Source organism: Streptomyces sp. CWNU-52B (genome assembly GCF_047444975.1).
GTDB lineage: Bacteria > Actinomycetota > Actinomycetes > Streptomycetales > Streptomycetaceae > Streptomyces.
The window spans coordinates 1-57069 of record NZ_JBLFJV010000044.1; the positions used below are offsets into that span (position 1 = coordinate 1).

The following is a 57069-nucleotide window of genomic DNA, read 5'->3' on the forward strand; positions in this document are numbered from 1 at the left end:
GCCCCCCGTCCCCTGCCCCCCGGCCTTCGCCCCCGTCCCGCGCCCCCCCGGCCTTCGCCCCAGGGCTGTCTCGCTGTTTGGGCTGGGGCAGGGGTGTGTTGCCTGGGGGCGCGGGGAACTGCGCAGTCTTTTGTCTTTGAGCGGTGCCGTTCGGGGGCGGTCGCTGGAATGTGTTTCCGGGTCTTGCAAGGTCCTTGCTGAAAAGAGGAGTTCACGTCCGTGGTCCTGAAACCGTCGCGCAGACACCTCGTCGCCGTCACCCTCGCCGCAACTCTCCTCCAACCCCTCACCGCCCAGGCCGCCCCCGGCGCCGACGCCGCCGCGGTCTGGATCGACCGGAACACCGTCGCCTGGAACGGCGACGACAACGCCGCCTCCACCCGGCTGCTGTACTCGCGCACGGGCAGCATCAAGGCCGGGAACGGCACGCTCACCGGCACCGACGAGCGGTCGCTCCGGCTGGTCAGGGCCACGCTCACCGACGCGCAGAAGGCCGAGTTCCCGCACCTGAGGGAGTACACGGCCTGGTCCGTCGACCCGCGGGACCGCGACCGCGTGCGCGAGGCCCTGCGCGGTCAGCTGGTCGCTTCCCAGCGAGCCGCTGACGGAGCCGTGCTGGCGGCCACCGGCGTACAGATCGCCGGTGTGCTCGACGACGTGTACGGCACGGCCGCGACGAAGGCGGACCTCGGTCCGACGTTCCGCGCCGACGGCCGTCCCACGCTCGCCGTCTGGGCGCCGACCGCCCAGGAGGTCTCCCTGGAGATCGGCGGCACGGCCCACACCACGGCCAGGACCACGGCCATGAAGCGTGACCCCGTCACCGGGGTCTGGTCCGTCACCGGGCCCGCGTCCTGGAAGGGCAAGCCCTATCGGTACGTCGTGAAGGTGTGGGCGCCCAGCGTCCGCGAGGTCGTCACCAACAAGGTCACCGACCCCTACTCGGTCGCCCTCACCGCCGACTCCGAACGCAGCCTCGTCGTCGACCTGGACGACAGGTCCCTCGCCCCGGGCGGCTGGTCGGGCCTGAAGAAACCCGAGGCCGTGCCGCTGAAGGACGCGCAGATCCAGGAACTGCACATCCGCGACTTCTCCGTCGGCGACGGAACCGTCCCGGCGCGGGACAAGGGCACCTACCGCGCCTTCACCGACAAGGACAGCGCCGGCTCCCGCCACCTCAGGAAACTCGCCGAGTCCGGGACCTCGTACGTGCACCTGCTGCCCGCCTTCGACATCGCCACGATCCCGGAGAAGCGGGCGGACCAGGCGACGCCCGACTGCGACCTGGCCTCCTTCGCCGCCGACTCCGACCGGCAGCAGGCGTGCGTGGGGAAGAGCGCCGCGCAGGACGCGTACAACTGGGGCTACGACCCGTACCACTACACGGTGCCCGAGGGCTCGTACGCCACCGATCCCGACGGGACGGGCCGTACGGTCGAGTTCCGCGAGATGGTCAAGGCACTCAACGAGGACGGCCTGCGGGTCGTCATGGACGTGGTCTACAACCACACCTCCGCCGCAGGCCAGGCCGACACGAGCGTGCTCGACAAGGTGGTCCCCGGCTACTACCAGCGGCTCCTCGCCGACGGCACCGTCGACACCTCCTCCTGCTGCGCCGACACGGCGACCGAGAACGCCATGATGGGCAAGCTGGTCGTCGACTCGATCGTCACCTGGGCCAGGGAGTACAAGGTCGACGGGTTCCGCTTCGACCTGATGGGACACCACCCGAAGGCCAACATCCTGGCGGTCAGGAAGGCCCTCGACGCGCTCACCCCCGCGAAGGACGGCGTCGACGGCAAGAAGATCGTCCTGTACGGCGAAGGCTGGAACTTCGGCGCCGTCGCGAACGACGCCCGGTTCGTCCAGGCCACCCAGCAGAACATGGCCGGGACCGGCATCGCCACCTTCTCCGACCGGGCCCGGGACGCGGTGCGCGGCGGCGGCCCCTTCGACGAGGACCCGGGCGTCCAGGGTTTCGCGTCCGGCCTCTACACCGACCCCAACTCCTCGGCGGGCAACGGCACGCCGGCCGAGCAGAAGGCCCGTCTGCTGCACTACCAGGACCTGATCAAGGTGGGCCTGTCCGGCAACCTCGCCGGGTACGCCTTCACCGACAGCGCCGGCCGGCGGGTCAAGGGCTCCGAGGTCGACTACAACGGCGCGCCCGCCGGATACGCGGACGCGCCCGGTGACGCCCTCGCCTACGTGGACGCGCACGACAACGAGTCGCTGTTCGACGCGCTCGCGTTCAAGCTGCCCGAGGCCACCCCGGCGGCCGACCGGTCGCGGATGCAGGTCCTCGCGATGGCCACGGCCGCTCTGTCGCAGGGCCCGGCGCTCTCCCAGGCGGGGACCGACCTGCTGCGGTCGAAGTCCCTGGACCGCAACTCGTACGACAGCGGCGACTGGTTCAACGCGATCCACTGGGACTGCCGGGACGGCAACGGCTTCGGCCGCGGGTTGCCTCCGGCGGGCGACAACGAGTCCAAATGGCCGTACGCCAAGCCCTTGTTGACGTCCGTCGCGGTGGGCTGCCCGCAGATCGAGGGCACCTTTGCCGCGTACCGGGACCTGCTGCGGATCCGTACGGCCGAGAGCGACTTCGGGCTCGGCACCGCAGGGCAGGTGCAGTCGAAGCTGTCCTTCCCGCTGTCCGGCACGGACGAGACGCCCGGGGTGATCACGATGGCACTCGGTGACCTCGTCGTCGTCTTCAACGCGACCCCGGTGGCGCAGGAGCAGCAGGTGCCGGAGCTGCGGGGCACGGGATACGCGCTGCACCCCGTGCAGGCCAGGGGCGCGGACGCGGTGGTCAGGTCCGCCTCCTACGCGCGGGGCTCGGGCACGTTCGCCGTTCCCGCGCGGACCGTGGCGGTGTTCTCGCGGGGCTCCGGCGGCTGAGGCTAGGCTGCGTGGTGTTGTCCCGGAACAGGAGAGCTCATGCCGCAGATCACCGTCGACTACTCCACGTCGCTCGGCGATGCCTTCGACCGGCGGGGGTTCGCTGTCGCGCTGCACGCCATGGTGGTCGAGACGGCCGCCGCGACGATCGGGGCGTGCAAGTGCCGGTTCCGGGCGGCCGACGATGTCGTCGTGGGGGAGGCGGGGGAGGGGCACGCGCTCGTGCATGTCGCGTTCGCGCTGCTTCCGGGGCGGTCCGCCGAGGTCAAGTCCGCGTTGACGTCTCGGACGCTGGAGTTGTTGCGGGCGTATGTGAAGCCGGTGGACGGGCTGACACTGCACGCGTCCGCCGAGGCGCGGGATCTGGACGCGTCGTACCAGAGGTTCGTGGACTGACCTCCGGGGAGGGGCACCGCGGCCGGCTTCGAGGTGCGGGCGGGCGGGGGCCGGCCGCGCAGTTCCCCGCGCCCCTAAAAGATTGCGCAGTTCCCCGCGCCCCCAGAAGCGAAAAGCCCGCGCTGTTCCCCGCGCCCCCAGAAGCGAAAGGCCCGTGCTACCCAGGGGCGCGGGGAACTGCGCAATCTTTTCGCTTTTGCGGCGCGGCCCACTCGGCTAGGTCGCCAAGGCCACCAGGCGGTCCACCAGGTCGGAGAACGGGCCCCTGGGGGGCTCTTCCGCCAGTACCCGGCGCAGGAGCGCGGCCATCTCCGGGTCGGACGTGGCGCTGACCGCGGCCAGGGCCGCGAAGTCGTGCACCAGTTGGACCTCCAGCTCGCCGCGCGGTATCCGGCGGCCGTCCAGCCAGATCAGCGCGGTCGCCTCGGCCAGTGAGATCCACGAGCGGACGACCAGTTCGAGTCGGGCGGGCGGCTCGTCGACCCGCATATGCGCCACGATCTGGAGGTACGCGGCCTGCCGCACACCGTCCACGAGGGCGTTCGTCCGGGTGGAGCCGACCGCGGGCCCGCCCCGCATCAGCGCCGAGAAACCGGGCCCGTGCTCGTCGACGAAGTCGAAGTAGCGCCGCATCACGCGCAGCAGCCGCGCACCCAGCGGGCCCTCCCGCGGCTCGACGAACCGGTCCGCCAGGTCGTCCGAGGCCCGCTTCAACGCGGCCTCGTACAGGCTGAGTTTGCCGGGGAAGTAGTGGTAGACCAACGGCCGCGAGATGCCCGCCGCGGAGGCTATCTCGTCGATGGACACATCGTCCGGCGAGCGTCGGCTGAACAGGTCGAGGGCGACGCCTATCAACTGCTGCCGTCGCTCCTCGACGCCCATCCTTCGGCGCACCCCGGTAGTCATACGAACACCTTACCGATCGGATCCGGCCGCGAACGGGACGGTGCGCCGTGCCCGTTCGTCCGGCTCAGCGCAGCCCGCTGATCTCCCGCCCGTTCTCCAGGGTGCCCTTCATGCCCGCCTGCGCGCCCTCCCGGGTCCGTACCGCGAGGAGGCTGCCCGGGGAGGACCCGTCGGTGCCGCCCGTCGCACGGATCGACGCCGTGTCCTTGCTGCCGGCGGCGAGCAGGTACCAGTCGCCGCCGGGGGACTTCCACAGGACACCCGCCAGGACATGGGGGTCCTTCGGGCCGCAGGCGGCCACGTTCTCCGCCTTGGCCGCGACCGCGCCGTACCGCTGCCCCCGCGCGTGGAACTGGGCGAGGATCCGCTGGCCGCCGCCGCGCCAGGTGTCCGCGCGGGTGCACAGCCAGTCCGCGGTGCCGCCCGTCTCGGGGAGCTGCTGGCGGGCGTACTGCCAGGAGTTCACCGAGCGCACCCCCTGGCCCCGGACTGCCGCGAGGGAGCAGGCGAGCGGGGACCAGGCCGCCGCCGAGGCGTCGCGGGACCGCCCGGGGCGGCCCGAGGTGAGCCGGGCGGGGGTCAGCTCCCCGAGGTCGGTCAGCAGCCGGGTGCCCGTCCGGTCGGTCAGCTCCAGCACGTTCCAGGAACGGCACGCGCCGGTCTCCTCGGCGGGGCTGGCGAACGGCTCGCTCACGCCGTCGGCGGAGCGCGCCAGCGGGGTCGTACCGGCGGTCTCGGCCGTACCCGTGGCGGGTTTCAGCAGGTCGCGCACGGCGGTGGTACGCACCCACGGCGCCGTCAGATAGCGGACGTTGCCGTCGGCACGGCCCAGGACCAGGGCGCTCGCGTCGGCGCCGGTGGCGCTGTCGACCCGGGCGAAGTCGAGGGCGGCGCCCTGGGTGCCGTCCTTCGGCTCGGCGTACCGCACGATGCGCAGCCCGTCGTGCAGGACCACGACCCGGCTCTGGTCGACCTCGCCCGCGTACAGCAGTTGGGGCGGTCCCGGCGGGGCGCCCGCGGGGGTGCCCGGGGTCGCCGACACCTGCACGGACCCGCCGGGCCTGGCCCAGACGGCGAGCGCGCGCCGCAACAGGGCCCTGTCGCCGGTGAGGCCGCCCCGCGCGGGCCACACGGAGAAGTCGGTGCGCGCCGACGACTCCCAGGCCGCCGCCGGGACCCGCGTCAGCCTGCCGGGGTCCAGCGCGGCCTGGGCCGCCGGATTCTGCGCGTACGGGGGAGCGGCGGCGCCGTTGGGGCCCCAGCCGTCGCCGGGCATGCCGAGGAGCGCCCCGCAGACGGCGACCGCGGCGGCCGCCGCGACCGCCGCCTTCATGTGCTGGCGGCGGCGCATCAGATCGGTGGGCCGGGCATGCAGGGCGCACGGGTCGAACTCGGGGGAGGCGAGCAACGCGTAGCGCGCGTCGGCCGCGTCCGCCGTGTCCCGGCTGCCCGCCCGGTCCGCCTCGGCGAGCGCGGCGGCCGGATCCTCCTCGCCCGCGCGGGCCAGCACCTTGCGTACGTCCGCGTCGGCCAGCCGCTCAAGGCCGCGCAGGACGTAGACGGCGCGGGCCGGGGCCGAGAGGGCCGACAGCCGCTGGTCCAGGGCGAGTTCGTCGGCGCCGCCCGTGCGCGGGGAGAGCCGCAGGCCCCACATCTGGGGGAGCAGCGGCGGCAGTTGCGCCCGCCTGGGCCAGGCCCGGAAGGTCAGCGGCCGGCCCGCCTCCAGCGCGCTCCGCAGGACACGCAGACGCACGTACGCGTATCCGGGATCGCTGTCGCGGCCCTGGGCGGCGCTCTTCTGGGCCGGGAGGACGGAGATGTCTTCTGCGGTCCGGCCGCGGGGCAGGGCGCGCTGGGTGAGCGCGTGCGCGGTGAGCACCCGGCGGTGGCGGCCGAGGCTGGGCGGCAGGACCAGATAGGCGAGCCGGACGAGCCGCGGGTAGTGCTCGACGAGCGCGGCCTCGGCCTGCTCGACGTCGACCGCCTGCCCGGGGGCGGTGGCTGAGGCGGGGCGGGGGCGCGGGGCTACATCCTGTGACTGCACATTCAGCAGAACGAGCGAATCGGCGGTAGGTCACCTGGACCGGTCCCGGACCGCGTCCCCGGGGGCCCCGGACTCCCCGGGTCCCACGGCGAGTTGTCCCGCCCGGCGTCTCTCCGGCCTATCCCTCCGGCTCCACGAGCAGACGCGCGTAGTTCGCCATGGACCGCTGGTAGCGGGGCAGATGAGGGGCGAGGGCGCCCAGGACCAGCGCGAGGCCCTCACGCTCGCGGCCCAGACTCGCCAGGCACAGCGCGAGAGTCGCCCGTACGGCGTCGTCCAACTCGTCCGAGACGCCGACGAGTTCGGGCGTGAGGAGCCGGACGCCCTCCTCCGGCTGCCCGAGGTTCCGCAGCGAGCTGGACAGCTGGATCTTCGCGCGCCGGCCCCGGTAGCCGTCGAGGCCGAGCGCCAGGGCCTCCCGGTACAGCGGCACGGCCCGGTCGGAGTGCCCCGTCGAGTCCCAGGCGGACGCCTGCTCGAAGGGCCCGGCCGGACTGCCGGCCGGCAGCTCGGCCACGAGCGCGTCGATCACCGCGCGGAAGGCGGCCGCGTCCGCCGCCGGATCGGCGTCGAAGCCGTTCCAGACGGCCGCCACACGCTCGTCCCAGTCCGCTGCCCTGTCTTCGTCTGTCGTCACCGGCACACCATCGCACAGGCATGTCCACGACCGCCCCGGACCCCGTCACCCGGAGGCGTCCACCGCCGCCCGCGCCCCCGCCCACGTACGCTCTTCCCGTGTCCGTCTCACCCCTGCGCCGCGTCGCCGTCCTCGTGCTCGAAGGCGCGAAGCCGCTCGACGTCGGTATCCCCGCGCAGGTGTTCACGACCCGCGAGAGCATGCCGTACGAGGTGCGGGTGTGCGGTGCGGCACCCGGTCTCGTGGCCGGCGGCGACGGTCTGTCGTACCACGTCGGCCACGGTATCGACACCCTTGAGTGGGCCGACATCGTCTTCGTGCCGGGCTACCGGCATCCGGACCGCGACGATCCGCCGGAGGCCGTCGTCGACGCGCTGATCGCCGCCCACCGGCGGGGCGCGCGGCTCGCCGCCATCTCGACGGGGGCCTTCGCGCTCGCCGTCACGGGCCTGCTCGACGGCAAGCGCGCCACGACGCACTGGCACTACACGCGGGCACTCGCGGCGAAGCGCCCGCTCGTGCGCGTCGACGAGAACGTGCTGTTCGTCGACGAGGGCAGCGTGCTGACCTCGGCGGGCGCCGCCTCGGGCATCGACCTGTGCCTGCACATCCTGCGCGGCGATCTGGGCGTCTCCGCGTCGAACCACGCGGCGCGCCGCCTGGTGGCCGCCCCCTACCGCAGCGGCGGCCAAGCACAGTACGTGCCGCGCAGGGTGCCCGAGTCGCTCGACGAGCGGTTCGCCGCCACCCGGGAGTGGGCGCTGCACAGGATCGGCGAGCCCCTCACCCTCGAAGCGCTCGCCCGGCACGCGGCGGTGTCGCCGCGCACCTTCTCGCGGCGCTTCGCCGAGGACACCGGGTACACGCCCATGCAGTGGGTCATGCGGGCCCGTATCGACCTGGCCCGTGAACTGCTGGAGCGTTCGCAGCGGGGCGTCGAGCAGATCGCCGCCGACGTGGGCCTGGGCACCGGCGCGAACCTGCGGCTGCACTTCCAGCGCATCCTCGGCACCACACCGAGCGAGTACCGGCGCACCTTCGCCCGGGGGAAGTAGCCCGTGCCGCCCCGTGTCCACCGGCGTGGCGCGATCCTTGCGGACCGTGGCGATCACGCCGCTGTCACCGGCTGAGGCCGCGAGGGAACCTGAGGGCGAACCGAAGGGACACTCACTCATGACTCGTATCGCCATCAACGGATTCGGCCGGATCGGCCGCAATGTGCTGCGCGCCCTGCTCGAACGCGACAGCGACCTGGAGGTCGTCGCCGTCAACGACCTCACGGAGCCCGCCGCCCTGGCCCGGCTGCTGTCCTACGACTCGACGGCGGGACGGCTCGGCCGCCCGGTGACGGTCGACGGGGCCGCCCTCGTCGTCGACGGCCGGCGCGTCGCCGTGCTCGCCGAGCGCGAACCGGCGCGCCTGCCGTGGGCCGAGCTGGGCGTCGACATCGTGCTGGAGGCGACCGGCCGCTTCACGTCGGCCGGGGCCGCCCGTGCCCACCTCGACGCCGGCGCGAAGAAGGTCCTGGTCAGCGCGCCGGCGGACGGCGCCGACGTCACCCTCGCGTACGGGGTCAACACCGAGGCGTACGACCCGGCCGCGCACACGATCGTCTCGAACGCGTCGTGCACGACCAACGCGCTGGCGCCGCTGGCCTCGGTGCTCGACGACCTCGCCGGTATCGAGCACGGCTTCATGACGACGGTGCACGCCTATACGCAGGAGCAGAACCTGCAGGACGGCCCGCACCGCGACGCCCGCCGGGCCCGCGCCGCAGCCGTCAACATCGTGCCGACCACGACGGGCGCAGCCAAGGCGATCGGCCTCGTCCTGCCGAACCTGGCGGGCAAGCTGTCCGGCGACTCGATCCGGGTGCCGGTCCCGGTGGGATCGATCGTCGAGCTCAACACGACCGTCGCCCGTGACGTGACGCGCGAGGACGTGCTGGCGGCGTACCGCGCCGCGGCAGGGGGACCGCTCGCGGGCGTACTGGAGTACTCGGAGGACGCGCTCGTGTCGTCCGACATCACCGGCAACCCGGCCTCGGCGATCTTCGACTCGGAGCTCACCCGTGTCGAAGGCCGCCACATCAAGGTGGTCGCCTGGTACGACAACGAGTGGGGCTTCTCGAACCGCGTGATCGACACCCTCGAACTCCTCGCCGCCGGCTGACCGGAGAGCGGAGACCGGGGTCCGTCCGCGTGCCCGGCCGCCGTCGATTGAGCGCTGGGCCCGCGGGAGCCGTATCGAAGACGGGGCCCTTCTGCCGGGGCTCCCGGCGGCGTGGGTCGGGACCGACCCTCCCAGGCCGGAACGGACCCGGAGGTACGTACGAATGAGTGTGACGACGAAGAGGCTCGCGGCCGGTACGGCCGGGGCGGTCATGGCACTGCTGGCGGTGACCGGCTGCGGCTCCGAGGACGGTGGGGACAAGGTCCCCGAGACCGCGTCAGGGAGCTTGGAGAACATCGCGCGGGAGGCGGGCTGCAAGCCGAACATGCAGACGGACGCGGACACGATCCGGCAGGCCATCTGCAAGAGCTCCGACGGCAAGTACATCCTCGCGACGTTCGCCACCGACCGCGGCCAGCGCGAGTGGCTCAACGGGGCCAAGGACTACGGCGGTTACTACCTCGTCGGCCGCAAGTGGGTCGCCGTCGGCGAGCAGAAGACGGTCGCCGCGCTGCGCGGTGAGATCGGCGGGACCATGGAGGAGGGCTCCGAGCACATGAATCCCGGCGGCAGTCACAACAGCGGCGGTCACAACGGCTGACCGTCCGGGCCAGGGGCGGATCACCGGGGCCGGGATCAGCGGGCGAGTCCGCGGAAGAGCAGCAGCGGGAGAGCGGCGGAACGGCAAAAGCCGGCGGTGGGAATTCCCACCGCCGGCTTTCTTCTGCTTGCCGCCTACTGAGTTATTCGCTGTGCTGTTCGGTTACCTGGTTACTTGCACTCCTGGCCGCTGTTGATGCAGTCGACCACCTGGTTCATCGTGTTCTCGTCGAAGAAGTTGATGAAGTCGTTGTGGTCGGTGATCGGCTTGTGCAGCTGGTCCGGGAAGGAGTCCACCGCGAACGGGTTCGTGACCTGTCCGTTCTCGATCTGCGGCGCCGCGACGTCGTAGACCAGCCGGACCTGGAGCTGGGGGATGGCCTGGAAACCGTTGGCGCAGGTGCCGTCCTCCTGGACGAAGGCCACATGCGTGCGGTGGTTGGCGCTGTCGATGTTCTGACCGTCCCAGCAGCTCTGGAAGTTGCTCGACCGCACCACGGAGCTGCCCTCGGGGCAGATCGGGTACTTGTCGGTCAGCTGCCGGTCCTCGAACCCGGTGCAACTCCAGTTCGTGTTGGCGTTGCCCAGGCCGTTCACGAACGCCTTGGCGTCACCGGTGATGATGCGCAGTGCCTGCGGCATCGCCACGACATCGCTCTGCTGGTTGCCCACGAACTTCAGCGTGACATCGCTGACCTGGGCGATCGTTCCGACGTTGCCGTCCTGACCGCCACCGGGGGCGTTGGCGTCGACATCGTCCTGACCGTCCTGCACACGCAGGACCGGCCAGAAGTACGACGACTTGTCACCCTGGTTCTGGCAGGTGGTCTCGGCCGCCGCCAGGTCCTGGTCGCTCGCGAAAGCGTCGTTGGACTGGTTGCCGACGTAGTCGTGCTGGTGCTGGGCGCCGTTGCTGACACCAGGGGCGACGATCACGTTGTCCGAGTTGCGGAGCTCGTTCTCGTTGGTGCCGCAGCTCGTGGTGAAGGAGCCGGTGGAACCGCCGTCGCCGTTCGCGGCGAGCCCGTTCGCACCCACACCCTTGGGTCCGCCGTTCGGCTGGACCTGGGTGATGTCCTGGAAGTCGGCTGCCACGGGCCCGTTGCCGTCCTGGCCACCGTTGCCGCCGTCCTGGCCGCCGTTGTCACCCTGGCCGCCGTTGCCGGCCTGACCGCCGTTGTCGCCCTGGCCACCGTTGTTGCCCTGGCCGCCATTGCCCCCCTGGCCGCCGTTGTTGCCCTGGCCACCGCCGGCGGGCTGGTCGGCAGGCACGCCCTGGCACCCTGCGAACTTGCCTCCTCCTCTCGGGCCCTTGCCGCCGGCACGCTTGATGTTGTTGGTGATGCGGTCGATCGTCGCCACGCGCTTGGACTTCAGCGGGCCCAGGATGGCGTTGTCGACGTAGCCCGGGTCCCCCGCCTGAGCCTGACGTGTGTCCGCAAGACGCTTATAGGCCTCCGTGACCTGCTGGTCGAGCTTCGCCAGCTCCTTGTCGACACCGGCGCGTGCGCCCCTCGGCACATCGGTCAGCTTCTGTCCGACGTCCGGGCATTTGATCGTGGCCACCGAGGCGGCAGTCGTCTGCGCGTTCCGCGTCGAGCTCTTGCCCTCGCCCGCGGAAGCGTAGATGTTGGCCGCAAGCAGACCGCCGCCGCCCAGCGCGAGAGCCGCCGATGCGGCTATCGCCCGGTTGGCGAGCGTGGAGCGGCGTTTTCTGTTCGTGCGTCCCATGGAACTCCTCTGGCTTCCTTGCGGGGGCATCGAGGCGCCCGGCAGGAGGTGAAGCGGCGTCGTTCAATACGGAGGAGGTTCCTGGGGCGTTCAGAGGCCTCAGAAATTGATGAGAGTTCCGTGGCGCAATCCCGGCGCAAGGGGCCCAGAAGCCCCTGAAACAACGGCCGTTGAAGCCGTGTCGCTGAATATCATTCAGCGGTTGCGGAACTCGGGAACGGTCATCGCCGGCCCTTGATTTTCCTTGGTTCGGGGCCCTTTCAGCGGCCCTGGTCCAAATAGGCGAGAACGGCCAGGACGCGACGGTTGTCGTCGTCCGAGACGTCCAGGCTGAGCTTCGCGAAGATGTTGGACGTGTGCTTGGCGATCGCCCGCTCGGTGACCACGAGTTGGCCCGCGATCGCCACGTTCGACCTGCCCTGCGCCATCAGTTCCAAAACCTCCAGCTCGCGCGGGGTCAGCCGGCCCAGCGGCCGGTCGTCGGCCTGGCGCCGCGTCAGCAGCTGCTGGATGACCTGCGGATCCATCGCCGTACCGCCGGCCGCCACCCGGCGTACCGCGTCGATGAACTGCTCGGCGTCGAACACGCGGTCCTTGAGCAGATAGCCGACCCCGCCGGTCCCGTCGGCGAGCAGCTCACGCGCGTACAACTGCTCGACGTGCTGCGACAGGACGAGCACCGGCAGCCCGGGTCTGGCCCGGCGGGCCGCCAGCGCGCACTGCAGCCCCTCGTCGGTGTGCGAGGGCGGCAGGCGTACGTCGACCACGGCGACGTCCGGTTGCAACTCGGCCAGCGCGCGCGTCAGTTCGGGGCCGCTCTCGACGGCGGCGGCGATCTCGAAGCCGAACGCCTCCAGCATCCGGACCAGGCCGTCGCGCAGCAGGAACAGGTCTTCGGCTAGGACAACGCGCAAGGGATCTCCATGGTCACCATGGTGGGGCCGCCCACAGGACTGCTGACGGCCAGGACGCCGTCGAATGTACCCAGTCGCCGCTCGACTCCGGAGAGTCCCGAACCCGCGCCGAGCGTGGCGCCGCCCCGGCCGTCGTCGGTGACGGAGATCCGCAGCGTCCCGCCGCGCGCCGGGGTGTGGTGCAGGTCGACCCAGATGCGCTCGGCGCCCGAGTGCTTGACCGCGTTGGTGAGGACCTCGCTGACGGCGAAGTACGCCGCGGACTCCACCGGCTCCCCGAGCCGCCCCGGCAGGTCCACGTCGACCTCCGTGCCGATCGGCGTCCGCAGCGCCAACGCCCGTACGGCGTCGCCGAGTCCGCGCTCCGCGAGCACCGGCGGATGGATGCCGCGTACGAGGTCCCGCAGTTCGGTGAGCGCCTCGGCGGAGGACCTGCGGGCCTGGGCGACCAGGAGCCTGGCCTTCGCCGGGTCCTTCTCGATGAGGGCCTCGATGGTGCCCAGGTCCATGCCCATCGCGACCAGCCGCGCCTGGGCCCCGTCGTGCAGGTCCCGCTCGATCCGGCGCAGTTCGGCCGCGGAGGTGTCGACGGCGTCCCGCCGTGTCTCGGTCAGGACGCGGACCCGCTCGGCGAGTGCGCCCTGTCCGGACGCCAGGACGGACCGGGTCAGCAGGAAGTGCACGCGCAGGAGGTACGGGCCCAGGTGGACGCCCGCGACGAGCAGGGCGGCGCCCAGCACACCCGCCGCGAGGGCGCTGAGCTGCCCGCCGACCGGCACGAACCCGTACCACCAGCCGACGTACGTGCCGTCCGTGAAGACCCGCCACAGCCCGGCGGCGAGGGCGAACCCCTCGAAGGGGTAGACGATCAGTGCGGCGGGCAGCAGCGCGGTGACGAAACCCGCGGTCATGTCGACGGGCAGCCATCCGAGGTCCCGCCGGACGGCCGGGTCGCGGAGCAGGTGGAAGCACCGTCCCCACGGATTGGCGCCCTCGGGCACCGGCCGGTACGCGGGCGGGATCCGCACCCCGCTCCACTGGGCCGCCACCAGCCGCCGCCAGTTCGCGAAGCCGCGTACGGCGGCCAGCACCCAGGGGGTCGTGACGACGCCGATGCCCAGGGGCACGAGGACGATCGACACGACGCTCAGCACGAACAGGGTGATCGCCCCGACCGGCACCACGACGGCCAGCGCCAGGGACCGCGCCCCGACGAGCGCGGTGGCACGCACCCGGCCGCCCGCCGTGCCGTCCGCCCCGCCGTCCGCGCGGCCCGCGCCGTCCCCGTCGATGTCCATGCCCTCAGTCTCGCGCATCCCGCCGCCGTGGTCAGGGGGCCGGGCCACCCGGAAGGGGGTGGTGCCGGCACCACCCCTCAGCCGTGCAGGATCTTCTCCTCCACGAGGGGATCGAGTCCTACGGCGGGACGGTCGGGGCGCAGGGGAGCGCGGCCGCCGAGGTCCTGGAGCCAGCTCCAGGTGTCGGCCACGGTGTCGGCGACGGGACGGCACCTGAGCCCCGCCCGCACTGCCTTCGACACGTCCACCCGGTGCAGCATGTCGTGGAGCTCCGAGCCCGGCGGCACCCACACCGGCAGCTGCGTCCAGGGTTCGACGCCGGCCGCCAGGATCACCTCGGGCTCGGTCCACCGCGGCTCGGCCCGGCCGCCCGTGACCCGCGCACAGGTGTCGAGCAGCGCCCCCATGGTGGTGTGCCCCGACGGACTGATGAGGTTGTACGCCCCGCCCGTACCGTCCTCCGCGGCCCGCAGGATCCACTCGGCGAGGTCGCGGACGTCGATGTACTGGAGCGGGAGTTCGCGGGGGCCCGGTGCGAGCAGGGGGCCGCCACGGGCCGCACGGGTCAGCCACCAGGGCAGCCGCCCGATGTTCTCGTACGGGCCGAGGATCAGCCCGGCCCGCACCAGGAGCGCCCGTTCCGCGCCGAACGCGTCGAGCGCGGCCAGTTCGCCGCCGCGCTTGTCGCGCGCGTAGTCGGTCTGCCCGGCGTCGGGGGAGGCGTCCGCCACCAGGGGGCTGTCCTCGTCGTAACCGGCCGGCTGCGGCCACGCGTACACGGAACAGCTCGACACGTACACGTACCGCCGGACGCGGTCCTTCAGCAGCTGTGCCGTGTCCCGCACCGCGCGGGGAGCCGCCGACCAGGTGTCGACCACGAGGTCCCACTCGCCCTCCGCGAGGGCCGCGAGTCCGTCGGGCGCGGTGCGGTCGCCGTGCAGGGAGCGCACGCCCGCGGGAGGTGCGTGCCGGCCGCGGTGGAAGACGGTCACGTCCCAGCCGCGCCCGAGCGCCGCCTCCACGACCGCGCGCCCCGCGAACTCCGTACCGCCCAGCATCAGAAGTCTCATGCGCCGAGCCTGCCCCGGCCGGCCGTGCGGCGGAACGGAATTCTGCCCACAGGCAAACGTTCCGGAGCCGTTCGAGGACCGTTCCGCCGCCGGGCCGTGCTCAGCCGTTCGTGCGGTGGGTCAACTGCCCGTCGGCGGGGCGTACTTGTAGCCGACGCGACGTACCGTGCGGATGGTGTCGCGGTGTTCGACGCCGAGCTTGCGGCGCAGCCGGGCGATGTGGACGTCCACGGTCCGGCCGTCGCCCACGTGCCCGTAGCCCCACACCGTGGTGACCAGCTGGTCGCGGGTGTGCACCCGGTGCGGGTGCGCCACCAGGTGCGCGAGCAGTTCGAACTCCAGGTACGTGAGGTCGAGGGGCCGTCCGTCCACCTCGGCGGTGCGCTGACCGGCGTCGACACGCACGGGAAAGTCACCGCCGCTCTCGCCGGGCCCGTCGGCCCTGTCGGACCCGTCGGGCGGCGCCGCGTCCGTCTCCGGTACGGCGACCGGCAGGAAGGGCGGCTGGTCGGCCGGTACGAGGACCAGGTACCCGATCATCGGCGGCCGGCCCGGCAGCGTGGGCAGGGTGTGCGGGGGAGCGGGCAGCCAGGTGGCGCCCGGCGGGAGGAGGTCGGTGACATCCACCACCTCGTCCCGGTCGACTGCCCGCAGCCGATGGCGGGCCGGGACGGTGGCGGGAGCGGGGGAAGCGGCGGTGGCCACGGAGGAGAAGGGGCGGGTGTTCGCCATGAGGGGTCAGCTCTTTTCGCGCGAGAGGTCGTCTGAGGACGTACACCGTGCGCGCGGGCCGAAGGCCGGGATGCGGCTTTAGAGGGCCTGCGCGTTCGTCGCGCGACAACACACCCGGTCGAAATCATGGTGCTGCCGGGAAGGCCAGAAGGGCTCGAGGTCGTGACGACCCGTAGCGATGCACTCCTGGAAGTTGGCCATACCCCCATTGAAGCAGACCGAGCCCACCAACAGCAGCCTTCTCTCACGCTCCGGACACCTCCTTGCCATCGGCTTGAGGTGATTGCCTTTCGTTCGTCCGGGGGACGGCTGCTTTCCCACTCGCCGAGGGATCGCCTGCCCAGGGGCGCGGGGTCCTTCGCGACCAGCCCCCACCGGCCCGCATCCGCCCACGGACCTCACCACTCCACCCCTCCCAGCCTGCGGCACGCGAAAGGGCGCCCACCGATCAAGTGGGCGCCCCTTCGAAACTCAGGTGAGTCAGACCTGCCCGGCCTTCTCCAGCGCGGAGCAGCACGTGTCCACGATCAGCCGCGTCACCAGGTACGGATCGACGTTCGCGTTCGGACGCCGGTCCTCGATGTACCCCTTGCCGTCCTTCTCGACCTGCCACGGAATCCGCACCGAGGCCCCACGGTTGGACACCCCGTACGAGTACTCGTTCCACGGGGCGGTCTCGTGCAGACCGGTCAGCCGGTCGTCGATCCCCGCGCCGTAGTGTTTGACGTGGTCGAGCGGCTTGGAACCCTCACCCAGCGACTCGCACGCGGTGATGATCGCCTCGTACCCCTCGCGCATCGCCTTCGTGGAGAAGTTGGTGTGCGCACCGGCCCCGTTCCAGTCGCCCTTCACCGGCTTCGGGTCCAGCGTCGCGGAGACGTCGAAGTCCTCGGCGGTGCGGTAGAGCAGCCAGCGGGCCACCCACAGGTGGTCGGAGACCTCCAGCGGGGAGACCGGGCCGACCTGGAACTCCCACTGCCCCGGCATGACCTCCGCGTTGATGCCGGAGATGGCGAGGCCGGCCTTGAGGCAGTTGTCCAGGTGGGCCTCGACGATGTCACGGCCGAAGATCTCGTCCGCGCCGACGCCGCAGTAGTAGCCGCCCTGCGGGGCAGGGAAGCCGCCCACGGGGAAGCCGAGCGGACGCTCGCCGTCGAAGAAGGTGTACTCCTGCTCGATGCCGAAGATCGGCTCCTGGGAGGCGAACTTCTCCGCGACCTCGCTGAGTGCGGCACGGGTGTTGGACTCGTGCGGCGTCATGTCGATGTTGAGGACCTCGCACATGACGAGGACGTCGTCACCGCCGCGGATCGGGTCCGGGAAGGTCGCGACCGGCTTGAGGACGCGGTCCGAGGCGTGGCCCTCGGCCTGGTTCGTGGAGGACCCGTCGAAGCCCCAGATCGGCAGCTCCGCACCCTTCGCGTCGTCGGCCAGGATCTTGGTCTTCGAACGGAGTTTGGCCGTCGGCTCGGTGCCGTCGATCCAGATGTACTCAGCCTTGAAGGTCACGGGCCACATCCTTCGGGGTGGGTCTCTAAGCGCGGTGCGGGAGCTGCGGCGCTGCGGCACTGGTGGCGCCGCGGAGGATGCCCGAAGCCTGTCAACAGGCGATTTCCCGATCATTGCTCAGGAGTGAACCCCGTGTTACCTGGTGCCTCTGTGCCGCGGGTCACCTGCGGAGAGGGTCCCTGACGGCGTACCGGCGCCCGGAACGAGGGCCTCCACGCGTACGCCCCGGCCCCCTGGTCCTCGTATGCGATGGGTTTCGGCCGCGGCGGGGTCCGGACACGCGTCGGGTGGCGGCCGTCGCCGCCACCCTGCCGTCTCCACGTGCGCCTCTCGGCCCGTCAGCCGACCTTCTCGATGACGGCCCTGCGGATCAGGAATTTCCCGGGCTCGCGGACCTCCTCGAACGCCGCGTTGTTCAGGAGCGCGCAGCTGCCGGAGACCGAGGTGACCTCGACGGTTGTGGACTTGTTGTTGTCCAGGTTCGTGACCTTGAGCTTCGTACCGGCGGGGAACTGGTTGCTGGACGCGGCCGGGGCGCCCGCCTCACCGGAGAGGGTGACCGTGGAACCGTTGCAGACCTGCTCACCGACAGCGGCGGGGGCGGACGCGCCCTGCGACGGCTGCTCGGCGGGCACCTCGGCGCCGGCCTCGGCTCCGGCACCCGCGCCGGCCTCGGCTCCGGCGCCCACATTGGCGTCGGACTCACCGACGGTGCACCCGGACGCCTCCTGCTGCACCTTGATCTGGGCGATGACCGCCTCGCGGTTGGCGATCCGCGCCTCGGACTGGGCGTCCGGGCTGGTGCGCTGCCCTTCGATGAACTTCTCGTTGTTGCCGAGGGCGGTGGCCAGTCCGTCGCACACCACGGAGGACTGCGCCGCGGGCTGGGCGGTGGACCCGGTCTGCGCCGCGTTCGACGTGGCGGCCAGCGCGAAGGCCCCACCGCCGGCCACCGCCGCGGCGGTCACCAGCAGGGCGATCTTCTTCTTCGTGCCGAGAGTTCTTCTGCGCGACATGAGCGGCTCCTGTCCCCGGCCGCCCCTGGCAGCGGCCGTCCGCCGTTACGTACGAGATACCGAACGGAGTTACTCACTCGTCACGAGAGTCACCCGAGTAACGTAGATCACACAGGAGTCACCCTCCGGTCTCCGCCGGGGCTTACCGCCGCAGCGCGTCCCGTACCGCGTCGCCCGTGCGGGCGACCACCGCGGTTCCGTCCTGCGCGGTGATGATGGGCCGCTGGATGAGCCGGGGGTGCTCGGCCAGGGCCGCGATCCACCGCTCCCGCGAACCGGCGTCGCGGGCCCACTCCTTGAGTCCCAGCTCCTTCGCCTCGGCTTCCTGGGTCCGGGTGATGTCCCAGGGCTCCAGCCCGAGCCGCTCCAGGACCTCCCGGATCTCGGCCGCGTCGGGCACGTCCTCCAGATAGCGCCGCACCGTGTACGCGACCCCCTCCGCGTCGAGCAGGCCGATGGCGCTGCGGCACTTGGAACAGGCCGGATTGATCCAGATCTCCATGCCGGACAAGGTACCTCGAAGGGGGCGTGCGCCGGAGGGTCTGTTCGATTTTAGCGGCACCCCGTACGTCTCTCGTGGAGCTGCTGTGACATCACGTCAATTACCTGTCCCACCTGGCCTTATGGTGGGCTTTGCGGACTGTCCGGATGTCAGTGGCGGGCGGTAGACTGGGAGCAGTGTTCGAGAGTTCCGCCGGAGACGCCGGCCGGTGCCCCGACCGCGACAGGAGGATGGCTGTGCCCGCTGCCGCACTCATTCCGCTGCCCACCCAGTCCACATCCAAGAGGGCGGTCCTGCTCGACCGGCCGTACCGGCCCGTCGAGAAGCGTCCGCTGCCACCGGGGCGCCCCCGCGAGTGGTACATCACGCACAACCGCCGCCTCAAGGCGATGCGGCTCGCCATCGCCCTCCTCGACTCCGGTGTCTACCTGCCCAGCCAGGCGCGCGACGAGAGGATCCGCGGCACCGCCGAACTCATCGGCGTACACCCCCCGTCGGACACGACCTGCCGCATGGTCCGGGCCCTGATGAGGTACGCCCGCTGAGCTCACGCCGGTGGCGCCGCCCGTGCCGCGGGCGGCGCGGGCGGCGCGTCGACGTGAGGGAGGGCGGGGTTGAGTTGGCTTCGGGGGTACGGGAAGCGGTGGCCCCGGATGTGGATGTGCTCGGCAGGAGGCACCCCTATTGCTCCTCTCTGTGACGATTTAGCTTGACTCCGAGGCGATATGTGACCGCCTGTAAGCGGAGCCGCCCTTTATTCGTTTCCGTCGGACAGGCATCGCCCGGCATCCTGAGGGCTACTCTCGACGTCACCGACGGCCCGGCGCACAGCCCGGCGCCCCGTCGGAGAGCTTCAAAGCCCACCACACTCACGTACAAGGAGACCCGCCATGGGTGCCTTGATCATTTTGGCGACCCTCGCTCTGGTCGTCCTGGGGTTCACCGACCCCGTCTGGTGGCTGGCCGCCGCCGCCCTGCTCTACCTGTACGTCCGGCACATCCGCACCGGCCCGGGATCCCCCGGCTCGTCGTCGACCGGCGGAGCCTCGGGCCGGTCCGCCGGAGGCGGTGGAGGCGGCGGTGGCGGAGGGTCCGGTGGCGGCTCGGGGCGGATGGACAGCAACTACCGCGCGTACCGCCAACGCCGTGACCGGATGGCCAAGTGGGAGCGCCGCTACCGCCGCGAACGCCCCTGGAACACCAGGAAGTGAGCCACCCGGCACCGGGAACCCGGCCTCCAAAGACCAAGGATCAAGGACGAAGGGTCGAGGACCGAGGGTCGAGGACCAAGAACGACGGAACCCCGCCACACTGCCCGAGGGGGCGGTGACGGGGCTCCGGCGAGAACCGTGACGTGACGCGAGGCGAGACCGTGCGGGTCCGCCGGATCGGTCACACGTCGGTTACACGTCGTAGTACAGCTCGAACTCGTGCGGGTGCGGGCGCAGCTGGAGCGGGGCGATCTCGTTCGTGCGCTTGTAGTCGATCCACGTCTCGATCAGGTCGGACGTGAACACGTCGCCCGCGAGCAGGAACTCGTGGTCGGCCTCCAGGCGGTCGAGGACGGCCGGGAGCGAGGTCGGGACCTGCGCCACGCCCGCGTGCTCCTCGGGAGCCAGCTCGTAGAGGTCCTTGTCGATCGGCTCGGCCGGCTCGATCTTGTTCTTGATGCCGTCGAGGCCCGCCATCAGCAGCGCCGCGAAGGCGAGGTACGGGTTGCCGGAGGAGTCGGGCGCGCGGAACTCGACGCGCTTGGCCTTCGGGTTCGAGCCGGTGATCGGGATACGCATGGCCGCGGAGCGGTTGCGCTGCGAGTACACGAGGTTGACCGGGGCCTCGAAGCCGGGGACCAGGCGGTGGTAGGAGTTCACCGTCGGGTTGGTGAAGGCCAGCAACGACGGGGCGTGCTTGAGGATGCCGCCGATGTAGAAGCGGGCGGTGTCCGACAGGCCCGCGTAACCGGCCTCGTCGTAGAACAGCGGGTCGCCGTTGGCCCACAGCGACGAGTGGATGTGCATGCCCGAGCCGTTGTCGCCGAAGATCGGCTTCGGCATGAAGGTCGCGGTCTTGCCGTTGCGCCAGGCGACGTTCTTCACGATGTACTTGAAGAGCTGGAGGTCGTCGGCCGCGGCGAGCAGCGTGTTGAACTTGTAGTTGATCTCGGCCTGTCCCGCGGTGCCCACCTCGTGGTGCTGACGCTCGACCTGGAGGCCGGACTTGGCCAGCTCCAGGGAGATCTCGGCACGCAGGTCGGCGAAGTGGTCGACCGGCGGGGTCGGGAAGTAACCGCCCTTGTAGCGGACCTTGTACCCGCGGTTGTTCTCGATCGCGCCGGTGTTCCAGGCGCCGGCCTCGGAGTCGATGTGGTAGAAGGCCTCGTTCGACTTGGTGTCGAAGCGCACGCTGTCGAAGACGTAGAACTCGGCCTCGGGACCGAAGAAGGCGGTGTCGGCGATACCGGTCGAGGCGAGGTACGCCTCCGCCTTCTTCGCCACGTTGCGCGGGTCGCGGGAGTACTGCTCGCCCGTGATCGGGTCGTGGATGAAGAAGTTGATGTTGACCGTCTTGTCGCGGCGGAAGGAGTCGACGCGCGCGGTGGACAGGTCGGCGCGGAGCGCCATGTCGGACTCGTGGATGGCCTGGAAGCCGCGGATCGAGGATCCGTCGAACGCCAGCTCCTCGGTGGGGTCGAAGGCCTCCGCCGGGATCGTGAAGTGCTGCATCACACCCGGAAGGTCGCAGAAGCGGACGTCGATGAACTTGACGTCCTCGTCCGCGATGAACTTCTTGGCCTCGTCGGCGTTCTGGAACATCCAGCTCCTCCTACTCCCGCCCACTTCGGACCGGGGTGGTAGTTCGTTCGTGCGGCCAGTGCGGTGGCACACGCTGAGCCCGACCTTAAGGACGGGTGATTTCTCCAGCGTGACCCATTTGTTTCGCCCAAGTTAACCGGACGAGGTCCGGTGTACCCCACGTGTCCGCATGGCAAAACGGGCGCAGTACCGTGGACGGGTGGACAACAGGCAAGCAATCGGATCGTGGCTGTCCGGACCCCGCGCGGCCGCGGAGGACGCCGGTGCGGACTTCGGATACCGGGGTGAGCAGCTGGGTCTGCCCGAGTCGGGCCCCGGATCCGTCGCGCGGCCCGGACGGCGTCTCGGCGCCCTCGCGGTCGACTGGGCGCTGTGCACCTTGATCGCATACGGCCTGATCACCGACGGCTACGGCCAGGCTACGGGCAACTGGGCGCTGCTCCTCTTCTTCGCCCTGAGCGTGCTGACCGTGGGCACCCTCGGCTTCACCCCCGGTAAGCGCCTCTTCGGCCTGCGGGTGCTGGCCCTGGACACCGGCACGGTCAATCCGCTGCGCGTGCTGCTGCGTACGGTCCTGCTGTGCCTCGCGATCCCGGCCCTGATCTGGGACCGCGACGGGCGCGGGCTGCACGACCGCCTGGCCCGCACGGTCGAGGTCAGGATCTGAACCGCCCGGACTGAACCGCCCGGACTGAACCGAACGGGGTCGCACCGAACGGGGCCGTGCGGCTGTGCCCGGACCGGGCCGCCCTGCGGGCATGAGAACGGGGCGCCCCGGAACCGTCGGTGATTCCGGGACGCCCCGTTCCAGTGGAGCTCAGAGGCCGTGCTAGCGCATCTTGCCGCCGCGCGGCATCCGCATGCCCTTGGGCATCGGACCCTTGGGGAGCGGCATGTTGCTCATCAGGTCGCCCAGGGCGCGCAGCCGGTCGTTGGTCGCGGTGACCTGCGGGCCGGTCAGCACCCGGGGGAGCTTCATCATCGTCGTACGGAGCTTCTTCAGCTCGACCTTGCCCTCGCCCGTGCCGACGAGGATGTCGTGCACCGGCACGTCCGCGACGATGCGGGCCATCTTCTTCTTCTCGGCGGCCAGCAGGGTCTTCACCCGGTTCGGGTTGCCCTCGGCCACCAGCACGATGCCGGCCTTGCCGACGGCCCGGTGGACCACGTCCTGGCTGCGGTTCATCGCCACGGCCGGAGTCGTAGTCCAGCCGCGCCCGACATTGTCGAGCACCGCCGCCGCCGCGCCCGGCTGGCCCTCCATCTGCCCGAAGGCCGCACGCTCGGCCCGGCGTCCGAAGACGATGGCCGACGCGAGGAAGGCGAGCAGGAGGCCGAGAATGCCGAGATAGATCGGGTGACCGATCCAGAAGCCGATCGCGAGGAAGACACCAAGGGTGACGATTCCGACAGCCGCGAGTACAAGACCGATCATTTTGTCGGCCTTGCGGGTCATCTTGTAAGTCAGGGCGATCTGCTTGAGCCGCCCGGGGTTCGCAGCGTCCGCTGCGGGTTCCTTCCTCGCCATGGCATGAAGTCTACGTGGCGGGGGAAGCGCCGACGACGCCGGTGCCGGGTCGGGGCCCTCGACCCGTCTCCTCGTGCGGTGGCGCGTGTTGCTCGGTGGGTGCTCGGTGCGTGCTGTGGTCCGAGTCCGTGCTGTGTCCGTGCTGTGTCCGTGCTCGGTGGTGCGCGTCGGTCAGTGACGCGTGACGAGGGACTGCTCCAGGACACGCTGTGCCTCGACGCGGTCCTTGGCGCGGCGGCGGTCTTCCAGGACGGAGGTCCAGGCGTTGCGGCGCGCGGTGCGCTGGCCGCTGCTCATGAGCAGTGACTCGACGGCACGGAGTGCATCGGTGAACGACGGAATCGCTGTGGCGCGTACGGGCGCGGCCTGCATGATGGGAGTCCCCCCTCGGGACGGCGGCTCTGGCTAGGGCTCTACGGGGTGTAGGACCAGGGTCACTGAATGGTGTTACCAGGGCGTGACCGACCGGTCAAACGCCAGTGAAGCCTTGCTGTGCAGGGCTGAAACCCCGACGCGGCCCTGAGACGGCCCCCATCTGCGGGGACGGTCAGGACCGCGTCGTATCGGCCACTACCGATGGGTAGCCGCTTGTGCGCAGGTTCACACGTCGAGGGTGGCACTGCGTGCCATTCGGCGGAGTGTCCGGTGTGCTTCAGACCGCCTGCGAGGCGACGTACGCACCGCGCTTCTCGATCGCCATCTGGTAGAGGCGGCCGGCCCGGTACGAGGAACGGACCAGCGGGCCCGACATCACTCCGGAGAAGCCGATCTGCTCGGCCTCCTCCTTCAGCTCCACGAACTCGTGCGGCTTCACCCAGCGCTCGACGGGGTGGTGGCGCACGGTCGGACGCAGGTACTGCGTGATGGTGATCAGCTCGCAGCCCGCCTCGTGGAGCTGGCGGAGGGCCTCGCTGACCTCTTCACGGGTCTCGCCCATGCCGAGGATCAGGTTCGACTTCGTGACCAGACCGTAGTCACGGGCCTCGGTGATGACCTTCAGCGAGCGGTCGTAGCGGAAGCCCGGACGGATGCGCTTGAAGATGCGCGGGACCGTCTCCACGTTGTGGGCGAAGACCTCCGGGCGGGAGGAGAAGACCTCGGCGAGCTGGGCCGGCTCGGCGTTGAAGTCCGGGGCCAGGAGCTCGACCTTGGTCCGGCCCTCGGCGCGGGACGCGGTCTGCTGGTGGATCTGGCGGACCGTCTCCGCGTAGAGCCAGGCGCCGCCGTCGTCGAGGTCGTCGCGGGCGACGCCGGTGATGGTCGCGTAGTTGAGGTCCATGGTGACCACGGACTCGCCCACGCGGCGGGGCTCGTCACGGTCGAGGGGCTCGGGCTTGCCCGTGTCGATCTGGCAGAAGTCGCAGCGCCTCGTGCACTGGTCGCCGCCGATGAGGAACGTGGCCTCGCGGTCTTCCCAGCACTCGTAGATGTTCGGACAGCCCGCCTCCTGGCAGACCGTGTGCAGGCCCTCGCTCTTCACGAGGTTCTGCATCTTGGTGTATTCGGGACCCATTTTAGCCCGGGTCTTGATCCACTCGGGCTTGCGCTCGATGGGGGTCTGGGCGTTCCGGACCTCCAGGCGCAGCATCTTGCGTCCGTCGGGTGCGACTGCGGACACATCGGCTCCCTGTAGCTTCGATTCTTCGGCGTACACCAGGGTACGCCCGTGCGCTTCTTGGCCCCCGGGGTGGTCAACCTTCGGGAACGGGGGTGCATTCCCGGGGGTTTGCTCCGCACCGGGCGGCAGTCGGGTGCGGGCCGGTTGTGGCTGGTCGCGCCGTTCCCCGCGCCCCTTGTGGGCGGGGCTTCGCCCTCGCCTCCCCGGCTGTCTGTCGGGTGCGGGTCGGGTGTGGTTGAGCGCGCCGTTCCTCGCGCCCCTTGTGGGCGGGGCTTCGCCTTCGCCTCCCCGGCTGTCTGTCGGGTGCGGGGGGTGTGTGGCTGGGCGCGCAGTTCCCCGCGCCCCTGAAAAGCGGGCTGCGCCCTGCTTTTCGGTTTTCAGCCGTCCGGCGTTTGAGGACGAGGCCGTTCAGGCCGATGCGGGGGGCTGGGGGCGGCAGCCCCCGGAAGGGGCGGGAAGGTTTACACCGCCGCCGTCCGTTCGACCTCGCGTGGCTTGAGGTCCGCGTTCTCCAGGACATCCCCCAGGTGCCGCTCGGCCACCGGCAGCACCTCCTCGATCGTGACGTCGCGTCCCAGCTCGTGCGCGAGCGACGTGACCCCCGCGTCCCGGATCCCGCACGGAATGATCTTGTCGAAACTCGACGTGTCCGGATTCACGTTCAGGGCGAAGCCGTGCATGGTGACCCCCTTGGCCACCCGGATCCCCACGGCGCAGATCTTGCGGTCCTCGCGCCGCTGCCCGGCGTTGGAGGGCGCGTACTCGGGCCCGTCCAGCCGCGGGTCGAACTCGTCGTCCGTCAGCCGCGGGTCGAAGTCGAGGGACAGCCCGCCGAGCGCCGCCCGCCGCTCCACCGGATCGCCGAGGACCCAGACACCGGCCCGCCCCTCCACCCGGCTCGTCTCGATGCCGAACTCCGCGCAGACACGGATGACCGCGTCCTCCAGGCGCCGGAGATGGGCGACGACGTCCACCGGTCGCGGGAGCTTCTGGATCGGGTAACCGACCAGCTGCCCCGGGCCGTGCCAGGTGATCTTCCCGCCCCGGTCCACGTCGACGACGGGCGTGCCGTCGAGGGGCCGTTCGCTGTCCGCCGTGCGCCGGCCGGCCGTGTAGACCGGAGGGTGCTCCAGGAGCAGACAGGTGTCGGGGATCTCGTCCTGGAAGCGGGCCGTATGGACGCGGCGCTGCTCGTCCCAGGCCTCCTGGTACTCGACGGCGTCCGCACCGAAACCCATGCGGACGAACCGCAGCTCACTCACGGCAAGCGCCTCCCTGCAAGAGTCGTAAGGCTCATGACGGCCCCACGTCACTGTACGTCCGACCGATATGCGTCAGCTCTGAGGGCAATCCTCACACGATCGGATGAATGCGCGTCGAAGTGTGCGATCGGCTGTTTACGGAGCGCTACATTCGCGCCGTTCACGAGGCTCATCAGGGCTGCTCAAGGCATGGCGGCCGACCTCGCCCCGGGCCTGCCCGTACAGGCCCCCAGCCCGGAAGGCAGGAGTTCGCACCGCAGATGTCGGAACGACCCGCGCAGCGCACCCCCAACCGTCAGCTCGCCGCACTTATCGCAGAAGCGGGGTTCTCCAACGCGGGGCTCGCCCGTCGAGTGGACCAGCTCGGCCTCGAACACGGTCTCGATCTGAGATACGACAAGACATCGGTGACCCGTTGGCTGCGCGGACAGCAGCCCCGGGGCACCACACCGGCACTGATCGCCGAGGTGTTCACCCGCCGCCTCGGCCGCCGGCTCAGCGCACAGGACCTCGGACTCGACGCCTGCGCACCCGTCTACGCCGGGCTCGAGTTCGCCGGCACGCCCGAGGAGGCCGTCGACATCGTCGGCGGGCTGTGGCGCAAGGACTCGGGGAGCCACGCCGAACTACGCAAGATCGCGTTCACCCCGGCGGGGCTCGTCGTACCCAGCCGGGACTGGCTGATCGGCCGGGCCGACGACCGGGTGGGCCGCGGCGACCCCGCCGCCACCGCACGCATCCCGGTACAGCAAGGCCCAGGAACCCCAGGAGGTCCAGGGGGTCCGGGAGGCCTGGCGACCCCGACAGGCCATGGGAGCCAAGGAAGTCATGGAAACCACGGAAGTCACGGAAGCCACGCGGGGCAGGTCGGCCGTCCGGTTTCCGTCCGGCCCTCCGTCGTGCCCGAGCAGGGCAGAGCCGCGTCCCGGCAGCGCGCGGGGACGGAGCGCGGCCCCGGGCAGCGGGTGACCGCGGGCGACATCGCGGCCCTGCGCTCGGTCGGCGAGCTGTTCCGCACGCTCGACCACGCGTACGGCGGAGGGCACGCCCGGCAGGCCCTCGTGCGGTACCTGGAGCACGAACTGGAGCCGATGCTGCGCGGCACGTACGGCGAGCAGACGGGGCGCCGTCTGTTCTCGGCGGCCTCCGACCTGACCCGGCTGGCCGGCTGGACCTCGTACGACATCGCCGCGCACGGACTGGCGCAGCGGTACTTCGTACAGGCGCTGCGGCTGTCACAGGCGGCGGCGGACCGGGCGTACGGCTCGTACGTGCTCGTGACGATGAGTCGACAAGCCGTCTATCTCGGGCACGGCCGCGAGGCGGTGCAGCTGGCCCGGGTCGCCCAGCAGGGCGTGGGCTCCGCGGCGCCGCCTGTCGTCCAGGCCCTGCTGTACGCGGTCGAGGCACGCGGTCACGGTGTCCTCGGCGAGGTGCGCGCGGCCACGGCCTCGCTGGTGCGGGCCGAGCGGGCCCTGGAGGTCGCCAGGCCGGGCGACGAAGTGCCGTACTGGGCGCGCTTCTTCGACGAGGCGCAGCTCGCCGACGAGTTCGGGCACTGCCACCGCGATCTCCAGCAGTACCGGGCGGCGGCCCAGCACGCCGAGCGCTCGCTCCAGCTGCGTGCCCCGGGGTTCGCGCGCAGCAGGCTGTTCTGCCGGGTGGTCCTGGCCTCGGCCAGGCTCGGGCTCGGCGAGCTCGACCAGGCCTGCCAGCTGGGCGCCGAGGCGGCGACGCAGGCCTCGGAGATGCGGTCGGTACGGGCACTGGAGTACGTACGCGACTTCGAGCGCCGGCTGGAGCCGTACCGGGACGCGGCGCCGGTGCGGGGGTATCGCGACAAGGTCGCGGCGCTCGGCTGAGGGGGCCGAAGAGCCGGGGCCGGGGGCGGTCGTGTGGCGGCTGCGGGCCCGTCGTGGCTGGTCGCGCAGTTCCCCGCGCCCCTGACGGGGACGCCCCTGACAGGGGCGCCTCCGACGGGGTGCCACGGAACCGTGGAAGAGGCGATGCGATGGAGGTCCTGCCCCGTGACAGGGCCTCCATCCCGGTATCCCGGTATCCCGGTATCCGGTCTCCGTCGTCCCCGGCTGTCGGCCCCGTTACGCGGCCGTGGGCGTCGGCAGCGGTGCCGCCGTCGCCGGTGAGCCGACGCCCAGGTCCGTCAGGAGGGCCGTCGCCGCCCGGTGGCCCGAGTGCAGGGCGCCCTGGACCGTGCCGGTGTCGCGGTGGTCGCCGCAGACGTACAGGCCCGCCAGCAGGCGGACCGGGCGCCTGAGGTCGTACGGCGGCAGCATCGTCGGCACCGCGTCCGGCGTGCGGTGGACCGCGAGCAGCTCCCAGCGGTGCGTGGCGGTGCCGTAGAGGGCGGCCAGGTGCGCGCGTACCGCTCGGTCCGTGTCCAGGTCCGTGTCCGCGGGCGGTGCGCCCAGGACCGTCGACGAGATCAGGGCGCGGCCCGCGGGGGCCCGGGACGGATCGACCTGGCTCATGACCGCGGTGTGGGCCACCGGGCCCCGGCGGTCCGCGTCCAGGAACAGCGCCGCGTCGGCCAGGGGCGGCTCGTCCGCCGTGTGGTGCACCACCGTCACCGGGTGGAACGCCGGCACCCGCAGACCGGGCAGCAGCTCGGCGGCGTCGCGGGCGCCGGTCGCCACCAGGACGCCCCGGCAGCGCAGTTCACCGTGCTCGGCGGTCGTCACGGACGTGGTCGACAGGGAGGTGACCCGCACCCCGGTATGGACCGTCCCCGGCGGCAGGGCGTCCGCGAGCAGCTCGGGCACGGTGGCGGCGCCGCCCTCGGGGACGCACAGCCGCCCGGCGGCGAAGGCCCGCAGCGCGAGGTCGGCGCACCGGCTCGACGTGGTCAGATCGGGGTCGCAGAGCAGCGCGGCCAGGAGCGGGCGCAGGAAGCCCTCGACCGTACGGGCGGGCATGCCGCGTGCCGCCAGTGCCCGTCCGGCGGGCCGGTCGGGCCGGGCCAGCAGGCGTTCCACGGGGACCGTCGCGATCCGGCCGAGGGCCGCGGCCAGCCGGGCCTGGTCGAGCGCGCTGCCGAGGGGCGGGAACGCCCGTGACACGGGCGCGACGGCGGCCGGGGGCAGTTGTCGGAGCTGCCGGATCCTTCGAGGAGGGCTCACGAAGGCGCGTGCCGCGTCGAGTGCGCCCCTTGCGCCCCCGGCGCTCGCGGGCTCACCCGCCCGGTGCACGCGCCCCTCGGCATGGACGAGGACGCCGGGGGCGAACGGCCGCAGGACGAGGGCGTCCAGGCCCGGGGTCAGCCGCAGTTCCGGGTACGCGGTGGAGAGGAGCCGTCCGACACGGTCGAGACGGAAACCGTCGATCTTCTCGGTCGCCATGCGGCCACCCACATGAGGGGCGGCTTCCAGGACGACGGTCGATACACCTGCGCTGTTCAGCCGATGTGCGGCCGAGAGTCCCGCGACCCCGGCCCCCACGATGACGACGTCCGCCTGGCAAGCGGGCTCAAGCACGTGCCCCTCCTCGAGGTCGCGCGGCTGCTGGGAGCGCCTTGCCCCCAACGGGTATACGAAATACCCGAGTTCGGGACGAGGGTAGGGCCGCGGCAGCCCGCGGGAACTCGCGCACGAGCAGGGCACGGTCGCACGCCGGTCGCATGTGGCAGGGAGCGGGGCCCAAGACGTGTGCATGGGCCAACTGTTTGTCCTCAGGGGCGCGTCCCGGGCACCTGGGGGCGCGGGGAACCGCGCAATCTTCCGGCGGGGGCGAGGGAAGGCCGGTTGCTGACAGCGCGCGGCGCCTGCACCTACGCCTGAGCCAGTGCCGCCCGAACGGCCTCCTCGATCCCGGGGAACGCGAAGGCGAACCCCGACTCCAACAGCCGGGTGGGAAGCACACGCTGACTGCCCAGCACCTCCTGCGCCATCTCGCCGAGCACACCCTTCAGCACGGGCGCGGGCACCGTGAAGAGCGTGGGCCGGTGCAGGACACGCCCCATGGCAGCGGTGATCTCGCTGTTGGTGAGGGGGTGCGGGGCCGTCAGGTTGAACGGCCCGGACAGGGACTCGGAGTCGAGCAGGTGCCGCAGCGCGGCCACGTGGTCGTGCAGCGCGATGTAGCTCCAGTACTGCCGCCCGTCGCCCATGCGCCCGCCGAGTCCCGCCTTGAAGAGCGGGAAGAGCCGGCCCCAGGCGCCGCCCTTGGGGGCCACCACCAGCCCGGTCCGCGCGAAGACGGTCCGTACACCCGCCTCCTGGGCGGGGGCCGCCGCCTCCTCCCACTCCACGCACACCGAGGGCAGGAACCCGTCCCCGGGCGGCGCGCTCTCGTCGACGGCGCGTTCGCCGGTGTCGCCGTAGAAGCCCACGGCGCTGCCGTTCAGGAAGACCCGCGGCGGCCGGTCGAGGGAGGCGACGGCCTCCGCGAGCGTGGCGGTGCCGAGGACCCGGCTGTCCCGGATCGTCCGCTTGTACGCGTCGGACCAGCGGCGGTCGGCGATACCGGCGCCCGCGAGGTTCACCACGGCGTCACAGCCGGAGAGCCCCACCGCGTCCAGGGTCTGCCGCTCGGGGTCCCACTGGACCTCGTCGTCCGCGCGGGGCGTACGGCGTACCAGCCGCAGCACCTCGTGCCCGTCGGCGGTCAGCGAGCGCACCAGAGCGGTACCGATGAGACCGGACGCGCCGGCCACGACGATTCGCGAAGCTTCCATGCCCCCATCCTGCGCTGCCGTCCCCAGGAGCACCACGTCGAGGGGCCCACGGCGGGTGGGGCCGGCTCTAGAGTGACAACCATGCCCAAGCCGTACATACGCACCGCGGTGCCCGACGACGAAGAGGTGCTGGGCCGTCTCGACCGCGCGGTCTGGTCCCATCGGCACGCGGTCAACCCCCGGGACCGGCCGCCGTACGAGCCGTTCTTCACCGAGCGCTTCGGACCCCGTGACCACCAGGTCGCCGAACTGGGCGAGCGGGTCGTCGGCTATGTGCGGCTCGGATCCCCCACCTCGCTCGCGTCCAACGCGCACGTACGGCAGATCCTGGGCCTCGCCGTCGCCGAGGACGCGCGTGGCGTCGGGGTGGGCCGGGCGCTGATCGGAGCCGCCGTCGCGCAGGCCCGCCGGCAGGGCGCGCGCCGGATCACGTTGCACGTCCTCGGCCACAACACGCCCGCCCGCAGGCTGTACGAGTCGGAGGGCTTCGTGGTCGAGGGGATCCAGCCGGGGGAATTCCATCTGGACGGGGAGTACGTGGACGACGTACTCATGGGCCGAAGAATCTGACAACTCGGTCACGTGCGGGGTTCTGCCGGGCGCCGACCCGGTCCCGCCGTGCGCCGGTCCCGCCACGCACTGGCCCTGCCACGCATCGGCTCCCGCCGCACGTGGGTCCCGGCACGCAGGTTCTGCCGCGCGTCGGCTCGTTACGTGCCGGCCCTGCCACGCCCGCCCCGCCGCGTGCCGACTCGGTCACGTGCGGGTTCTGCCACCCATCGGTCCCGTCACGCCGGTGCTGCCGCGTCGGCTCCTGCCGCGCGTCGGTCCCGACATGCGAGCCTCGCCGCGCGTCGGTCTCGTCACGCGTCGGCCCTGCCGCGCGCCGGCCCAACTCGTGCCCCGGACCCGGGCCCGTACCTGCGGCCTCGGTCCTGGCTCCGGTCCTGGCCCGGGTCCTGGTCCTGGCTCCGGTCCTGGCCTCGGCCTCGGCCCCAGGTCCTGGCCTCGGCCTCCGGCTCCGGCCCCCGGTCCGGCCCCGGCCCCCTGGCCTGCCTGGGTCCCGGCCCGGCCCCGGCCCACCCCGCCTCAGGAAGTGACAAGGTCCCCCGTGTCCACCGGCGCCGTGGCCCGCGCCGCGCGTGCCGCGTCGGACGCGACCTCGTCGGCCGTCAGTACGTATCCCGTCTCCGCGTCGCTCGTCGAGCGGGCGAAGACGACGCCGAAGACCTTGCCGTCGGTGGTCAGCAGGGGGCCGCCCGAGTTGCCGGGGCGGACCGTGGAGCGGATCGAGAAGATCTCGCGGGTGACCAGGTCGGACCCGTAGATGTTCCGGCCCTTGGCGTTGATCTTGTTCGCGACCGTGGCCGCCTGGAGGTCGAGGCCGCCGTCCTGCGGGTAACCCGCGACCACGGCCGCGTCGCCGCGGGTCGCGCCGGTGTCGAAGGAGAGCACGGGGGCCTTGAGTCCCGGCACGTCGAGCACGGCCACGTCCTTCTGCGGGTCGAAGAGGACGACCTTCGCCTCGTACGCCCGGCCCGTGCCGCCCACCCGCACGGTCGGGTCGTCGATGCCCGCCACCACATGCGCGTTGGTCATCACACGCTCCGTCGCGTACACGAACCCGCTGCCCTCGCGCCCCTGGGTGCCGACGGCGCCCTCGACCTTCACCGTGGAGCGCTGCGACGCCCGCGTGGCGGCCGCGGTGACGCTGTCCCCGGAGGGTTCGGCGACACTGGCCGTCGGCTCGTTCTCGAAGGGGTTGAAGACCTGCGGGAAGCCCGCCTCGGTGAGCGCCGAGGTGGCCCGCGAGAACCACGCCGGGGTCGTCTCCGGCATCGCGTCCTGCACCGCGCCGAGCAGCGCGGAGCCACGGATGGACGAGGTGACGACGGGCGACGCGGACGCGCCGAGCACGCTCGCGGCCACCCACGCCACGAGCAGCACGGAGACCGTGTTCGCCGCGGCCCCGCCCACCCCGTCGACCACCCGCAACGGCCCCTGGTCCAGCTCGCGGCGCAGCTTCAGCGCCAGCCGCCCCGCCAGCTCGTGGCCCACCGCGGCGGGCAGCAGCACCGTGAGCACCGCCGTGACCGTGGCGGCCGTGGTCCCCGCCTCCACCAGGTCCATCACCCAGGGCAGCACCCATACGCCGATGACGGCACCGCCCACGAAGCCGGCCAGCGAGACACAGCCGGCGACCAGTCCGCGCCGGTAGCCGGACGCCGCGTAGGCGAGGATGACCAGCAGCAGCACGATGTCGAGCAGGTCCACGGAGCTCCCTTTCTCTTGGGCCCCTTAGTACGCGCCGGGCGGGCCCAGTGATCAGGTACGCGCGCGTGGAAGCCGGGCGGTCGCACACGCGCGTGGACCTGTAAAAACGTCCCGGACCGGGGCATTGGTTCCACCGGGTGGCACACCACACGTCGCGGCCGCCCTGAGTGTCCCGGAGAGTGGGTCCCATGTGCGCTCACCGGACCCCGCCGCCCCACCCCGCCCGGGGCGGCTCGCGGGGCCTGCCGGGCGGAGCGCGTCCGTCGTCGCGCACGGCCCGCATACCCCGCCCCGTACGGGTCGTGCTCGGCTGCCTGCCCGGTCTCGCCGCCGTCGCCGCGCTGGTGCTCTGCGCCGTGGGCGTCGACCGGACGCCGGGCGACGCCGAACACCCCGTCGCGGCCCGTGCCGCCGTCGGGCACAAGGCCCCGAAGCCCCCCGTGGTGCCGCGGGAACGCTGGCTGGGCGACGCCGCCGCCAGCCAGCCGCCCACCCGGTACGCCGACCGCGTGTCGGCCGTCTTCGTGCACCACACCGACTCGCCGAACGGCTACGACTGCGCCGACGTCCCGCACATCATCCAGTACCTGTACACGGGCCAGGCCGGGGTCCGGCACTGGGACGACATCGGCTACAACTTCCTCGTCGACCGCTGCGGCACCATCTACGAAGGCCGGGCGGGCGGCGCCGACCGGCCCGTGGTCGGCGCCCACACCCAGGGCTTCAACGTGGGGACGACGGGCATCGCCGCGATCGGCACCTTCACCGCGGGCGTGCCGGTCCCCAAGGCCATGACCGACTCCATCGCGGCCGTCGCCGCCTGGAAACTGGGGCTCACGGGCATCGACCCGCGCGCCCCCGTACGCCTCGTCTCCACCAACAGCCTCAGCAAGTACCCGGCGGGCACCCGGGCCACCTTCACGGCGGTCTCCGGCCACAGCGACGGCTACTGGACGGTGTGCCCGGGGGCCGCGCTCATGGCCAGGCTCCCCGAGATCAGACAGCACGCGGCCCGCCTCCAGGGCAGACGTTGACGCGTCCCACAGGTACGCCACAGCGGGCTCACGGATCACCCCGAGCCACGCCTTCTACCGTCGGGCCAGGCACCGACCGGAGGCGGGGACACCATGAACAGTCGCAGGAACACGAACGGTCGTACGCGTACGTCCCGGTGGGCGCGGGCCGCGCGCAGCCCCTGGACGGTCGCCTGTGCGGTGGCAGCGGTCGTGGTGGGTCCCTCGGCCGCCACCGCGTCCGCGCTGGACCGGGCGAACGCGGCGCCGCCACTCACTCGGTAGACGGTAGACGGTAGACGTTAGACGGTAGACGGCGGCCGGCCGCCGGATCAGTCCGCGAACCGGTCCCACAGCCGCGGGAAGCGCTCCGCGAGCAGCGACTGGTTCTCCAGGTCGAGCGAGGTGCCCAGCGGCTCGGGCGGCGCGGCCGGGATACCCAGGTCGGGGGCGACCGTACCGGTGAGCTGCTCGTACGCCTCGTCCGCCGCGTAGCCCAGTTCCTCGCCGTCCCCGTCGACCTCGTCGTCGAAGTCGGTGAGCAGGTCGGCCAGTTTGTCGGGGTCGTGCACACCGCCCTCGTACGTCTCCCGGCCCTGGCCGATCAGCCAGCAGCGGAAGAAGTCGAAGGCGTCGTCGCTGGCCCCGTCGAGCAGGATCCAGGCGGCGCCCCACAGGTCCCAGGTGTACGCGCGGTTGTAGCGGGCCTCGAAGTGGCGGGCGAAGTCGAGGACCATCTCGGGGTCCAGCAGGACCAGCCGTTCGACGAGCAGGTCGGCCTGCTCCTCGGGGTCGCCCTCGGCGGCCTCGCGGGTCGCGTCCACCAGCTCCCAGAACTCCGTCTCGTCCATCACGGGACAAGCATCGGGCCTGTACCCGGCCCGCGCACCCGGGGACAGGCGGATCGTTATGACGAACATGCCTGCGGAAAACCCGACAGCAGGTGTCCGCATTCGGCGCGATGCTCGGCGTATGGAGAAAACGAGGCAGGCGGCGACACGGGCGGCAGCGGTGACAGGGGTGGCGACAGAGGCGGCAGAAGCGGTGCCCGAGGTGACGTCAGTGACGTCGGAGGCGACGTCGGAGGCGACGTCGGAGGTGGTGGCGAAGGCGGTCGCCCAAGGAGCGGCGGGGCGGCTCGACGGAAGGATCGCCCTGGTCGCGGGCGCCACCCGGGGCGCCGGACGGGCGATGGCGGTGGAGCTGGGGCGCGCGGGAGCCACGGTGTACGTGACGGGACGCACGACCCGTGAGCGCGTCAGCGAGGTCGGCCGGACCAGCGAGACGATCGAGGAGACGGCCGAACTGGTCGACGCGGCGGCGGGCGCCGTCGGCCGGGGCATCGCCGTACCGACGGACCACCTCGAACCGGAGCAGGTGCGCGCGCTCGTGGCGCGTATCGACCGGGAGCAGGGCCGACTCGACCTCCTCGTCAACGACCTCTGGGGCGGTGACGTCCACCTGGACTTCACGGCTGACAAGCAGCCCGACCTGTGGGACATGGACCTCGACAAGGGGCTGCGGATCATGCGCCTGGGCATCGAGTCGCACCTCGTCACCAGTCACTGCGCGCTGCCGCTCCTGGTCCGCAATCCCGGGGGGCTGCTCGTCGAGGTCACCGACGGCACCGAGGAGTACAACCGGCGCTACCGCAAACCGCTGTTCTACGACCTCGCCAAGGCGGCCCCGATCAGGATGGCGTACGGCCTCGGGGAGGAGCTGAAGGAGCACGGCTGTACGGCGGTCTGCGTCACCCCGGGGTGGCTGCGCTCCGAGGCCATGCTGGACACGGCCTTCAAGGTCACCGAGGAGAACTGGCGGGACGCCTGCGCGTACGTGCCGCACTTCGCGATCTCGGAGACGCCCACCTATGTCGGGCGGGCCCTGGTCGCGCTCGCCGCCGACCCCGGCAGGGCGCGCTGGAACGGACAGTCGCTGTCCAGCGGCGGCCTCGCCCAGGAGTACGGCTTCACGGACGTCGACGGCTCGGCGCCGGACGCGTGGCGCTATCTGACCGAGGTGGAGGCGCAGGGCAGGCCGGCGGACGTGACCGGCTACCGGTAGCCGCCGACCCGGTCTGCCGGGCCGGCCCGCGGGGCAGTGGTCAGTCCTCGGTGTCGTAATAGGCCGCTGTCCTGGCGGCCGCATCAGAGAAACGTTTCCTCAGTTCGGCCGGCGCCAGCACCTCCGCCTCGGGGCCGAGGGAGAGGAACTGGCCGTACGCGACGTCGTACGACTCGACCGGCAGCGTGAGCGTGACCCGGCCCTCGTCGTCGGGCGGGCCCGCCTCGGCCAGGGCCTCCTGGGCCGAGAGCGGGTCGACGGTGTGTTTCAGGCGCCGCGCGCCCGCCTCGGTGAGCCGCACCACGATCGTCGCCCGCAGGAGCGAGCGGGCGAACAGCGCGGCCTGCTCCGCCCAGAAACCCGGCAGGTCGAACGACTCGTCGCGGGCGAAGCGCTCGGTGCCGGGCTCGACCGACGTGAACCGGTCGATGCGGTAGACACGGAAGGAGCCGGGCTCGGTGACCCGGGCGCACACGTACCAGACACCCGCCTTGAGGACGAGCCCGTACGGTTCGAGGTCCCGCTCGACGTCGGCTTCGTCACGCCGGTAGCGCGCGGTGACCCGGCGGTCGTCCCAGACCGCTTCCGCGACGGCCGGCAACAGCGGGGGCGCCTTCGGCTCGGCGAACCACGCGGGGGCGTCCAGGTGGAAGCGCTGTGCGGCGGTGCGGGAGGCGTCCTTGAGGGAGGGGAGCAACGCGGCGGACACCTTCAGCCGGGCGGCGGAGGCGGCGTCCTCCAGGCCCATCTCGCGCAGGGCGCCGGGGACGCCGGACAGGAACAGGGCCTCGGCCTCGCCGCGGGCCAGGCCGGTCAGGCGCGTACGGTAGCCGCCGACCAGGCGGTAGCCGCCGGTGCGGCCCCGGTCCGCGTACACCGGGACGCCCGCCTCGGAGAGGGCTCCGGCGTCGCGGGTGATCGTCCGCTCGGAGACCTCCAGCTCCCGCGCCAACTCGGCGGCGGTCATGGAGGACCGGGCCTGCAGGAGCAACACCATCTTGATGAGCCGGGCAGCACGCATAGGCCCCATGATGCCGGTGGCTCCGCCGGGTGGGCAGGCGGGGTGGGTGTGGGTGTGGGTGGGTTGTCGGGTGCGGCGGCGTTGTGGTTGCTCGCGCCGTTCCCCGCGCCCCTGGGGGGGGGTGGGGCTGGGAGTGTGGTGTTGGGTGCGGCGGCGTCGTGGTTGCTCGCGCCGTTCCCCGCGCCCCTAAAGGCAAACGCGCCGTTCCCCGCGCCCCTTAAAGGCGAAAGCGCCGTTCCCCGCGCCCCTTAGAGGCGAAAGCGGGGGCGCGGGGAACTGTGCGGTCAGTCGCAACGGTGCTGCACGGGAGCTACAGGCCGTAGCGCTCGCGGGCTTCCTTCACTGCTGTTGCCTTGACGTCGCCGCGGCGGGCGAGTTGTGCCAGTGCCGCCACGACGATCGACTGCGCGTCGACACCGAAGTGCCGCCGAGCCGCCGCGCGCGTGTCGGACAGGCCGAACCCGTCCGTGCCGAGCGACGAGTAGTCCTGCTCGACCCACTGCGCGATCTGGTCGGGCACCTGCCGCATGTAGTCGGTGACCGCGAGGACGGGCCCCTCGGCCCCCTGCAGCGCCTGCCGCACGTACGGCACCCGGTCCTCGCCGCGCAGCAGCGCCGCGTCGGACTCCAGCGCGTCGCGCCGCAGCTCCGTCCAGGACGTGGCCGACCAGACGTCCGCGGCCACCCCCCACTCCTCCGCGAGCAGCCGCTGCGCCTCCAGGGCCCAGTGGATCGCCGTACCGGAGCCGAGGAGCTGGATGCGCGCGGCGTTGGCGACCGGCGAGAGGCCCGCCGACTCCGCCGTGTTGAAGCGGTAGAGGCCCTTGACGATGCCCTCGTCGACACCGGAGGACGACGGCTTCGCCGGCTGCGGGATCGGCTCGTTGTAGACGGTGAGGTAGTAGAAGACGTTCTGGTCCTCGCCGGGCGCCGCCTCGCCGTACATCCGGCGCAGCCCGTCCTTGACGATCGTCGCGACCTCGTACGCGAACGCCGGGTCGTACGACAGCGCCGCCGGGTTCGTCGCCGCGATGACCGGCGAGTGCCCGTCCGCGTGCTGCAGGCCCTCGCCCGTCAGCGTCGTACGGCCCGCCGTGGCGCCGACCAGGAAGCCGCGGCCCAGCTGGTCGCCGAGCTGCCACATCTGGTCGGCCGTGCGCTGCCAGCCGAACATCGAGTAGAAGATGTAGAACGGGATCATCGTCTCGCCGTGCGTGCTGTACGCGGTGGACGCGGCGATGAAGTCAGCCATCGAGCCAGCCTCGGTGATCCCCTCGTTGAGGATCTGGCCGTCCTTGGCCTCCTTGTAGTACATCAGCTGGTCACGGTCGACCGGCTCGTACGTCTGCCCCTTGGGCGAGTAGATCCCCAGGGACGGGAAGAGGCTCTCCATACCGAAGGTGCGCGCCTCGTCGGGGACGATCGGCACCCAGCGCTTGCCGGACGTCTTGTCGCGGACCAGGTCCTTGACCAGGCGTACGAACGCCATGGTCGTCGCGACGTTCTGTGAACCGGAGCCCTTGTCGAAGGCGGCGAACGCCTTGTCGGCGGGGGCGGGGAGGGGCGCGACCGGGTGCGTACGGCGGGCCGGGGCCGGGCCGCCGAGGGCCGCGCGGCGCTCCTGGAGGTAACGGACCTCGGGGGAGTCGGCACCCGGGTGGCCGTACGGTACGACCCCGTCGACGAAGTCGCTGTCCTTGATGGGCAGTTCGAGCAGATCACGCATCTGCTTGAACTCGTCCGTCGACAGCTTCTTCATCTGGTGGTTGGCGTTCTTCGACGCGAAGCCCTCGCCGAGGGTGTGCCCCTTGACCGTCTGGGCCAGGATGACCGTCGGAGCGCCCTTGTGCTCGACGGCGGCCTTGTACGCGGCGTACACCTTGCGCGCCTCGTGACCACCGCGGGAGAGGTGGAAACACTCCAGGATCTTGTCGTCGCTCAGCAGCTTCGCCAGCTCGACGAGCGCGGGGTCCGCGCCGAAGAAGTCCTGGCGGATGTAGGCGGCGTCACGGGTCTGGTACGTCTGCACCTGCGCGTCCGGGACCTCACGGAGGCGGCGGACGAGGGCGCCGGTGGTGTCGAGCCGGAACAGCTCGTCCCAGGCGTTGCCCCACAGGGACTTGATGACGTTCCAGCCGGCGCCGCGGAACTGGGCCTCCAGCTCCTGCACGATCTTGAAGTTCGCGCGGACCGGGCCGTCGAGGCGCTGCAGGTTGCAGTTGATGACGAAGGTGAGGTTGTCCAGGCCCTCGCGGCTCGCGAGTGCGAGTGCCGCCGTCGACTCGGGCTCGTCCATCTCGCCGTCACCGAGGAACGCCCACACGTGGGACGCCGAGACGTCCTTGACGCCGCGGCTGGTGAGGTAGCGGTTGAAACGCGCCTGGTAGATCGCGGAGAGCGGGCCGAGGCCCATCGACACCGTCGGGAACTCCCACAGCCAGGGCAGGCGCCGCGGGTGCGGGTACGACGGGAGGCCGTTGCCGCCCGCCTCCTGGCGGAAGTTGTCGAGGTGCGCCTCGTCGAGGCGGCCGTCGAGGAAGGCGCGGGCGTAGATGCCGGGGGAGGCGTGGCCCTGGATGTAGAGCTGGTCGCCCGAGCCGTCGGCCTCCTTGCCCTTGAAGAAGTGGTTGAAGCCCGTCTCGTAGAGCCAGGCCGCGGAGGCGAAGGTGGCGATGTGGCCGCCGACGCCGTGCTTGGCGCCGCGGGTCACCATGGCGGCCGCGTTCCAGCGGTTCCAGCCGGTGATGCGGCGCTCCATCTCCTCGTCGCCGTCCACTGCGGGCTCGGCGGCGGTCGGGATGGTGTTGATGTAGTCGGTCTCGAGGAGCTGGGGCAGCGCGAGTCCGTTGCCCTCGGCGCGCTCCAGTGTGCGGCGCATCAGATACGCGGCACGGTGCGGCCCGGCCGCCTGGGTGACGGCGTCGAGGGAGGCCTGCCATTCGGCGGTCTCCTCGGGGTCGCGGTCCGGGAGCTGGTCGAGCTCGCTCGGCTGGATTGCGGTGGGGTCGGTCATAGCGCCGCCTTCCGGATGCGGAGGGGGTTCCCTCGTCGGCAAGGGGTGTCTCGGGAGGTTGCCCTTGGTCTTTGGCAGGACAGGGCGGCGGACTCTGGTGGGAGTCCGCCATGACTGTAACTCGCTGATCGATGATCGATCAAAGGGTTGAAAGGCAAAACCTCTTGATCACGAGAAAGTAGGCACTGGGTGCCCCGGCCTCAGGCACGCCGTGCCTTGTTTTCGCAGGTGAGGCGCTAGAGGAGCGAAGTGCGGCGACAGGGGGACGGACCGTCAAGCGGGTTCGTTGCCGGTCCGCGGGGCGCATCCCAGTACATGCGCCTTCACCAGTTCCGCGATCAGCGGGTCCCGGAGCCGGAACGCCTCCACCAGGGCCTCGTGCTCCTCGGCGTACGACTGCTGGACCGTGCCGAGCCAGCGGATCGACAGGGCGGTGAAGACCTCGATGCCCAGGCCTTCCCAGGTGTGCAGCAGCACGGAGTTGCCCGCGGCGCGTACCAGTTCGCGGTGGAAGGCCACGGTGTGACGGACCTGGCCGGTGCCGTCGGCCCGGCGGTCGGCCTCGTACAGGGCGGCGACGTGGGGCTCCAGGGCGGAGCAGTCGGCGGCGAGCCGCTCGGCGGCCAGCTCGGCCGCGATGGCCTCCAGGCCGGCCCGGACGGGGTAGCTCTCCTCCAGGTCGGCGGCGGTCAGGTTGCGTACGCGTACGCCCTTGTTGGGGGCCGACTCGATCAGCCGCAGGGACTCCAGCTCGCGCAGGGCCTCCCGTACGGGGGTCTGGCTGACCTCCAGCTCGGTGGCGATCCGCCGCTCCACGATCCGCTCGCCCGGCTTCCAGCGGCCGCTGACGATCCCCTCCACGATGTGCTCGCGGATCTGTTCGCGGAGCGAGTGGACGACGGGCGCGGTCATGGGAGGCTCCTTCGTTTTGACCTTTAGACAATAAGGCCGCGGGTCCCTCCGGGAAGGGTCCGTGGGGCTGCTTTGACCCAGGTGAGATGAGCCGCACACGCGGCTCCACCGGGTTCGCCGCGAACCACGGTCCCCCACCACCTGCAGCCAAGCACTGGCTGACCGCGCAGTTCGGCGCGCTCAGCCCAGACCGCCGGCCACACGACGCACGGGGCGCGAGGAACGGCGCGCTCAGCCCAGGCCGTCGGCCACCCGACACACGACGCCAGCCCCCACCCACCGAAGGGGCGCGGGGAACTGCGCGACCGGCCCCCACCGGCCCGCAGGTGATGCGGACACGACCACCCCGTCCCCGCCAGCCGCCGGCACAGGCACAGGCACAGGCACAGGTGGCGAACGACAAAGCGCCCCCGCCCGGAAACCGGGCGAGGGCACCTCGTCGTGTGCGATACGGCGCAGGAAGGACTACAGCCCGAGCTCCACCTCGAACTCGCCGGCCTCCAGAATCGCCTTGACCGCCGTCAGGTACCGCGCGGCATCCGCCCCGTCCACCAGCCGGTGGTCGTAGGACAGCGTCAGGTACGTCATGTCCCGGACGCCGATGACCGTACCCTCGTCCGTCTCGATGACCGCCGGACGCTTCACCGTCGCGCCGATGCCCAGGATCGCGACCTGGTTCGGCGGCACGATGATCGTGTCGAAGAGCGCACCACGCGAACCGGTGTTGCTGATCGTGAACGTCGCACCGGACAGCTCGTCCGGAGTGATCTTGTTCGCCCGGACCTTGCCCGCCAGCTCGGCCGTGGCCTTGGCGATACCGGCGATGTTGAGATCACCCGCGTGCTTGATGACCGGAGTCATCAGGCCCTTCTCGGAGTCCACCGCGATACCGATGTTCTCGGTGTCGAAGTAGGTGATCGTGCCCTCGTCGACGTTGATCCGGGCGTTGACGGCCGGGTGGGCCTTCAGCGCCTGGGCCGCCGCCTTCACGAAGAACGGCATCGGGGAGAGCTTGACGCCCTCGCGGCTCGCGAAGGAGTCCTTCGCCTGCGCGCGGAGCTTCATCAGCCGGGTGATGTCGACCTCGACGACCGAGGACAGCTGGGCCTGCTCGTGCAGCGCCTTCACCATGTTGTCGCCGATGACCTTGCGGATGCGAGGCATCTTGACGGTCTGCCCGCGGAGGGGCGAGACCTCCAGCGTCGGCGTCTTCTTGCCGGCGCTCGGCGCGGTGGCGGCAGCAGCGGCCGGAGCCGGTGCGGCAGCGGCGGCCTTCGCGGCCTCGGCGGCGGCGAGCACGTCCTGCTTGCGGATACGGCCACCCACGCCGGTGCCCTTGACGGTGGACAGGTCGACGCTGTTCTCGGCGGCGAGCTTGCGCACCAGCGGGGTCACGTACGCGCCGTCGTCACCGGAGGCCGCGGCGGGAGCCGGAGCCTGGGCCGGGGCGACAGGAGCGGGCGCAGGCGCAGGCGCGGCCGGAGCCGGCGCGGGGGCCGGAGCGGCCTGCTGCGGAGCCGGAGTCGGAGCCGGAGCGGCAGGTGCGGCCGGGGCCGGCGGGGCCGCGGGAGCAGCCGGTGCCGGAGTCGGAGCCGGTGCCGGAGCAGCGGCGGCGGGCGCCGGTGCCGGAGCAGCCGGAGCGGGCGCCGCGGCCGGAGCCGCACCGGCAGCACCGATGACGGCCAGCTTGGCGCCGACCTCCGCGGTCTCGTCCTCGCCGACCACGATCTCCAGCAGCACACCGGCGGCAGGAGAGGGGATCTCGGTGTCGACCTTGTCCGTGGAGACCTCGAGCAGGGGCTCGTCCTCCGCGACCTCCTCGCCGACCTCCTTCAGCCACCGGGTGACGGTGCCCTCGGTGACGGACTCGCCGAGCGCGGGCAGGACGACGTCCGTGCCCTCGGCGCTGCCGCCGCCCGAGGCGGCCTCGGCGGTCGGGGCCGGCGCCGGAGCGGCGGCCTCGGTGGACGGGGTGGCCTGCGGGGCGGGCTCGGGCTCGGCGGCCGGGGCCGGGGCCGGAGCCTCGGCGGCCGCGGGGGCCGGCTCGGCGGCGGGCGCGCCCGAGCCGTCGTCGATGACGGCCAGCTCGGCGCCGACCTCGACCGTCTCGTCCTCGGCGACCTTGATGGAGGCGAGCACACCGGCGGCAGGCGAGGGGATCTCGGTGTCGACCTTGTCGGTCGACACCTCGAGCAGCGGCTCGTCGGCCTCGACGCGCTCGCCCTCGGCCTTCAGCCAGCGAGTGACAGTGCCCTCGGTGACGCTCTCGCCGAGCGCCGGAAGGGTTACGGAAACCGCCATGGTTTCGGTTGCTCCTTACGAATTGCGGAAGTCTGTGTCGTCGCGCCCGAGGGCTCAGTCGTGCGAGTGGAGCGGCTTGCCGGCCAGGGCGAGGTGGGCCTCGCCGAGTGCCTCGCTCTGCGTCGGGTGAGCGTGGATGAGCTGCGCCACCTCGGCGGGCAGCGCCTCCCAGTTGTAGATCAGCTGGGCTTCGCCCACCTGCTCGCCCATGCGGTCGCCGACCATGTGGACGCCGACCACGGCACCGTCCTTGACCTGGACGAGCTTGATCTCGCCCGCGGTCTTGAGGATCTTGCTCTTGCCGTTGCCCGCGAGGTTGTACTTCAGAGCGACGACCTTGTCCGCACCGTAGATCTCCTTGGCCTTGGCCTCGGTGATACCGACGGAGGCGACCTCGGGGTGGCAGTACGTCACCCGGGGCACGCCGTCGTAGTCGATCGGGACGGTCTTGAGACCGGCCAGACGCTCCGCGACCAGGATGCCCTCGGCGAAGCCGACGTGCGCGAGCTGGAGCGTCGGGACGAGGTCGCCCACGGCCGAGACGGTCGGCACGTTGGTGCGCATGTACTCGTCGACCAGGACGTACCCGCGGTCCGTCGCGACGCCCTGCTCCTCGTAACCGAGACCGGCGGAGACCGGGCCGCGGCCGATGGCGACCAGGAGGATCTCGGCCTCGAAGGTCTTGCCGTCGGCGAGGGTCACGCGGACGCCGTCCTGCGTGTACTCGGCCTTGTCGAAGAACGTGCCGAGGTTGAACTTGATGCCGCGCTTGCGGAACGCGCGCTCAAGAAGCTTGGAGCTGTTCTCGTCCTCGACCGGCACGAGGTGCTTGAGGCCCTCGACGACCGTGACGTCGGTGCCGAACGACTTCCACGCGGAGGCGAACTCGACGCCGATGACGCCGCCGCCGAGGACCACCGCGGACTTCGGGACGCGGTCCAGCGTCAGCGCGTGGTCCGAGGAGATGATGCGGTCGCCGTCGATGTCCAGGCCCGGCAGCGACTTCGGCACGGAGCCGGTCGCCAGGAGCACGTGACGGCCCTCGACGCGCCGTCCGCCGACGTCCACGGAGGTGGGGGACGACAGCCGGCCCTCACCCTCGATGTACGTCACCTTGCGGGAGGCCACGAGGCCCTGCAGGCCCTTGTAGAGGCCGCTGATCACGTCGTCCTTGTACTTGTGGACGGCGTTGATGTCGATGCCCTGGAACGTCGTCAGGACACCGAACTGGTCCGCCTCGCGTGCCTGGTCGGCGATCTCGCCGGCATGCAGCAGGGCCTTGGTGGGAATGCAGCCGTTGTGCAGGCAGGTGCCGCCGAGCTTGTTCTTCTCGATCAGGGCGACGTCCAGGCCCAACTGCGCTCCGCGCAGGGCCGCGGCGTAGCCGCCGCTACCACCGCCGAGGATCACTAGGTCGAAAACGGTGCTGGCGTCGTTCGCCACGTCACGTCCTCCATGCATGTGCGCCGGCGCCGGTCTCCAGTGACCGGGCGGCGGCTGGTGTGGCCGCTCTTTCTTCGGCCCTGTGGTGGGCCCTGTCCTGCCGAGGACCCATCTTCGCACTTGTCGGCGGCACGCGGGACGCCGGGCCGGGCTGTGAGACGTCTGATCGATCACATGGCGGCCCCGCGCCGCGGCCCCCACCGGCCCGGACCCGCCGTACGACGGGTCCGGGCCGGTGGCTTCGGTGGCTGTGGGGCGGGCGTCAGCCCAGATCTCCGGCGGCGGTCAGCTCGGCCAGCCGGACCAGGGTCCGTACGGCCGACCCGGTCCCGCCCTTGGGCGTGTACCCGAACGGCCCCTGCTCGTTGAACGCGGGCCCGGCGATGTCGAGGTGCGCCCAGGTGATGCCCTCGCCCACGAACTCCTTCAGGAACAGCCCGGCCACGAGACCGCCGCCGTAACGCTCACCCATGTTGGCGATGTCGGCGGTGGGGGAGTCCATCCCCTTCTTCAGGTGGTCCGGGAGCGGCATGGGCCAGGCCGGCTCGCCGACCTCCTCGGCCGCCTCGTGCACCGCGGTGCGGAACGCGTCGTCGTTCGCCATGATCCCGAACGTGCGGTTGCCGAGCGCCAGCATCATCGCGCCGGTCAGGGTCGCCACGTCGACGATCGCGTCGGGCTTGTCCTCGGACGCCTTGGCGAGCGCGTCGGCGAGGACGAGCCGGCCCTCGGCGTCGGTGTTGAGGACCTCGACGGTCTTGCCGCTGTACATGCGCAGCACGTCGCCCGGACGGGTGGCGGAGCCGGACGGCATGTTCTCGGCCAGCGCGAGCCAGCCGGTGACGTTGACGTCCAGGCCGAGGCGCGCGGCGGAGACCACGGCCGCGAAGACCGCCGCCGCACCGCTCATGTCGCACTTCATCGTCTCGTTGTGCCCGGCGGGCTTGAGAGAGATGCCGCCCGAGTCGTAGGTGATGCCCTTGCCGACGAAGGCGAGGTGCTTCTTCGCCTTGGAGGAGGTGTACGAGAGCTTCACCAGGCGGGGCGTGGACGCGGAGCCGGCGCCGACGCCGAGGATGCCGCCGTACCCGCCCTTCTCCAGCGCCTTCTCGTCGAGCACCTGCACCTTGATGCCGTGCTCCTTGGCCGCGGCCTGCGCGACGGCCGCGAAGGCCTCCGGGTTCAGGTCGTTCGGCGGGGTGTTGACGAGGTCACGGGCGCGGTTCAGCTCCTCGGACACGGCCGTGGCGCGCTCGACGGCCGCCTTGAACGCCTTGTCACGGGGCTTGCCGCCGAGCAGCGCGGCCTCGACGAGCGGGGCCTTGCCGTTCTTGGCGCCGTTCCCGTCCTTGACGCTTTCCTTGTACGTGTCGAAGGAGTACGCGCCGAGCAGCACGCCCTCGCCGACGGCGCCCGCGTCCGCGGCGTCCGTGATCGGCAGGGCGAACGCGGCCTTCTTGGTGCCCGCCAGGGCACGGGCGGCGACGCCCGCGGCGCGGCGCAGCGTCTCCGCGGAGAAGGAGGCGTCCTTCTCGGGGAGGGCCCCGAGGCCGACCGCAAGCACGAGCGGAGCCTTGAAGCCGGACGGCGCCGGCAGCTTCGTCACCTCGCCCTCGCCGCCCGAGGCGCCGAGGGTCTCCAGAACGCCGGCGAGCCTGCCGTCGTACGCCTTGTCCACGTCCTCGGCGCCCGGGGCGACGACGAGGTCTCCGGACTTGCTTCCGGTGGTCTTGGCGACACCGACGACGATCGCGTCGGTGCGCAGACCGGGCGCCGCGGCGGTGCTGAGAGTGAGAGCAGTCACGGTGGTGAAATCTCGCTTCCATTGAGTTGCTGTGGCCGTCGGGGGTGAGGGCGGCCCGGGGCGTTCTGAGTCCCGACCACGAGCCTACGCGCGAGGCCGCGCGCCCGGTGCGGGTAGGTGACCTCAGGGGCGCGGGGAACTGCGCGGTCTTTTGGCGGGGGTCTGGGGGCGCAGCCCCCAGGGACGGGACGGGTAGGGGCGGCGGGGGCGAGGAACCCTTGCCCCTTGCCTACGCGAAGAGGCAGAACACCACCAGCGCCACCGTCACCGCGGTCTCTTCGAGCGCGCCGAACACATCCCCCGTCACACCCCCGAACCGCCGAGCGCAGTGCCGCGACAACCCCTCCGCCCCGCCACACGCCAACACCACGGCCAAACCCGAGCCAAGCACCCCGTACCCCCCGAGGCCCACCCCCGCACCGGCAGCCAGAACAGTCACCCCGACCCCCACGAGCAACGCCCCCCGCCCAGGAACCGTCCCCGCGACCACCGCCCCCAACCCCTCCGGCCGAGCCGCCGGCACGCCCACCCGGGCGGCCAGGGTGAGGACGAGCCGACCGGCGGCCCCCGCCACGACGGCCGCGAGGGCACCCCGGGTCCAGGAGTCCCCGTACGCCTGGGAGAGCGCCGCCACCTGGGCGAGAAGGACGAACAGCAGCGTGACGACCCCGAACGGACCGATGTCCGACTGCTTCATGACCCGCAGCGCGTCCACCGCGGGCTTCCCGCTGCCGAGCCCGTCGGCGGTGTCGGCGAGCCCGTCGAGATGGAGACCGCGGGTGAGGACGGCGGGCACGGCGACCGTCGCGACGGCGGCGAGCAGCGGCCCCGCCCCGAGCACGAGCAGGAACAGCCCGGCCGCGGCGGCCAGGACACCCACCGCCAGCCCGGCCACGGGCGCGCTCAGCATCCCGGCGCGCGCGGCCCCCCGGTCCCACCGGCGAACGGCGACGGGGAACACGGTGAGCGTGCCGAAGGCGAACCGAAGCCCGTCCCCCCAGGAAGCCTCGGCGCTGTCGGGCGTGTCGGGCGATCCAGGAACCTCTGGCGTCTCTGGCGTCTCTGGCGTCTCAGGTGTGTCAGGCGTCTCGGGCGGGGGCTTGGGCATCGGCGCAGGCTACCCGGCGACCGGGGAGCCGCCCACGAGCCCCCCGCGCGACCGGCCGGCCGTGCGCCTGCAACTGCTTGCGGTGCAGCCACTTCGGCAGACCGGGCGCCTCCAGGAAACCCTCGGCGTGCCCGGCGGCGAGCCCGATGCGTGGCAGGTCGCGGCTCTTCTCGAAGAGCAGGAACCGCGGTTCCCAGATGGGCCGGTACTTGGCGTTGGCGCGGTACAGCGACTCGATCTGCCACCACCGCGAGAAGAAGCTGAGCAGCGAACGCCACAGCCGCAGCACCGGCCCCGCACCGAGCCGCGCGCCGCGTTCGAAGACGGACCGGAACATGGCGAAGTTGAGCGAGACCTGGGTGATCCCGAGTTCGGGGGCCCGCTGGAGGAGTTCGATGACCATGAACTCCATGAGCCCGTTCTCGGAGTCCCGGTCCCGCCGCATGAGGTCGAGGGAGAGCCCGCGGGGCCCCCAGGGCACGAAGGACAACACGGCAGCCAACTCGCCCCGGCCCGCGCTCTCCTCGCCCCCGGTACCGCCGTCCCGGCACTCCAGCATCACGCACCGCCCGTCCCCCGGGTCCCCGAGCCGGCCCAGCGCCATGCTGAAGCCCCGCTCGGTCGCCCCGTCCCGCCAGTCGTCGGCGCGGGCGAGGAGGTACGCCATCTCGTCGGCCGGGATGTCCTCGTGGCGCCGGACGCGCACCTGGTAGCCGGCTCGCTGTACGCGGTTGTGGGCCTGGCGGACGGTCCGCATGGCGCGCCCGTCGAGGGTGAACTCGGCGGTCTCGACGACGGCCTCGTCACCGAGCTCCAGCGCGTCCAGGCCGTGCCGGGCGTAGACGGTGCCGGCCTCCTCGCTCGCGCCCATCACGGCCGGGATCCACCCGTGTGTACGCGCCTCGCGGAGCCAGGGTTCGATGGCGCCGGGCCAGGCCTCGGGGTCGCCGATGGGGTCGCCGGAGGCCAGCGAGACGCCGCCCACGACCCGGTAGACGACGGCGGCCTTGCCGGTCGGCGACCACACCACGCTCTTCTCGCGGCGCAGCGCGAAGTAGCCGAGGGAGTCGCGGTCGCCCTGCCGGTCGAGCAGCGCCCGCAGCCGTCGCTCGTCGTCGGCGGTGAGCGGGTCGACGACGCGGCGGGAGCGGAAGGCCGCGTACAGGACGGCGAGGACGAGCAGGGTGCTCAGTACGTTGATGGCGACGTTCACCCAGTTGGGGGTGGTGATCCCGGGGAAGCGGGAGTCGTCCGCGGCGACGGAGACAAGCCGCAGGGTGCCGTAGCGCCAGCGGTCGGTGAAGGTCGAGAGGTGCGCGTCGGGGGAGCGGTTCGTGACGGTCACCAGGAGCGTGGCCAGCAGGGAGCAGACCACGCTGCCGCCGGCGGCCACGAGGGCGGCGAGCCTGGGGTTGGAGCGGTCGCCCTTGGCGTAGAACTCGCGACGGCCGACGAGGAGGGAGGCGGTGAAGGCGGCGGTCAGGACGAGGGAGAGCCAGTTCTGCGGGTGGCGGCGGATCTCCGGGAAGAACATGGCGAAGGCGAGCAGGGGGAGGAAGGCTCCGCAGAGGACGAGGTTGAGGATCCAGGCGGCTCGTTTGCGCCGGCGCATGGTGATCGCCAGGAACATGGTGAACACGCCTGACGCGAAGCCGGCGGTCAGCAGGTACGGGGTGAAGTAGTTCTCCGTGTTGTGGCGGCGCACGTCCTGGCCGAGGGAGAGCCAGACCCCGCTGAGGAAGTTGAGGAACGCGACGACACGGAGATACCAGACGGCGAGGCTCGCGGCTGCCGCCGGCTTCGGGGCGACGGTAACTCGGACGTTTCCCATGACCGCGCATGATATGCACCCACTTCACCCAAAACGCCCTACAACGGGAACGGCCCCCCGGTGGGGCCCGTTCGCGCAGTTCCCCGCGCCCCCAAAAAAAACACGCCGCCAGCTCACCCGAAGGGCCGCGGGGAACGGCGCGCTCAGCCCGGGCCGGTGGTCACGCAACACACGACGCCAGCCCCCACTCACCTGAAGGGGCGCGGGGAACGGCGCGCTCAGCCCAGGCCGACGGTCACCCGACACCCGACGCCGGCCCCCGCCCACCCGAAGGGGCGCGGGGAACGGCGCGCTCAGCCCAGGCCGGTGGTCACGCAACACACGACGCCAGCCCCCACCCACCCCAGGGGCGCGGGGAACTGCGCGACCAGCCCCCACCCACCCGCACCCGAAAACCCGCCCCAGGCCCTATTCGGCTTCCGAGGCGTCCAGGGCCGCCAGGCCCTCGGACACCGAGGAAGCCTCCGGCAGCTCCGCTGCCAACGCCGCCGCCGCCTCCACCAACGGCAACGCAAGCAACGCCCCCGCCCCCTCCCCGACCGTCACCCCATGAGCCAGCAACGGCTCCAGCGCCATCCGGTCGAACGCCTTCGCCTGCGCCGGCTCCCCACTGCTCTGCCCGGCCAGCCACCAGTCCGGCGCCCGGAAAGCCACCCGCTGCCCCACCAGCGCACAGGCCGCCGAAACAACCCCGTCGAGAATCACCGGCGTCTTGCGCACCGCACTCTGCAACAGAAACCCGGTGATCGCGGCGAGGTCGGCCCCGCCCACCGTCGCGAGCAACTGCAACTGGTCCCCGAGCACCGGCCGAGCCCGCCGCAGCGCGTCACGGACCGCCGCACACTTCCGCATCCAGGCGAGGTCGTCGATCGCCTCCCCGCCACGCCCGGTCACCACCGACGCGTCGGTCCCGCACAGCGCCGCGACCAGCACGGCCGCCGCCGTCGTCCCGCCGACACTCACATCCCCGAGCACGACGAGATCGGTCCCGGCGTCCGCCTCCTCGTCCGCGACAGCGACCCCCGCGCGGAAGGCGGCCTCCGCCTCCTCAAGCGACAGCGCGTCCTCCACGTCGATCCGCCCGGACCCGCGCCGCACCCGATGCCGTACGACCTCGTCGGGCAGCCCCTCGGGCTCGCAGTCGAGCGCCATGTCGACCACCCGGACGGGCACCCCGAGGCGCCGGGCCAGTACGGACACGGGGCTCGCGCCGGAGAGCACCGAGCGCACCAGTTCGTCCGCGCTCCCGGCGGCCCGCGCCGACACCCCGAGCCCGGCGACCCCGTGATCGCCCGCGAACAGCACCACGCGCGGATGCTCGATCGCCCGCACGGGCACGGCCCCCTGCGCCGCGGCCAGCCACTCGCCGAGTTCGTCGAGGCGCCCCAGTGACCCGGGCGGCACGACCTGGCGTTCCCGGCGCGCCTCGGCGTCACGGCGTACGCCACCGTCCGGGCGCTCGATCAGATCGGTGAAGTCGTCGAGATTAAGCGAGCTCATTCGCCGAACAGTACCGGCAGTGATCGGACCGGGATCCTGACGGGCGGTCAGTGAGCGGTCAGTGGGTGGCCAGTGGGCGGTGCCGGGTCGTTGCTTCGAAGATCGCGATCCCATACGTTCCGGTTTGCAGTGGATTGTCATACCGGTTTGTATCAGCTGACAACAGCTCATATCAGCCTCTACAGGGTCTTACCCCGTCGGACCGGCAGGAGCAGACAGACCATGCCCCCCACACCCCCCACACCTCCCCTGCGGGGGAGCGTCGCCCAGCGCCGCGCCGCGTACCTGGGCGAACTCGCCAAGGGCACCGCCCACTTCCACGAACCGCGCCGAGCCGACTGCCCCTGGTGCGGCTCGGCGCGGCTGCGTACCCGGCTGCGCACCCCGGACCTGCTCCAGCACAAGCCCGGCACCTTCGTCGTCGACGAGTGCGAGGACTGCGCCCACGCCTTCCAGAACCCCCGCCTCACCACGGAGGGCCTCGCCTTCTACTACCGGGACTTCCACGAGGCACAGGCGGGCCAGGGCGGCCAGGGAGAGCAGGGAGACCAGGGCGGCCAAGGAGATCAGGGAAGCTTCGCCGAGCGGACCCTGCGCTCCCGTCTCGGGCGGCGCCGCCACGAGGCCGCGGCCCGCGCCATGCTCCCGTTCCCGGAACCCGAGAGCTGGCTGGACGTCGGCACCGGCCACGGACACTTCCCGGCGGCGGCCAAGGAACTGTTCACGTACACGTCCTTCGACGGGCTCGACCCGACCTCGCGCGTCGAGAAGGCCCGGCTCGCGGGCCGGATCGAGGAGGCGCACCGGGGCAGGCTGCCCGACCTGGTGGAGCGGCTGCGCGCCCGCTACGACGTGGTCAGCATGTTCCACCACCTGGAGCACAGCCCCGACCCGCGCGCGGAACTGCGCGCCGCGCTCGCCGTACTGCGCCCCGGCGGGCATCTGCTCGTCGAGGTCCCGGACCCCGACTGCGCGTTCGGCGCGCTCCTCGGCAAGTGGTGGGTGTCGTACTGCCAGCCGCAGCACCTCCATCTCATGCCGCTGCGCAACCTGCTCGACGAACTCGACGAACTGGGCTGCTCGGTCGTCTCCACCGACCGCCGCGAACCGCACGTCCCGTACGACCTGACCGGCGCCCTGGCCCTGGCGATCGGCAGCCGGCTGCCGGGCGGGGACGAGCCCTGGCGGCCCACCGCGCCGACCGACCTCCAGCGCACCCTGCGTACGGCCCTCACCCGGGCCACCGCCCCGCTGCTCGCCTCCGCCTTCGTACTGGACCACGCCCTGGCCCCGCTCCTGCGCCGCACCCGCTTCTCGAACGCGTACCGGATCATCGCCCGCAAGAACCCCCGCGCGCAGGCCCTCTAGCCCGCCGTCCTGCTAGCACGCCGTCCCTCTGGCCGGCCGTGGCTCGGACGCCGTGGCTCAGACCTTGAGGGTGAGCGCCTGGCCCGCCACCACCAGCAGCACGTGCTCGCACTCGGTCGCGAACGCGGCGTTGAGACGGCCCAGTTCGTCGCGGTAGCGGCGGCCCGAGGGGGTGGCGGGGACGATGCCGGAGCCGACCTCGTTGGAGACGGCGACCACCGTGCGGCGGGACTCGCGGACGGCGGCCGTCAGCTCCTCGACGCGCGCCCGCAGCGCGCGCTCGCCGCCGCAGGCCCACTCGTCGTCGTCCCACGCGTGCACGGAGTCCATCGCGTCCGTCAGCCACAGGGACAGACAGTCGATGAGTACCGGCGCCCCGTCCTCCTTCAGGACCGGTACGAGATCGCAGGTCTCGGAGGTACGCCAGGAGCCGGGCCGCCGTTCACGGTGCGCGCGCACCCGGGCCGCCCACTCCCCGTCCCCGTTGCGCGCGCCGCCCGTCGCCACGTAGAGCACGTCGGGGAAGGCTTCGAGGCGGCGCTCCGCCTCCACCGACTTCCCGGACCGCGCCCCGCCGAGCACCAGCGTCCGGCGCGGTACGTCGGGCACGTCCTCGTACACCCCCACGGTCAGCGTCCTGCCGTCCGGCACCGCCCGCGCCCCCGCGGCGGCCAGGCGCCGCCGCAGCTCACGGCCCGGCGGCACGTCGTGGTCGAGGTGCACCGCGATCACGTCGGTGGCAGGCCCGACCGCACCCGCGAGCCGCAGCCGGGCCAGCGCGTCCGGCCGCCCCACGACGTCGACGAGCACCATGTCGTACGTCCCGGCCGTGTCGGCGGTCTCGTCCAGACCGGCGGGGGCCGCGCCCGGCGGCAGATAGAGCAGCCGCTGCCCGTCCGGGCCCGTGACCGCGTACCCGGTCCCCGGCGCGTCCATCGACAGGGCCCGTACCCGGTGCCCCGTCAGCAGCGTCAGCTCCCGTCCGTCCGGTACCCGCCCCGGCTGCGGCAGTCCCGCGGGCACCTCCACGGCGGGCCCGTCGTGCGGATGCGACAGCAGCACCTGGCGCACCCCGCTCAGCGAATGCCCGGCCCGCGCCGCCGCGAAGGCCGCGCCGGGGGTCAGGTCGAGCAACAACGTCCCGTCCACCAGCAGAGCGGTGGCCGCACGGGCGTCCACACCGAGTGCCACCGCACAGGCGGCGCACGAACAATCGGGCCTGGGCAGTCCCAGAGGGCCGCCGGTACCGAGCAGAGTCACTTCCACGGGGTCGATTTTTCCGTGTCGGCGCGGCTCGTGCCCGCCAGGGGGTGCACAAGGGTGCGCCACTTCAGGGGCGCGGCGGACCGCGTGTCCTGCCACCGCACACTCGGCACCGGCACCCCACAGTTCTCGACCTGCGCTTTTGTACACCGGACAACCGGGGGAGCGCCTAGGCTGACGCCAGGAGCCCGATCTTGCTCGGTACCTGCGCGGTACTGGCGCGGTACTTGCTCGGTACTTTTGGGAGGCTGACATGGCGGCATGGACGTGGCGGTTCGAGAAGGCCGACGGGACGGAGGTCCAGCCCGCGGTCCAGCCCGAGGAGTTCACCACTCAGGGCGACGCGGAGTCCTGGCTCGGCGAGAACTGGAAGGAACTGGCCGAAGGGGGCGCGGACCAGGTCCGCATCTTCGAGGACGCCTCGGAGGTCTACGGCCCGATGGGCCTGAACGCCGAGGCACCCTAGGCCGGCGGCTCCGGCGATCACCGATCACCGATCGGCAGGAGGCCGCGACCGGATCGACGGTCGCGGCCTCCTGCCGTACGGGGAGGTCGGGAAGGCGGAAGGCAGGCAGGCGGGCCAGCGGCGGAGCGCTTAGCCCCGTACGCCGCACAGGTGAAGCAGTGCCGCCACCCGGCGGTACGGATCGGTGCGCCCGGCCCGCTCCTCGGCGGCCAGCAGCGCCTCCACGTCGTCCGGCACCGCCGCGTCGTCGGTGGCCGTGTCCGTGAAGACCCGCACCCCGTACCAGGCGTGCAGCGGCGCCCCGATCCCGGCCAGGGTGCCGGTGAGGGTGTCGAGCCCGTCGGCCCGGACGTCGAGCCCGAGCCGGTTCGTGTACGCGCTGGTGTCGAACGAGGCCAGCGCTCCCGGCCAGTCGCCGGCCAGCCCCGGCCGCATGGCCAGCGCGTCGGCGTTGCGCACCAGCAGGGACAGCAGTCCGCCGGGGGCCAGCATCCGGGCGAGCCCCGCGAGCAGCGCGTCGGGCTCCTCGACGTACATCAGTACGCCGTGGCACAGGACCACGTCGAAGCTGCCGGGCAGGAAGTGGACGCCGGTGTCGCGCCCGTCGCCCTCGACGATCCGCACCCGGCCGCGGATCCCCTCGGGCTCGGCGGCGAGCGCCTCACGGGCCACGGAGATCATCGTGCAGTCCTGCTCGACGCCGGTCACCTGGTGCCCGGCCCGTGCCAGCCGCAGGGCCTGCGTCCCCTGGCCCATGCCCACGTCGAGCACGCGCAGCCGCTGTCCCACCGGGAACCGCCCGGCTATCTGCTCGTCGAGCTGCCGGGCCACCAGCTCCTGCCGTACGACATCACGCAGGCCGCCCAGCTTGGTCAGCCAGGCGTCCGCCGCGCCGCCTGTGAAAGGTGCCGCGCTCAGGGCCGCTCTCCGCGCTTGACCTGCGGCTTCGGCAGCCGGAGGCGACGCATCTGGAGGCTGCGCATCAGTGCGTAGGCGACGGCGCCGCGCTTGGGCTCGTCCGGGAAGCGCGCGTTCAGCTGCTTCTTCATACGGATCGCGATGCCGATCGAGTCGACCACGATCAGCACGATCACGAAGAGCCACAGCAGCAGCGCGATGTTCTGCAGCTGCGGGATCCGGACCATGCTCAGGACGAGGATGATCACGGCGAGCGGCAGGAAGAACTCGGCGATGCAGAACCGCGAGTCGATGAAGTCCCGTGCGAACTTGCGCACGGGACCCTTGTCCCGGGCGGGCAGATAACGCTCGTCCCCGCTGGCCAGCGCCTGGCGCTGCTTCTCCATGTGGGCACGGCGGTCACTGCGCTGTCGCTTGGCGGCCTCCTTGCGCGACGTCGTCGAGTTGGCCACGCTGCGGCGCTGGGACTGGGCCTCACTGCGCTTCGGCGTGGGCCGACCCTTGGGGGCCTGCGGGTCACGGGTCTGAGTGGAGTCGGTCACGGACGCCTTGTCGGCGTGGGCCTTCTCATCCTTGGATCGGCTACGGAACACAAAACCCAAGGGTAATGGGTGCGCAGGCATGGACGACGGCCGAGGGGGGAACGATCCGGCAACACCGGTCGTCTGTAGGGGACAGAGAGGCTCGAAACGGGGTGGCGGTGCGCAGCGGTTCCGCCGGTCCACCGGGACGGGCGGGAGCGAGCCGGAAGCGAACCGCGAGTGCCCCCAGGACCGGATGATCCTGGAGGGCGTCCCGGATCGATCCGGATCGAACCCCGGATCGAACCCCGGGGGTCACCTACTCCCTACGCCGGAGCAAGATCGTCATCAGTCGTCCTTGGGGATGAGCGCATCCGTCCCCGAACAGTGCGGTAATGGATGCAGGGCCCGTACTGTGGGTTCTGTTGTAGTCGCTGGAGCTGGAGTCCGTCAGAAGGGGGCGCGCGAAGCCCATGAGCGGTGTCATGAAGCGTATGGGGATGATCTTCCGCGCGAAGGCGAACAAGGCCCTTGACCGGGCCGAGGACCCGCGCGAAACCCTTGACTACTCGTATCAGAAACAACTGGAGCTGCTGCAGAAGGTGCGCCGCGGCGTCGCCGACGTGGCGACCTCCCGCAAGCGCCTGGAGCTGCAGCTGAACCAGCTCCAGGGCCAGTCCTCCAAGCTGGAGGAGCAGGGCCGCAAGGCGCTCGCGCTCGGACGTGAGGACCTGGCCCGGGAGGCCCTGTCCCGCCGTGCTGCCCTCCAGCAGCAGGTGACGGACCTGGAGACACAGCACCAGACGCTGCAGGGCGAGGAGGAGAAGCTCACCCTTGCGGCGCAGCGGCTTCAGGCCAAGGTCGACGCCTTCCGCACCAAGAAGGAGACGATCAAGGCGACGTACACGGCCGCCCAGGCGCAGACCCGGATCGGTGAGGCCTTCTCCGGCATCTCCGAGGAGATGGGCGACGTCGGCATGGCCATCCAGCGGGCCGAGGACAAGACGGCCCAGCTGCAGGCGCGCGCCGGTGCCATCGACGAGCTGCTCGCGTCCGGTGCGCTGGACGACCACTCGGGGCTCGCCAAGGACGACATCCAGAGCGAGCTGGACCGCCTCTCCGGCGGCACGGACGTGGAGCTGGAGCTGCAGCGGATGAAGGCCGAGCTGGCCGGCGGTTCGTCGTCCCAGCAGGCGATCGAGGGCGGTCAGGGGCAGACTCAGTCCCAGCAGCAGCCGCCGCAGGACACTCCGCGCTTCGACAAGCAGTAGGTGCGCGTCCCACGCCGAGGAGGGCGTCATGATCGTACGGATCATGGGGGAGGGACAGGTGAGGCTGGACGACGTCCACCTCACCGAACTGAACGAGCTGGACGACGAGCTCCTCGCGGAGACGAAGTCCGGTGACGAGGAGGGGTTCCGGCGGACGCTCGGAGCGCTGCTCGACGCGGTCCGCCGCCTCGGGGCGCCGCTTGCCGACGACTCGCTGGAGCCGTCCGAGCTGATCCTCCCGTCCCCGGACGCGACGCTGTCAGAGGTCCGGACCATGCTGAACGACGACGGCGGCCTACTCCCGACCTGACCTTCCCGTCCCTGGGGGCTCCGCCCCCAGACCCCCGATCGGCCTGAACGGCCTCGTCCTCAAACGCCGGACGGGCTGAAAGACAGGGGCGAAGCCCCGCTTTTCAGGCTTACCCGCACTTGGCGGTCGGGCGAGGGAAGGCGCGGGCGTTGCCGGGTTTTTCAGGGGCGCGGGGAACTGCGCGCTCAGCATTCAGCCACCTGCACTTGGCGGTTGGGCCGGGGAAGGCGCGGGTGCTGCCCGGTTTTTCAGGGGCGCGGGGAACTGCGCGACCAGCACACACCCACCCGCACCCGCCGATCAGCACAGGCACAGACACCAGCACC

Annotated in this window: 48 protein-coding genes and 1 pseudogene; 17 read left to right on the forward strand and 32 right to left on the reverse strand. The window is 71.8% G+C overall.

Annotated elements, in window-relative coordinates:
• Window positions 1–318 precede the first annotated feature (318 nt).
• Window positions 319–2904: pseudogene (gene pulA, locus ACLVWQ_RS29665) on the forward strand (pullulanase-type alpha-1,6-glucosidase); the annotation flags it as partial.
• Between the two features lie 39 nt (window positions 2905–2943).
• The gene (locus ACLVWQ_RS29670) at window positions 2944–3300 is read left to right on the forward strand and encodes a 5-carboxymethyl-2-hydroxymuconate Delta-isomerase (protein ID WP_414112293.1); all 357 of its coding nucleotides are present in this window, start codon (window positions 2944–2946) and stop codon (window positions 3298–3300) included.
• Window positions 3301–3516: 216 nt separating this feature from the next.
• Here the strand turns inward: ACLVWQ_RS29670 and ACLVWQ_RS29675 are convergent, their stop codons facing one another.
• The 3 genes from ACLVWQ_RS29675 to ACLVWQ_RS29685 form a co-directional block, all read right to left on the reverse strand.
• Complete coding sequence (locus ACLVWQ_RS29675; protein ID WP_414112294.1) at window positions 3517–4206, reverse strand: TetR/AcrR family transcriptional regulator; 690 nt, start codon at window positions 4204–4206, stop codon at window positions 3517–3519.
• Window positions 4207–4270: 64 nt separating this feature from the next.
• On the reverse strand, window positions 4271–6250 hold the full coding sequence (locus tag ACLVWQ_RS29680; RefSeq protein WP_414112295.1) for a hypothetical protein: 1980 nt from the start codon (window positions 6248–6250) through the stop codon (window positions 4271–4273).
• A 118-nt stretch (window positions 6251–6368) separates the two neighbouring features.
• Window positions 6369–6887, reverse strand: a complete 519-nt coding sequence (locus ACLVWQ_RS29685; protein WP_414112296.1) for a tetratricopeptide repeat protein — start codon at window positions 6885–6887, stop codon at window positions 6369–6371.
• A gap of 98 nt (window positions 6888–6985) precedes the next feature.
• On the opposite strand from ACLVWQ_RS29685, the gene ACLVWQ_RS29690 reads away from it, so the two are divergent.
• The 3 genes from ACLVWQ_RS29690 (at window position 6986) to ACLVWQ_RS29700 (ending at window position 9660) form a co-directional block, all read left to right on the forward strand.
• Window positions 6986–7942 carry a GlxA family transcriptional regulator gene (locus tag ACLVWQ_RS29690; RefSeq protein WP_414112297.1) on the forward strand — a complete coding sequence of 319 codons (957 nt, stop codon included), beginning with the start codon at window positions 6986–6988 and terminating at the stop codon, window positions 7940–7942.
• Between the two features lie 118 nt (window positions 7943–8060).
• A complete protein-coding gene (gene gap / locus ACLVWQ_RS29695; RefSeq protein ID WP_414112298.1) occupies window positions 8061–9059 on the forward strand; it encodes a type I glyceraldehyde-3-phosphate dehydrogenase in 999 nt (332 codons plus the stop codon).
• Window positions 9060–9222: 163 nt separating this feature from the next.
• Window positions 9223–9660 carry a hypothetical protein gene (locus ACLVWQ_RS29700; protein ID WP_414112299.1) on the forward strand — a complete coding sequence of 146 codons (438 nt, stop codon included), beginning with the start codon at window positions 9223–9225 and terminating at the stop codon, window positions 9658–9660.
• Between the two features lie 170 nt (window positions 9661–9830).
• On the opposite strand, the gene ACLVWQ_RS29705 is transcribed toward ACLVWQ_RS29700, so the two are convergent.
• From ACLVWQ_RS29705 to ACLVWQ_RS29740, 8 genes are all read right to left on the reverse strand, one after another.
• On the reverse strand, window positions 9831–11390 hold the full coding sequence (locus ACLVWQ_RS29705) for a DUF1996 domain-containing protein (protein ID WP_414112300.1): 1560 nt from the start codon (window positions 11388–11390) through the stop codon (window positions 9831–9833).
• Between the two features lie 260 nt (window positions 11391–11650).
• Window positions 11651–12304, reverse strand: a complete 654-nt coding sequence (locus ACLVWQ_RS29710) for a LuxR C-terminal-related transcriptional regulator (RefSeq protein ID WP_414112301.1) — start codon at window positions 12302–12304, stop codon at window positions 11651–11653.
• Window positions 12289–13602, reverse strand: a complete 1314-nt coding sequence (locus ACLVWQ_RS29715) for a sensor domain-containing protein (RefSeq protein WP_414112498.1) — start codon at window positions 13600–13602, stop codon at window positions 12289–12291. The genes ACLVWQ_RS29710 and ACLVWQ_RS29715 overlap by 16 nt, the downstream gene beginning before the upstream one ends.
• Before the next feature lie 77 nt (window positions 13603–13679).
• On the reverse strand, window positions 13680–14672 hold the full coding sequence (locus ACLVWQ_RS29720) for an SDR family oxidoreductase (protein WP_414112302.1): 993 nt from the start codon (window positions 14670–14672) through the stop codon (window positions 13680–13682).
• A 120-nt stretch (window positions 14673–14792) separates the two neighbouring features.
• Window positions 14793–15404 (reverse strand): winged helix-turn-helix domain-containing protein, encoded by a 612-nt coding sequence (locus tag ACLVWQ_RS29725; RefSeq protein ID WP_414112303.1) that lies wholly within the window; start codon window positions 15402–15404, stop codon window positions 14793–14795.
• Between the two features lie 480 nt (window positions 15405–15884).
• Window positions 15885–16913, reverse strand: a complete 1029-nt coding sequence (gene glnII, locus ACLVWQ_RS29730; protein ID WP_414112304.1) for a glutamine synthetase — start codon at window positions 16911–16913, stop codon at window positions 15885–15887.
• Between the two features lie 338 nt (window positions 16914–17251).
• A complete protein-coding gene (locus ACLVWQ_RS29735) occupies window positions 17252–17929 on the reverse strand; it encodes a hypothetical protein (RefSeq protein ID WP_414112305.1) in 678 nt (225 codons plus the stop codon).
• Between the two features lie 142 nt (window positions 17930–18071).
• Complete coding sequence (locus ACLVWQ_RS29740) at window positions 18072–18431, reverse strand: arsenate reductase family protein (protein WP_414112306.1); 360 nt, start codon at window positions 18429–18431, stop codon at window positions 18072–18074.
• A gap of 236 nt (window positions 18432–18667) precedes the next feature.
• Between ACLVWQ_RS29740 and ACLVWQ_RS29745 the strand changes: the two genes are divergently transcribed.
• A complete protein-coding gene (locus ACLVWQ_RS29745) occupies window positions 18668–18976 on the forward strand; it encodes a hypothetical protein (protein ID WP_414112307.1) in 309 nt (102 codons plus the stop codon).
• A gap of 345 nt (window positions 18977–19321) precedes the next feature.
• Window positions 19322–19642, forward strand: coding sequence for a hypothetical protein (locus ACLVWQ_RS29750; RefSeq protein WP_414112308.1), 321 nt, complete (start codon window positions 19322–19324; stop codon window positions 19640–19642).
• Window positions 19643–19834: 192 nt separating this feature from the next.
• On the opposite strand, the gene glnA is transcribed toward ACLVWQ_RS29750, so the two are convergent.
• Window positions 19835–21244, reverse strand: coding sequence for a type I glutamate--ammonia ligase (glnA, locus tag ACLVWQ_RS29755; protein WP_414112309.1), 1410 nt, complete (start codon window positions 21242–21244; stop codon window positions 19835–19837).
• A gap of 199 nt (window positions 21245–21443) precedes the next feature.
• Between glnA and ACLVWQ_RS29760 the strand changes: the two genes are divergently transcribed.
• Window positions 21444–21911 carry an RDD family protein gene (locus ACLVWQ_RS29760; RefSeq protein ID WP_414112310.1) on the forward strand — a complete coding sequence of 156 codons (468 nt, stop codon included), beginning with the start codon at window positions 21444–21446 and terminating at the stop codon, window positions 21909–21911.
• 162 nt (window positions 21912–22073) lie between these two features.
• Here ACLVWQ_RS29760 and ACLVWQ_RS29765 read toward each other — a convergent pair whose 3' ends face one another.
• The 4 genes from ACLVWQ_RS29765 to lipB all read right to left on the reverse strand — a co-directional run bounded on the left by ACLVWQ_RS29765 (window position 22074) and on the right by lipB (window position 25652).
• A complete protein-coding gene (locus ACLVWQ_RS29765) occupies window positions 22074–22772 on the reverse strand; it encodes a DUF4191 domain-containing protein (RefSeq protein ID WP_414112311.1) in 699 nt (232 codons plus the stop codon).
• 171 nt (window positions 22773–22943) lie between these two features.
• Complete coding sequence (locus ACLVWQ_RS29770; protein WP_414112312.1) at window positions 22944–23144, reverse strand: hypothetical protein; 201 nt, start codon at window positions 23142–23144, stop codon at window positions 22944–22946.
• 280 nt (window positions 23145–23424) lie between these two features.
• A complete protein-coding gene (gene lipA, locus ACLVWQ_RS29775) occupies window positions 23425–24390 on the reverse strand; it encodes a lipoyl synthase (protein ID WP_414112313.1) in 966 nt (321 codons plus the stop codon).
• A 461-nt stretch (window positions 24391–24851) separates the two neighbouring features.
• Complete coding sequence (lipB, locus tag ACLVWQ_RS29780; protein WP_414112314.1) at window positions 24852–25652, reverse strand: lipoyl(octanoyl) transferase LipB; 801 nt, start codon at window positions 25650–25652, stop codon at window positions 24852–24854.
• Between the two features lie 260 nt (window positions 25653–25912).
• On the opposite strand from lipB, the gene ACLVWQ_RS29785 reads away from it, so the two are divergent.
• Window positions 25913–27514 (forward strand): regulator, encoded by a 1602-nt coding sequence (locus ACLVWQ_RS29785; protein WP_414112315.1) that lies wholly within the window; start codon window positions 25913–25915, stop codon window positions 27512–27514.
• A gap of 237 nt (window positions 27515–27751) precedes the next feature.
• Here ACLVWQ_RS29785 and ACLVWQ_RS29790 read toward each other — a convergent pair whose 3' ends face one another.
• Together ACLVWQ_RS29790 and ACLVWQ_RS29795 are read right to left on the reverse strand one after the other, a co-directional pair.
• Window positions 27752–29143 (reverse strand): NAD(P)/FAD-dependent oxidoreductase, encoded by a 1392-nt coding sequence (locus ACLVWQ_RS29790; protein WP_414112316.1) that lies wholly within the window; start codon window positions 29141–29143, stop codon window positions 27752–27754.
• Window positions 29144–29436: 293 nt separating this feature from the next.
• A complete protein-coding gene (locus ACLVWQ_RS29795) occupies window positions 29437–30342 on the reverse strand; it encodes a TIGR01777 family oxidoreductase (protein WP_414112317.1) in 906 nt (301 codons plus the stop codon).
• Window positions 30343–30423: 81 nt separating this feature from the next.
• Here ACLVWQ_RS29795 and ACLVWQ_RS29800 point away from each other — a divergent pair, with 81 nt between their 5' ends.
• Window positions 30424–30912 (forward strand): N-acetyltransferase family protein, encoded by a 489-nt coding sequence (locus tag ACLVWQ_RS29800; protein WP_414112318.1) that lies wholly within the window; start codon window positions 30424–30426, stop codon window positions 30910–30912.
• Window positions 30913–31431: 519 nt separating this feature from the next.
• Here ACLVWQ_RS29800 and ACLVWQ_RS29805 read toward each other — a convergent pair.
• Window positions 31432–32616, reverse strand: a complete 1185-nt coding sequence (locus ACLVWQ_RS29805) for a MarP family serine protease (protein WP_414112319.1) — start codon at window positions 32614–32616, stop codon at window positions 31432–31434.
• Between the two features lie 188 nt (window positions 32617–32804).
• Here ACLVWQ_RS29805 and ACLVWQ_RS29810 point away from each other — a divergent pair, with 188 nt between their 5' ends.
• Complete coding sequence (locus ACLVWQ_RS29810) at window positions 32805–33650, forward strand: peptidoglycan recognition protein (protein WP_414112320.1); 846 nt, start codon at window positions 32805–32807, stop codon at window positions 33648–33650.
• Window positions 33651–33743: 93 nt separating this feature from the next.
• On the forward strand, window positions 33744–33914 hold the full coding sequence (locus ACLVWQ_RS29815; RefSeq protein WP_414112321.1) for a hypothetical protein: 171 nt from the start codon (window positions 33744–33746) through the stop codon (window positions 33912–33914).
• A 47-nt stretch (window positions 33915–33961) separates the two neighbouring features.
• Here ACLVWQ_RS29815 and ACLVWQ_RS29820 read toward each other — a convergent pair whose 3' ends face one another.
• On the reverse strand, window positions 33962–34480 hold the full coding sequence (locus tag ACLVWQ_RS29820; protein WP_414112499.1) for a DUF4240 domain-containing protein: 519 nt from the start codon (window positions 34478–34480) through the stop codon (window positions 33962–33964).
• Window positions 34481–34730: 250 nt separating this feature from the next.
• On the opposite strand from ACLVWQ_RS29820, the gene ACLVWQ_RS29825 reads away from it, so the two are divergent.
• Window positions 34731–35693: an SDR family oxidoreductase gene (locus ACLVWQ_RS29825; RefSeq protein ID WP_414112500.1), complete on the forward strand. Its 963-nt coding sequence runs from the start codon at window positions 34731–34733 to the stop codon at window positions 35691–35693.
• A 40-nt stretch (window positions 35694–35733) separates the two neighbouring features.
• On the opposite strand, the gene ACLVWQ_RS29830 is transcribed toward ACLVWQ_RS29825, so the two are convergent.
• From ACLVWQ_RS29830 to cobT, 9 genes are all read right to left on the reverse strand, one after another.
• Window positions 35734–36714: a helix-turn-helix transcriptional regulator gene (locus ACLVWQ_RS29830; RefSeq protein ID WP_414112322.1), complete on the reverse strand. Its 981-nt coding sequence runs from the start codon at window positions 36712–36714 to the stop codon at window positions 35734–35736.
• Window positions 36715–37024: 310 nt separating this feature from the next.
• Entirely contained in the window at window positions 37025–39727 is a 2703-nt protein-coding gene (gene aceE, locus ACLVWQ_RS29835) for a pyruvate dehydrogenase (acetyl-transferring), homodimeric type (RefSeq protein WP_414112323.1), read from the reverse strand.
• Between the two features lie 273 nt (window positions 39728–40000).
• A complete protein-coding gene (locus ACLVWQ_RS29840) occupies window positions 40001–40639 on the reverse strand; it encodes a GntR family transcriptional regulator (RefSeq protein WP_414112324.1) in 639 nt (212 codons plus the stop codon).
• 465 nt (window positions 40640–41104) lie between these two features.
• Window positions 41105–42940, reverse strand: a complete 1836-nt coding sequence (sucB, locus tag ACLVWQ_RS29845; RefSeq protein WP_414112325.1) for a 2-oxoglutarate dehydrogenase, E2 component, dihydrolipoamide succinyltransferase — start codon at window positions 42938–42940, stop codon at window positions 41105–41107.
• A gap of 54 nt (window positions 42941–42994) precedes the next feature.
• Window positions 42995–44383, reverse strand: a complete 1389-nt coding sequence (lpdA, locus tag ACLVWQ_RS29850; protein ID WP_414112326.1) for a dihydrolipoyl dehydrogenase — start codon at window positions 44381–44383, stop codon at window positions 42995–42997.
• 262 nt (window positions 44384–44645) lie between these two features.
• Complete coding sequence (locus ACLVWQ_RS29855; RefSeq protein ID WP_414112327.1) at window positions 44646–46187, reverse strand: leucyl aminopeptidase; 1542 nt, start codon at window positions 46185–46187, stop codon at window positions 44646–44648.
• Between the two features lie 229 nt (window positions 46188–46416).
• Window positions 46417–47295, reverse strand: a complete 879-nt coding sequence (locus ACLVWQ_RS29860; protein ID WP_414112328.1) for an adenosylcobinamide-GDP ribazoletransferase — start codon at window positions 47293–47295, stop codon at window positions 46417–46419.
• The gene (locus tag ACLVWQ_RS29865) at window positions 47267–49126 is read right to left on the reverse strand and encodes a phosphatidylglycerol lysyltransferase domain-containing protein (RefSeq protein ID WP_414112329.1); all 1860 of its coding nucleotides are present in this window, start codon (window positions 49124–49126) and stop codon (window positions 47267–47269) included. Before ACLVWQ_RS29865 ends, ACLVWQ_RS29860 begins: the two co-directional genes overlap by 29 nt.
• Window positions 49127–49534: 408 nt before the next feature.
• Window positions 49535–50626 carry a nicotinate-nucleotide--dimethylbenzimidazole phosphoribosyltransferase gene (gene cobT, locus ACLVWQ_RS29870; protein ID WP_414112330.1) on the reverse strand — a complete coding sequence of 364 codons (1092 nt, stop codon included), beginning with the start codon at window positions 50624–50626 and terminating at the stop codon, window positions 49535–49537.
• A gap of 222 nt (window positions 50627–50848) precedes the next feature.
• Between cobT and ACLVWQ_RS29875 the strand changes: the two genes are divergently transcribed.
• The gene (locus ACLVWQ_RS29875; RefSeq protein ID WP_414112331.1) at window positions 50849–51994 is read left to right on the forward strand and encodes a class I SAM-dependent methyltransferase; all 1146 of its coding nucleotides are present in this window, start codon (window positions 50849–50851) and stop codon (window positions 51992–51994) included.
• A 57-nt stretch (window positions 51995–52051) separates the two neighbouring features.
• Here the strand turns inward: ACLVWQ_RS29875 and ACLVWQ_RS29880 are convergent, their stop codons facing one another.
• Window positions 52052–53260, reverse strand: coding sequence for a bifunctional adenosylcobinamide kinase/adenosylcobinamide-phosphate guanylyltransferase (locus tag ACLVWQ_RS29880; RefSeq protein WP_414112332.1), 1209 nt, complete (start codon window positions 53258–53260; stop codon window positions 52052–52054).
• Window positions 53261–53510: 250 nt separating this feature from the next.
• Between ACLVWQ_RS29880 and ACLVWQ_RS29885 the strand changes: the two genes are divergently transcribed.
• The gene (locus ACLVWQ_RS29885; RefSeq protein ID WP_414112333.1) at window positions 53511–53723 is read left to right on the forward strand and encodes a hypothetical protein; all 213 of its coding nucleotides are present in this window, start codon (window positions 53511–53513) and stop codon (window positions 53721–53723) included.
• Between the two features lie 129 nt (window positions 53724–53852).
• Here ACLVWQ_RS29885 and ACLVWQ_RS29890 read toward each other — a convergent pair whose 3' ends face one another.
• Window positions 53853–54554 carry a class I SAM-dependent methyltransferase gene (locus ACLVWQ_RS29890; protein ID WP_414112334.1) on the reverse strand — a complete coding sequence of 234 codons (702 nt, stop codon included), beginning with the start codon at window positions 54552–54554 and terminating at the stop codon, window positions 53853–53855.
• An 83-nt stretch (window positions 54555–54637) separates the two neighbouring features.
• Complete coding sequence (locus tag ACLVWQ_RS29895) at window positions 54638–55264, reverse strand: DUF3043 domain-containing protein (RefSeq protein ID WP_414112335.1); 627 nt, start codon at window positions 55262–55264, stop codon at window positions 54638–54640.
• 371 nt (window positions 55265–55635) lie between these two features.
• Between ACLVWQ_RS29895 and ACLVWQ_RS29900 the strand changes: the two genes are divergently transcribed.
• Together ACLVWQ_RS29900 and pspAA are read left to right on the forward strand one after the other, a co-directional pair.
• Window positions 55636–56433, forward strand: a complete 798-nt coding sequence (locus ACLVWQ_RS29900) for a PspA/IM30 family protein (RefSeq protein ID WP_414112336.1) — start codon at window positions 55636–55638, stop codon at window positions 56431–56433.
• Window positions 56434–56461: 28 nt separating this feature from the next.
• The gene (gene pspAA / locus ACLVWQ_RS29905) at window positions 56462–56743 is read left to right on the forward strand and encodes a PspA-associated protein PspAA (protein ID WP_414112337.1); all 282 of its coding nucleotides are present in this window, start codon (window positions 56462–56464) and stop codon (window positions 56741–56743) included.
• The last annotated feature ends 326 nt before the right edge of the window (window positions 56744–57069 follow it).

Coding starts and splice junctions, on each gene's coding strand:
- ACLVWQ_RS29670 (WP_414112293.1), top strand. CDS start 2,944: ATGCCGCAGATCACCGTCGACTACTCCACGTCGCTCGGCGATGCCTTC.
- ACLVWQ_RS29675 (WP_414112294.1), bottom strand. CDS start 4,206: ATGACTACCGGGGTGCGCCGAAGGATGGGCGTCGAGGAGCGACGGCAG.
- gap (WP_414112298.1), top strand. CDS start 8,061: ATGACTCGTATCGCCATCAACGGATTCGGCCGGATCGGCCGCAATGTG.
- ACLVWQ_RS29700 (WP_414112299.1), top strand. CDS start 9,223: ATGAGTGTGACGACGAAGAGGCTCGCGGCCGGTACGGCCGGGGCGGTC.
- ACLVWQ_RS29705 (WP_414112300.1), bottom strand. CDS start 11,390: ATGGGACGCACGAACAGAAAACGCCGCTCCACGCTCGCCAACCGGGCG.
- ACLVWQ_RS29715 (WP_414112498.1), bottom strand. CDS start 13,602: ATGGACATCGACGGGGACGGCGCGGGCCGCGCGGACGGCGGGGCGGAC.
- ACLVWQ_RS29720 (WP_414112302.1), bottom strand. CDS start 14,672: ATGAGACTTCTGATGCTGGGCGGTACGGAGTTCGCGGGGCGCGCGGTC.
- ACLVWQ_RS29725 (WP_414112303.1), bottom strand. CDS start 15,404: ATGGCGAACACCCGCCCCTTCTCCTCCGTGGCCACCGCCGCTTCCCCC.
- ACLVWQ_RS29735 (WP_414112305.1), bottom strand. CDS start 17,929: ATGTCGCGCAGAAGAACTCTCGGCACGAAGAAGAAGATCGCCCTGCTG.
- ACLVWQ_RS29740 (WP_414112306.1), bottom strand. CDS start 18,431: ATGGAGATCTGGATCAATCCGGCCTGTTCCAAGTGCCGCAGCGCCATC.
- ACLVWQ_RS29750 (WP_414112308.1), top strand. CDS start 19,322: ATGGGTGCCTTGATCATTTTGGCGACCCTCGCTCTGGTCGTCCTGGGG.
- glnA (WP_414112309.1), bottom strand. CDS start 21,244: ATGTTCCAGAACGCCGACGAGGCCAAGAAGTTCATCGCGGACGAGGAC.
- ACLVWQ_RS29765 (WP_414112311.1), bottom strand. CDS start 22,772: ATGGCGAGGAAGGAACCCGCAGCGGACGCTGCGAACCCCGGGCGGCTC.
- ACLVWQ_RS29770 (WP_414112312.1), bottom strand. CDS start 23,144: ATGCAGGCCGCGCCCGTACGCGCCACAGCGATTCCGTCGTTCACCGAT.
- ACLVWQ_RS29785 (WP_414112315.1), top strand. CDS start 25,913: ATGTCGGAACGACCCGCGCAGCGCACCCCCAACCGTCAGCTCGCCGCA.
- ACLVWQ_RS29795 (WP_414112317.1), bottom strand. CDS start 30,342: ATGGAAGCTTCGCGAATCGTCGTGGCCGGCGCGTCCGGTCTCATCGGT.
- ACLVWQ_RS29800 (WP_414112318.1), top strand. CDS start 30,424: ATGCCCAAGCCGTACATACGCACCGCGGTGCCCGACGACGAAGAGGTG.
- ACLVWQ_RS29810 (WP_414112320.1), top strand. CDS start 32,805: ATGTGCGCTCACCGGACCCCGCCGCCCCACCCCGCCCGGGGCGGCTCG.
- ACLVWQ_RS29815 (WP_414112321.1), top strand. CDS start 33,744: ATGAACAGTCGCAGGAACACGAACGGTCGTACGCGTACGTCCCGGTGG.
- ACLVWQ_RS29820 (WP_414112499.1), bottom strand. CDS start 34,480: ATGGACGAGACGGAGTTCTGGGAGCTGGTGGACGCGACCCGCGAGGCC.
- ACLVWQ_RS29830 (WP_414112322.1), bottom strand. CDS start 36,714: ATGCGTGCTGCCCGGCTCATCAAGATGGTGTTGCTCCTGCAGGCCCGG.
- aceE (WP_414112323.1), bottom strand. CDS start 39,727: ATGACCGACCCCACCGCAATCCAGCCGAGCGAGCTCGACCAGCTCCCG.
- ACLVWQ_RS29840 (WP_414112324.1), bottom strand. CDS start 40,639: ATGACCGCGCCCGTCGTCCACTCGCTCCGCGAACAGATCCGCGAGCAC.
- sucB (WP_414112325.1), bottom strand. CDS start 42,940: ATGGCGGTTTCCGTAACCCTTCCGGCGCTCGGCGAGAGCGTCACCGAG.
- ACLVWQ_RS29860 (WP_414112328.1), bottom strand. CDS start 47,295: ATGCCCAAGCCCCCGCCCGAGACGCCTGACACACCTGAGACGCCAGAG.
- ACLVWQ_RS29865 (WP_414112329.1), bottom strand. CDS start 49,126: ATGGGAAACGTCCGAGTTACCGTCGCCCCGAAGCCGGCGGCAGCCGCG.
- cobT (WP_414112330.1), bottom strand. CDS start 50,626: ATGAGCTCGCTTAATCTCGACGACTTCACCGATCTGATCGAGCGCCCG.
- ACLVWQ_RS29875 (WP_414112331.1), top strand. CDS start 50,849: ATGCCCCCCACACCCCCCACACCTCCCCTGCGGGGGAGCGTCGCCCAG.
- ACLVWQ_RS29885 (WP_414112333.1), top strand. CDS start 53,511: ATGGCGGCATGGACGTGGCGGTTCGAGAAGGCCGACGGGACGGAGGTC.
- ACLVWQ_RS29895 (WP_414112335.1), bottom strand. CDS start 55,264: ATGCCTGCGCACCCATTACCCTTGGGTTTTGTGTTCCGTAGCCGATCC.
- ACLVWQ_RS29900 (WP_414112336.1), top strand. CDS start 55,636: ATGAGCGGTGTCATGAAGCGTATGGGGATGATCTTCCGCGCGAAGGCG.
- pspAA (WP_414112337.1), top strand. CDS start 56,462: ATGATCGTACGGATCATGGGGGAGGGACAGGTGAGGCTGGACGACGTC.